46 protein-coding genes and 1 tRNA gene (2 of these 47 only partly in view) are annotated in these 57,671 nt (G+C 54.6%); 14 read left to right on the top strand and 33 right to left on the bottom strand.

Annotation, left to right across the window (positions count from 1 at the left end; translation table 11 throughout):
* Window positions 1-74: the 3' end of a glycerol dehydrogenase gene (locus tag GC087_RS10470; protein ID WP_033741989.1), read on the top strand. Its footprint begins 1,024 nt before the window's first position; 74 of the gene's 1,098 nt are visible here — the last part of the coding sequence; the start codon falls outside the window, past its left edge; the stop codon is at window positions 72-74.
* 3 nt (window positions 75-77) lie between these two features.
* Here GC087_RS10470 and GC087_RS10465 read toward each other — a convergent pair whose 3' ends face one another.
* Together GC087_RS10465 and cutC are read right to left on the bottom strand one after the other, a co-directional pair.
* The gene (locus tag GC087_RS10465; protein ID WP_058701778.1) at window positions 78-923 is read right to left on the bottom strand and encodes a hypothetical protein; all 846 of its coding nucleotides are present in this window, start codon (window positions 921-923) and stop codon (window positions 78-80) included.
* Between the two features lie 244 nt (window positions 924-1,167).
* Window positions 1,168-1,920, bottom strand: coding sequence for a copper homeostasis protein CutC (gene cutC, locus GC087_RS10460; RefSeq protein ID WP_033741990.1), 753 nt, complete (start codon window positions 1,918-1,920; stop codon window positions 1,168-1,170).
* Between the two features lie 86 nt (window positions 1,921-2,006).
* Here cutC and GC087_RS10455 point away from each other — a divergent pair, with 86 nt between their 5' ends.
* A complete protein-coding gene (locus tag GC087_RS10455) occupies window positions 2,007-3,149 on the top strand; it encodes a MalY/PatB family protein (protein WP_039343170.1) in 1,143 nt (380 codons plus the stop codon).
* Here GC087_RS10455 and GC087_RS10450 read toward each other — a convergent pair.
* On the bottom strand, window positions 3,146-3,706 hold the full coding sequence (locus GC087_RS10450) for a VOC family protein (protein ID WP_006120255.1): 561 nt from the start codon (window positions 3,704-3,706) through the stop codon (window positions 3,146-3,148). The two genes, GC087_RS10455 and GC087_RS10450, sit on opposite strands and share 4 nt — an antisense overlap.
* 630 nt (window positions 3,707-4,336) lie before the next feature.
* On the opposite strand from GC087_RS10450, the gene argS reads away from it, so the two are divergent.
* Together argS and aqpZ are read left to right on the top strand one after the other, a co-directional pair.
* A complete protein-coding gene (argS, locus tag GC087_RS10445) occupies window positions 4,337-6,067 on the top strand; it encodes an arginine--tRNA ligase (protein ID WP_006120253.1) in 1,731 nt (576 codons plus the stop codon).
* Between the two features lie 322 nt (window positions 6,068-6,389).
* Window positions 6,390-7,085 carry an aquaporin Z gene (gene aqpZ, locus GC087_RS10440; protein ID WP_324030617.1) on the top strand — a complete coding sequence of 232 codons (696 nt, stop codon included), beginning with the start codon at window positions 6,390-6,392 and terminating at the stop codon, window positions 7,083-7,085.
* Between the two features lie 98 nt (window positions 7,086-7,183).
* On the opposite strand, the gene flhE is transcribed toward aqpZ, so the two are convergent.
* From flhE to otsB, 17 genes are all read right to left on the bottom strand, one after another.
* A complete protein-coding gene (gene flhE, locus GC087_RS10435; protein WP_033741996.1) occupies window positions 7,184-7,576 on the bottom strand; it encodes a flagellar protein FlhE in 393 nt (130 codons plus the stop codon).
* The gene (flhA, locus tag GC087_RS10430) at window positions 7,573-9,666 is read right to left on the bottom strand and encodes a flagellar biosynthesis protein FlhA (RefSeq protein WP_033741997.1); all 2,094 of its coding nucleotides are present in this window, start codon (window positions 9,664-9,666) and stop codon (window positions 7,573-7,575) included. The genes flhE and flhA overlap by 4 nt, the downstream gene beginning before the upstream one ends.
* A complete protein-coding gene (gene flhB, locus GC087_RS10425) occupies window positions 9,659-10,810 on the bottom strand; it encodes a flagellar biosynthesis protein FlhB (protein WP_162285809.1) in 1,152 nt (383 codons plus the stop codon). The genes flhA and flhB overlap by 8 nt, the downstream gene beginning before the upstream one ends.
* Before the next feature lie 190 nt (window positions 10,811-11,000).
* Window positions 11,001-11,642 carry a protein phosphatase CheZ gene (gene cheZ, locus GC087_RS10420; protein WP_006120247.1) on the bottom strand — a complete coding sequence of 214 codons (642 nt, stop codon included), beginning with the start codon at window positions 11,640-11,642 and terminating at the stop codon, window positions 11,001-11,003.
* A gap of 9 nt (window positions 11,643-11,651) precedes the next feature.
* Window positions 11,652-12,041, bottom strand: coding sequence for a chemotaxis response regulator CheY (gene cheY, locus GC087_RS10415; protein WP_006120246.1), 390 nt, complete (start codon window positions 12,039-12,041; stop codon window positions 11,652-11,654).
* A 39-nt stretch (window positions 12,042-12,080) separates the two neighbouring features.
* Window positions 12,081-13,130 carry a protein-glutamate methylesterase/protein-glutamine glutaminase gene (locus GC087_RS10410; RefSeq protein ID WP_006120245.1) on the bottom strand — a complete coding sequence of 350 codons (1,050 nt, stop codon included), beginning with the start codon at window positions 13,128-13,130 and terminating at the stop codon, window positions 12,081-12,083.
* On the bottom strand, window positions 13,130-14,002 hold the full coding sequence (gene cheR, locus GC087_RS10405; RefSeq protein WP_006120244.1) for a protein-glutamate O-methyltransferase CheR: 873 nt from the start codon (window positions 14,000-14,002) through the stop codon (window positions 13,130-13,132). The genes GC087_RS10410 and cheR overlap by 1 nt, the downstream gene beginning before the upstream one ends.
* Window positions 14,003-14,084: 82 nt before the next feature.
* Window positions 14,085-15,761 (bottom strand): methyl-accepting chemotaxis protein, encoded by a 1,677-nt coding sequence (locus tag GC087_RS10400; RefSeq protein ID WP_324030506.1) that lies wholly within the window; start codon window positions 15,759-15,761, stop codon window positions 14,085-14,087.
* 109 nt (window positions 15,762-15,870) lie between these two features.
* The gene (locus GC087_RS10395) at window positions 15,871-17,433 is read right to left on the bottom strand and encodes a methyl-accepting chemotaxis protein (protein WP_039343187.1); all 1,563 of its coding nucleotides are present in this window, start codon (window positions 17,431-17,433) and stop codon (window positions 15,871-15,873) included.
* A 254-nt stretch (window positions 17,434-17,687) separates the two neighbouring features.
* Window positions 17,688-18,185: a chemotaxis protein CheW gene (gene cheW / locus GC087_RS10390; protein WP_006120241.1), complete on the bottom strand. Its 498-nt coding sequence runs from the start codon at window positions 18,183-18,185 to the stop codon at window positions 17,688-17,690.
* 23 nt (window positions 18,186-18,208) lie between these two features.
* Window positions 18,209-20,200 carry a chemotaxis protein CheA gene (gene cheA, locus GC087_RS10385; RefSeq protein WP_172677647.1) on the bottom strand — a complete coding sequence of 664 codons (1,992 nt, stop codon included), beginning with the start codon at window positions 20,198-20,200 and terminating at the stop codon, window positions 18,209-18,211.
* Between the two features lie 11 nt (window positions 20,201-20,211).
* Window positions 20,212-21,471 carry a flagellar motor protein MotB gene (gene motB, locus GC087_RS10380; RefSeq protein ID WP_162285810.1) on the bottom strand — a complete coding sequence of 420 codons (1,260 nt, stop codon included), beginning with the start codon at window positions 21,469-21,471 and terminating at the stop codon, window positions 20,212-20,214.
* The gene (gene motA, locus GC087_RS10375; RefSeq protein ID WP_006120238.1) at window positions 21,468-22,355 is read right to left on the bottom strand and encodes a flagellar motor stator protein MotA; all 888 of its coding nucleotides are present in this window, start codon (window positions 22,353-22,355) and stop codon (window positions 21,468-21,470) included. The genes motB and motA overlap by 4 nt, the downstream gene beginning before the upstream one ends.
* Before the next feature lie 131 nt (window positions 22,356-22,486).
* Entirely contained in the window at window positions 22,487-23,065 is a 579-nt protein-coding gene (gene flhC / locus GC087_RS10370) for a flagellar transcriptional regulator FlhC (RefSeq protein WP_033742000.1), read from the bottom strand.
* Window positions 23,065-23,415, bottom strand: coding sequence for a flagellar transcriptional regulator FlhD (gene flhD / locus GC087_RS10365; RefSeq protein ID WP_006120236.1), 351 nt, complete (start codon window positions 23,413-23,415; stop codon window positions 23,065-23,067). The genes flhC and flhD overlap by 1 nt, the downstream gene beginning before the upstream one ends.
* 978 nt (window positions 23,416-24,393) lie before the next feature.
* Entirely contained in the window at window positions 24,394-25,830 is a 1,437-nt protein-coding gene (gene otsA, locus GC087_RS10360; protein WP_058701775.1) for an alpha,alpha-trehalose-phosphate synthase, read from the bottom strand.
* Window positions 25,827-26,615: a trehalose-phosphatase gene (otsB, locus tag GC087_RS10355; protein ID WP_324030503.1), complete on the bottom strand. Its 789-nt coding sequence runs from the start codon at window positions 26,613-26,615 to the stop codon at window positions 25,827-25,829. The genes otsA and otsB overlap by 4 nt, the downstream gene beginning before the upstream one ends.
* 844 nt (window positions 26,616-27,459) lie before the next feature.
* Here otsB and pmrA point away from each other — a divergent pair.
* The 4 genes from pmrA to GC087_RS10335 all read left to right on the top strand — a co-directional run bounded on the left by pmrA (window position 27,460) and on the right by GC087_RS10335 (window position 30,423).
* Window positions 27,460-28,146, top strand: coding sequence for a two-component system response regulator PmrA (gene pmrA / locus GC087_RS10350; protein WP_033742008.1), 687 nt, complete (start codon window positions 27,460-27,462; stop codon window positions 28,144-28,146).
* Window positions 28,143-29,210 carry a two-component system sensor histidine kinase PmrB gene (pmrB, locus tag GC087_RS10345; RefSeq protein ID WP_033742011.1) on the top strand — a complete coding sequence of 356 codons (1,068 nt, stop codon included), beginning with the start codon at window positions 28,143-28,145 and terminating at the stop codon, window positions 29,208-29,210. Before pmrA ends, pmrB begins: the two co-directional genes overlap by 4 nt.
* Before the next feature lie 388 nt (window positions 29,211-29,598).
* On the top strand, window positions 29,599-30,138 hold the full coding sequence (gene msrA, locus GC087_RS10340; RefSeq protein WP_006120229.1) for a peptide-methionine (S)-S-oxide reductase MsrA: 540 nt from the start codon (window positions 29,599-29,601) through the stop codon (window positions 30,136-30,138).
* 197 nt (window positions 30,139-30,335) lie between these two features.
* Window positions 30,336-30,423: transfer RNA gene (locus GC087_RS10335), tRNA-Ser, on the top strand.
* 401 nt (window positions 30,424-30,824) lie between these two features.
* Here the strand turns inward: GC087_RS10335 and GC087_RS10330 are convergent.
* Together GC087_RS10330 and GC087_RS10325 are read right to left on the bottom strand one after the other, a co-directional pair.
* On the bottom strand, window positions 30,825-31,772 hold the full coding sequence (locus GC087_RS10330) for a sulfonate ABC transporter substrate-binding protein (RefSeq protein WP_039343199.1): 948 nt from the start codon (window positions 31,770-31,772) through the stop codon (window positions 30,825-30,827).
* Between the two features lie 95 nt (window positions 31,773-31,867).
* Complete coding sequence (locus GC087_RS10325) at window positions 31,868-33,757, bottom strand: sigma-54-dependent Fis family transcriptional regulator (RefSeq protein WP_324030501.1); 1,890 nt, start codon at window positions 33,755-33,757, stop codon at window positions 31,868-31,870.
* Window positions 33,758-34,031: 274 nt separating this feature from the next.
* Here GC087_RS10325 and ssuD point away from each other — a divergent pair, with 274 nt between their 5' ends.
* From ssuD to GC087_RS10300, 5 genes are all read left to right on the top strand, one after another.
* The gene (gene ssuD, locus GC087_RS10320) at window positions 34,032-35,204 is read left to right on the top strand and encodes an FMNH2-dependent alkanesulfonate monooxygenase (protein ID WP_006120226.1); all 1,173 of its coding nucleotides are present in this window, start codon (window positions 34,032-34,034) and stop codon (window positions 35,202-35,204) included.
* 15 nt (window positions 35,205-35,219) lie between these two features.
* Window positions 35,220-36,632: an FAD/NAD(P)-binding protein gene (locus tag GC087_RS10315; protein WP_324030497.1), complete on the top strand. Its 1,413-nt coding sequence runs from the start codon at window positions 35,220-35,222 to the stop codon at window positions 36,630-36,632.
* Window positions 36,633-36,703: 71 nt separating this feature from the next.
* Window positions 36,704-38,113 carry an LLM class flavin-dependent oxidoreductase gene (locus GC087_RS10310; RefSeq protein WP_033742023.1) on the top strand — a complete coding sequence of 470 codons (1,410 nt, stop codon included), beginning with the start codon at window positions 36,704-36,706 and terminating at the stop codon, window positions 38,111-38,113.
* Window positions 38,114-38,309: 196 nt separating this feature from the next.
* Entirely contained in the window at window positions 38,310-39,764 is a 1,455-nt protein-coding gene (locus tag GC087_RS10305) for an MFS transporter (RefSeq protein WP_054633624.1), read from the top strand.
* Entirely contained in the window at window positions 39,757-40,959 is a 1,203-nt protein-coding gene (locus GC087_RS10300) for an acyl-CoA dehydrogenase family protein (RefSeq protein WP_324030495.1), read from the top strand. Before GC087_RS10305 ends, GC087_RS10300 begins: the two co-directional genes overlap by 8 nt.
* A 79-nt stretch (window positions 40,960-41,038) precedes the next feature.
* Here the strand turns inward: GC087_RS10300 and phoH are convergent, their stop codons facing one another.
* From phoH to putP, 5 genes are all read right to left on the bottom strand, one after another.
* On the bottom strand, window positions 41,039-41,827 hold the full coding sequence (phoH, locus tag GC087_RS10295; RefSeq protein WP_006120221.1) for a phosphate starvation-inducible protein PhoH: 789 nt from the start codon (window positions 41,825-41,827) through the stop codon (window positions 41,039-41,041).
* Window positions 41,828-42,405: 578 nt separating this feature from the next.
* Complete coding sequence (gene efeB, locus GC087_RS10290; RefSeq protein ID WP_324030493.1) at window positions 42,406-43,692, bottom strand: iron uptake transporter deferrochelatase/peroxidase subunit; 1,287 nt, start codon at window positions 43,690-43,692, stop codon at window positions 42,406-42,408.
* A 2-nt stretch (window positions 43,693-43,694) separates the two neighbouring features.
* The gene (gene efeO / locus GC087_RS10285) at window positions 43,695-44,816 is read right to left on the bottom strand and encodes an iron uptake system protein EfeO (RefSeq protein ID WP_033742027.1); all 1,122 of its coding nucleotides are present in this window, start codon (window positions 44,814-44,816) and stop codon (window positions 43,695-43,697) included.
* A 50-nt stretch (window positions 44,817-44,866) separates the two neighbouring features.
* Window positions 44,867-45,694 (bottom strand): iron uptake transporter permease EfeU, encoded by an 828-nt coding sequence (gene efeU / locus GC087_RS10280; protein ID WP_058701495.1) that lies wholly within the window; start codon window positions 45,692-45,694, stop codon window positions 44,867-44,869.
* A 190-nt stretch (window positions 45,695-45,884) separates the two neighbouring features.
* Window positions 45,885-47,369, bottom strand: coding sequence for a sodium/proline symporter PutP (gene putP, locus GC087_RS10275; RefSeq protein ID WP_033742030.1), 1,485 nt, complete (start codon window positions 47,367-47,369; stop codon window positions 45,885-45,887).
* Between the two features lie 441 nt (window positions 47,370-47,810).
* Here putP and putA point away from each other — a divergent pair, with 441 nt between their 5' ends.
* Window positions 47,811-51,755: a trifunctional transcriptional regulator/proline dehydrogenase/L-glutamate gamma-semialdehyde dehydrogenase gene (gene putA, locus GC087_RS10270; protein ID WP_185199340.1), complete on the top strand. Its 3,945-nt coding sequence runs from the start codon at window positions 47,811-47,813 to the stop codon at window positions 51,753-51,755.
* A gap of 210 nt (window positions 51,756-51,965) precedes the next feature.
* On the opposite strand, the gene GC087_RS10265 is transcribed toward putA, so the two are convergent.
* From GC087_RS10265 to GC087_RS10240, 6 genes are all read right to left on the bottom strand, one after another.
* Complete coding sequence (locus GC087_RS10265) at window positions 51,966-53,045, bottom strand: acyltransferase family protein (protein WP_164482088.1); 1,080 nt, start codon at window positions 53,043-53,045, stop codon at window positions 51,966-51,968.
* 414 nt (window positions 53,046-53,459) lie between these two features.
* Window positions 53,460-54,542 (bottom strand): acyltransferase family protein, encoded by a 1,083-nt coding sequence (locus GC087_RS10260; protein ID WP_039342597.1) that lies wholly within the window; start codon window positions 54,540-54,542, stop codon window positions 53,460-53,462.
* A gap of 237 nt (window positions 54,543-54,779) precedes the next feature.
* Window positions 54,780-55,532 carry an L-cystine ABC transporter ATP-binding protein TcyN gene (tcyN, locus tag GC087_RS10255; protein ID WP_039342600.1) on the bottom strand — a complete coding sequence of 251 codons (753 nt, stop codon included), beginning with the start codon at window positions 55,530-55,532 and terminating at the stop codon, window positions 54,780-54,782.
* Complete coding sequence (gene tcyL / locus GC087_RS10250) at window positions 55,529-56,197, bottom strand: cystine ABC transporter permease (protein ID WP_006118891.1); 669 nt, start codon at window positions 56,195-56,197, stop codon at window positions 55,529-55,531. Before tcyL ends, tcyN begins: the two co-directional genes overlap by 4 nt.
* On the bottom strand, window positions 56,197-56,997 hold the full coding sequence (tcyJ, locus tag GC087_RS10245; protein WP_033742037.1) for a cystine ABC transporter substrate-binding protein: 801 nt from the start codon (window positions 56,995-56,997) through the stop codon (window positions 56,197-56,199). The genes tcyL and tcyJ overlap by 1 nt, the downstream gene beginning before the upstream one ends.
* Window positions 56,998-57,129: 132 nt before the next feature.
* On the bottom strand, window positions 57,130-57,671 hold the 3' portion of the coding sequence (locus GC087_RS10240) for a D-cysteine desulfhydrase (RefSeq protein WP_185199337.1). 445 nt of this gene lie beyond the right edge of the window; 542 of the gene's 987 nt are visible here — the last part of the coding sequence; its start codon lies beyond the right edge, outside the window — the gene reads right to left on this strand; its stop codon occupies window positions 57,130-57,132.

Below are 57,671 nucleotides of genomic sequence, written 5' to 3'. Positions count from 1 at the left end.
ATCCTAACCTGGCACCGGAACAGATCGCCCATGCGCTGCTGGGCCTGGATGCGTTCAGTAAAACGGTAAAATAGGGGCTATTCCGTCGCCTCAGTGGGTTTGTCCCAGTACTGATACTTATAAACCGCACTGAGGTGACGCTGCACCGTGCCTTTCTCAAAAACTTCGGTTTCATTCAGGTAACTCAGGGTGCAGTTGCCCTTGTCATCCCAGAACTGGCATTCATCCACGGTACGCAGAGTGCTGACGTCGGTTGATGCCGTGCCGTTGAGGCGCAGCTCCCGCCCTTTATCGTCATAGGTATAGGTGTCTTTTCGCCGGGCAGAGGTGGTGCGGGTGACGAGGCCCTGCGGACTCCACGCGTAACGGTATTCCCCGTTGCTGACGGGATCGGTTCCGCGCGCAATGCTTTTCAGCAAACGATAGTGTTTATCGTAGCGGTACGTGGTGTCCGTGAATCCCGATTTGCCCATGCTGATGAATTTGTCTGAAGCGCTGATAATATTGCCGTTTTTTCCCTTGTGCCAGTTGATGGTGCCTTGTCGGTTATCCACCACCACTTCCTTTCCCTGTTTCAGCACTTTTACCAGATACGCATATTCGGCCACCCAACCTTCCTGCACACGCACCAGATGTTGTTCCATGCTCAGAATGACGTTACGCTCATTTTTGTCATAACTGATATCCGCCACCAGCAGGTCGCCACAGGGATCAAACTGCCCCAGCACCCGCTTTTGCGAATTGACGTCTTTGCCAAACTCCCCTGCGACAACCTGACGTACCGCCCCTTTCGCACTGCCGCCCAACAGAATCCAGTTATTACTGTCAGAGACCGCTTTACTGTTTGATTTGCACGCGGCAAAGGTTAAGGGCGCATGGCATCCCATCACGGTGAGAACAGCGGAAAGCAGAATGCATCGCATGGCAGGGCCTCTGACATCAATGTCGATTAGGGTTAAGCTGATGACCCGCAAACGGGGGAACAGAACAGGGAAAGCAAAGCCGCGTTGACGGCAAACGGCGACACAGAATGCACGCAATGCGTTGTTTCATCATCCACTATAGCGGAATACCGGACAAAAAATACCCCAGCAAATGTGCTGGGGTTTGGTACTTGCAAACATCACGTCATCAATCGGCGTGCTGCGCGGCAAAACTGGTTATGAGTCAGGCCACCCGGGCGGTATTCATTTGCATGACACTTTTCATTGCCTCTACAACATCACCATCGACGCAGTAACGGCTGAACTCATCAATTTCGGCTTCGGAACACATGGAAACACCCGCTTTGCGGTAACGCATCGGTGATGCCACCAGGTGGCTTGCCGAGCTGTGTACCTCACGAATATCTGCATCAAGAAACTTTTGCAGGTTACTTAATCGAACGCCAGCACCTGCCATAATGATAGGACCGCTGCTGTATTCATTAAGTTCCCTCAATAATGCAATTCCGTTTTCCGCGCTCTGCTGCTGCCCGGAAGTGAGGATACGTTTCACGCCAAAATCGGTTAAAACATCGAGCGAACGTTTTGGCCGGTGGCAGAGATCGAAGGCGCGATGGAAGGTCACCGCCATGCCGTCGCACAGCGCCATGATCTGCCGCATCTGCCCCACATGAATATGGGCATCTTCATCCAGCATCCCTAACACTACGCCCGGAAAGCCCAGTTCGCGAATCCGCGCGACATCCGATTTCATTGCCTCGAACTCCCGGCTGGAATAGCAAAAATCTCCGCCGCGCGGGCGGACAATAGGATGCACCGGAACAGAAATGTCACGACGGGCGACTTCCAGCATGCCAGCAGAAGGTGTCAGGCCGCCTTCACGCGGTGCCGCACAGAGTTCAATTCGATCGGCCCCCGCCTGTTGAGCGGTTAAGGCACAATCCACCCCATAGCAACAAATTTCCAGTGTGGTCATTCTCTTCTCCTTTACATGACGTCCTGTTCACGCCAAATTCGTCAGGTATGCTTATCCCTTAGAACAGTTTACGTGGAAAACTAACTATGACATTCAATTTTGACCAACGGATAGACCGCCGTCACAGTGATAGCCTTAAATGGCACAAATATGCGGGCCAGGATATTCTGCCGTTGTGGGTAGCGGATACGGATTTCCGATCGCCTGCCCCCATCATTGAGGCCATTAAAGCCCGCGTTGATCATGGTGTTTTCGGCTATGGCGATAAGCCTCAGGGATTTATCGATGCGCTGATTGCCCGCTGTAAATCACGCTATCGCTGGGAAGTTAAACCGGAATGGGTGGTCGTGTTGCCCGGCGTAGTCTGCGGGTTAAATCTGGCCGTGCGGGCGTTTACCGCGCCGCACCAGGGTACCGTCGCGCCGCATCCCATTTATCCCCCTTTCCGTTCAGCCGCGAAGCTGGCTGAACGTGATCAGTTGAATCTGCCTCTGACGTTGCAGGAAGGCCGCTGGGTCATGGATCTCACTGCAGCAGACGGCCACATGCAGGACAAAACGTTGCTGATGCTTTGCAATCCGCAAAATCCTGGCGGCACGGTTTACCGCCGGGAAGAACTTGAAGCGCAGCTGGCCTTTGCGCAGCACCATGATTTAATCGTCTGCTCTGACGAAATTCATTGCGATTTACTGTTAACGCCGGGGCTGCAACATATCCCCTTTGCCTCCCTGAGTGATGATGCGGCCCAACGGAGCATTACGCTGCTTTCGCCATCCAAAACCTTCAATATTGCCGGGCTGGGCGCTTCCGTCGCTGTGATCCCGGATCCTGAACTACGGGCGCGATTCACCGCCGTGCGCCAGGGCATTGTGCCCTCAGTCGATATTCTGGCCCTGGTTGCGGCGGAAGTCGCCTGGCGGGCCTGTGATGACTGGCTTGATGCTCAGCTTGATTATCTGCGCGGCAACCGGGACTGGCTGGTTTCCGAAGTCAATGCGCTGCCCGGCCTCAAAATGACCTCTCCGGAAGGCAGTTATCTGGGCTGGATCGATGCGCGTGAACTCCAGGTTGCCAGCCCGGCGCTGTACTTTGAAAAACACGGGCTTGGCTTCTCGCCAGGGCGCGACTTTGGTGATGACGGCTTTGTACGGATCAATTTCGGCTGTCCCCGCGCCTTGCTGGAAGAAGCCGTCAGACGGCTCAGACGCGCGGTTGAAGCCCGGGGCTAACGCTGTTCACTGGCCACAATCTCGTCCAGTCGCCATGGGTGAAACTTAATCGTGGTTTCCCCATCGGTCACTGCCAGCGTAGGATTCGGCAGACGCTCGTTTTCCCCTTTCGGTGAGCTGGTTTTGAATGAAATACCCGGCTGTGTGAGTGCCTGATCGGACAGCAGCGCCATGGCACGCATGCCCAGTGTTTCAGGCTCGCCTCGTAATACCACCTCAATATGTTCCCAGCGCTCGTGGCGGTAACGTTTTTCACCCGGCCAGGGCAGCTCAACGACGTCTATCGCCCAGCCGGCAATCATTAACGGTTGGTGCAGCTTAAATAAACATACCGGTCGTCCGTTAATCATCGCCGCCGAGAACTGCTCCCCGAGTTGCAAAAACCCCTTTTGCCAGCGTTCGGCCGTCGCATTCTGATGACACCGCACGGCCACATGATCGACGTCGAGGTCTGTGGGGTTTAATCCCAGACGCTGTGAAAAATTTTGTAACCGTTCTTCGAAAGCCGCTAAATCGGCCTGTAAATCGTCCAGTTCGGGTGGAAATATCATGCTCACCGTAAGCTGTCTCCTCACTTTTTTATGACCAGGGAATGCCGTAACTCATTGTTACTGAACTATCGTAATGAACAAAAGGGTAAGATTCATCTTATTTGGCGGGCGTTTTACGAGAAAAGCAAAAAATTAACGCTTTTAATTCAGATTAATCTTCTGTTTAGATCCACCTTTTCGTTGACAAAAGTAACTTAAGTTACTGTTTTGTATGGTTATCATTAACACAATAAGATAAGTCTTACTTAACAGTGGCATGATTGCAGCCTGCATAACTTTCTATTAAATTTGCATTAACACTATTATAAGGAAAGTTTTTATGACGATGCTCATCGTAGTTGCCATCTTAATTGCACTGATGGGGTTTGCCCTTGCGCGCCACTGGAAGGTACGTGCAGACAAAAGTGTTAAAAACGCGCGCCGCGCGCGTCGTCGCTAATCTCTGCGGGAAACATCTTCGGCTCTGTTTCCCTGCCTTTATCCCGCTACTGACTCACGCTGACAATTCACGTATACTTTTTCCCTCATTTTTTCCTTTTGCCGGGCCAGGACCTGTGGTCATTGCACCCGGCAGAATCATGACGACAGCCCGCTGCCCAAATAGCGTGCTTTTCTCTGCATATGTAAGGTAACCCGGTGAATATTCAGGCGCTTCTTTCCGCAAAAGTCAGTCAGGCAATGGTGCTGGCTGGTGCTCCCTCCGATTGTGAACCTCAGGTTCGTCAGTCGGCTAAAGTTCAGTTTGGTGATTATCAGGCTAACGGCATCATGGCCGTGGCGAAAAAACTGGGCCAGGCGCCACGACAATTAGCTGAAACCGTGATTCAACATCTGGACCTCACTGGTATTGCCAGCAAAGTGGAGATCGCGGGGCCGGGCTTTATCAACATTTTCCTGGATCGTCAGTGGCTGGCCGACCATGCCCGGCAGGCGCTGAATCATCCGCGCCTTGGCGTGAACCCGGTCGAACCACAGACAATCGTCGTGGACTACTCTGCCCCCAACGTGGCGAAAGAGATGCACGTCGGCCATGTGCGTTCCACTATCATTGGCGACGCCGCGGTGCGCACCCTCGAGTTCCTGGGCCACAACGTGATCCGCGCGAACCATGTGGGCGACTGGGGTACGCAGTTCGGCATGCTGATTGCGTTTCTTGAAAAACAGCAAAATGAAAACCACGCGGAGATGGCGCTGGCGGATTTAGAAGGTTTTTACCGTGAAGCCAAGCGCACTTACGATGAAGATCCTGAGTTTGCAGAGCGTGCGCGCGGCTATGTCGTGAAGTTGCAAGGCGGTGACGACTACTGCCGTCAGATGTGGAAAAAGCTGGTTGATATCACCATGACGCAAAACCAGCATATCTACAACCGTCTGAACGTCACCCTGACGCGTGATGATGTGATGGGTGAGAGCCTTTATAACGACATGCTGCCGGAAATTGTGGCCGATCTGAAAGCCAAAGGTCTGGCCGTCGAGAGTGAAGGCGCCACCGTGGTATTCCTGGAAGAATTCCAGAATAAAGAAGGTGAGCCGATGGGCGTGATCATCCAGAAAAAGGATGGCGGCTATCTTTACACCACCACCGATATTGCCTGTGCCAGGTATCGCTATGAAACCCTGCATGCGGACCGCGTAATTTACTACATCGACTCACGTCAGCATCAGCATTTACAGCAGGCGTGGACCATTGTCCGTAAAGCCGGCTATGTGCCTGCGTCCGTTCCACTTGAACATCATGCGTTCGGTATGATGTTGGGTAAAGATGGCCGTCCGTTTAAAACCCGTAGTGGCGGCACCATTAAGCTGTCAGATTTGCTGGATGAAGCCTATGAACGCGCGTACACGCTGGTACGCGAGAAAAACCCGGACATGACGGAAGAGGAAGTCAGCACGCTTGCGGAAGTCGTCGGCATCAGCGCCGTGAAATATGCCGATCTGTCAAAAAGCCGCACCACTGATTACATTTTTGACTGGGATAATATGCTGGCGTTTGAGGGCAATACGGCGCCTTACATGCAATATGCTTATACGCGCGTGCTGTCCGTGTTCCGTAAAGCCGGTATCGACGCCGATGCGATTCAGGCAGAAATCGTGCTGACGGATGACCGTGAAGCCCTGCTGGCAACGCGTTTGCTGCAGTTTGAAGAGGTCATTACCCAGGTGGCACGCGATGGCACACCGCATGTGATGTGTGCCTATTTGTACGATCTGGCGGGCCTGTTCTCCGGTTTCTACGAGCACTGTCCGATTCTGGCCGCAGAGGACGACGTGACGCGCCTGAGCCGTTTACAGATTGCGGCACTGACCGCAAAAACCCTGAAACTGGGCCTGGATACGCTGGGGATCAAAACGGTCGATCGCATGTAATCTGTTAAGGCGCTGAGAGCTGACTGTTCTCAGCGCCTGCCTCAACCTCGCCCTTCCCGCTCTGCCCGTCACCCGCACAATTTTCCTTCATGTAGCGTCATCTTTGCCATTGCCCTCCCTGACTCCACGATACAAAGGCGTTAATTCGTATTTCAGCACCAGAGATGATCGCAGCACGCGCCGTGCAAACCCGCTCAGGCAACCCTGATGTCGCGTATATCAAGGTCCTGTTGGGACAAGATTCTTTTCTTATTCCCGCGCTCTACTATAAGCCCGCGTTTTATCAGGTTTAACGTGTTAACGAGAAAGGAAGAATAAGTTGATGTTAAGAAAAGCGTTTGCCGAGCTGTTCGGCACCTTCTGGCTGGTATTCGGAGGCTGCGGCAGCGCCCTGCTCGCCGCGAATTTTCCCCAAACCGGGATTGGGTTTGTGGGCGTGTCTCTGGCATTTGGCCTCGCCGTACTGACAATGGCCTTTGCGGTAGGCCACATTTCGGGCGGTCACTTTAATCCCGCCGTCACCCTGGGCTTATGGGCCGGTGGCCGCATCGACAGCAAGCCCATCTTGCCCTACATCGTGGTACAGATGGCTGGCGGTATTGCGGCGGCGGGCGTGCTGTATCTGATCGTCAGTGGTCAGGCTGACTTTACGATGGCAGATAAGGGTTTCGCTGCCAACGGCTTTGCGGCGCACTCGCCAGGCGGCTATTCCCTCTGCGCGGCCGTCATCACTGAACTCGTACTCAGCGCGTTCTTCCTGGTGGTTATTCAGGGTGCGACGGATAAACGCGCGCCGGCGGGTTTCGCTCCCATTGCGATTGGTCTGGCATTAACGCTCATTCACTTAATCAGTATCCCGGTAACCAATACCTCGGTGAATCCGGCACGCAGTACCGCGATGGCTGTTTTTCAGGGAGGCTGGGCGTTACGGCAGCTGTGGGTTTTCTGGCTGGTACCGATAGCGGGTGGCGTTGCAGGGGGATGGCTTTACCGCTTTCTGCTGCAAAAAGACGCGTAGCCTGAACCGCGTTATGACATCGGGAGTGATCGGGCAGACCGACAGCATCAGTCTCTTGATGATGCTTGTCAGTCTGCCATGAACAGGGCGAAAAAGGCTTAGTGGTAGTTGACCGTCACCGCTGTGCTGACGACCTTCAGCCCCGGCGGCAAACTTCCGCCACCGGCGAAGCCAAACACCATATGTAACGTTTCACCGGCGGCGACCTCAGCCAGACCGCGTGTGCTGCCGCTGGCACCGTCCAGTTCGGTACAACGCTGTTCTGCACAGAGCCGGACCTGTAAACCGGAAGGCACCGGTTGGGTAAACTGATAACGCCAGTTCACCACGGTGATCGCCCCACTGACCTGACCTGGCGGGGTCAGCGGCTGCGACGACTGCCAGCTTCCCCTGTTCGCCATCAGTGGACCCGCCGCGCTGGCGCTCCAGGCACCGTCAGCGGCCTGAGCAAACAGCGGAAGCAGCAGCGAAAACAGCATTAGCGATCTCATTGTTTGCCACCGATGGTTGCGGTCATGCGAATCTGACGGTTATCGCTTAATTCCATATTGGACAGCACCACCAGCTGCGGCATGTTACGGCGCAGGAAGCGTGCCAGTAAGGCGCGTAACGGATGATTGACCAGCAGGACAGGCGGCGCGCCCATCATTTCCTGCCGTTGCAGGGCCTCCTGCGTCTGGGCTAACAGCCGATCGGCCAGGCCTGGCTCAAGTCCGCCACCGCCCTGCAAGGCCTGCAGCAGCAGGCGCTCCAGTGTCGCATCCAGGCCAATCACCTGCACTTCACCCGTGCCAGGGAACCACTGCTGCGTAATCGCTCTGCCCAGCGCCACGCGCACCACGCTGGTGAGTTCCTGCGGATCGCTTTGAACCGGCGCATGCTCTGCCAGGGTTTCAATAATGGTGCGCATATCACGAATCGAAACGCGCTCAACCAGCAGGTTCTGCAGGACTTTGTGCAGCGTTGTCAGCGTAATCACGCCAGGCACTAAATCTTCGGTCAGTTTCGGCATCTCTGAGGAGACGCGGTCCAGCAGTTGCTGCGCTTCCTGACGGCCAAACAACTCACTGGCGTACTGGCCAATCAGATGATTAAGGTGCGTCGCCACAACGGTACTGGCTTCTACTACGGTAAAGCCCTGAATCTGGGCCTGCTCTTTGAGCGCACCGTCAATCCACACCGCCGCCAGGCCAAAGGCAGGATCGACGGTTGCTTCACCCGGCAAGGTACCCGCGGCTGTGCCGGGGTTAATCGCCATCCAGCGTCCGGGATAGGCATCACCGCTGCCGATCTCCACGCCTTTCATTAAAATGCGGTAGCGCGCGGGTGGCAATTCCATGTTGTCACGGATATGCACCACCGGCGGCAGAAAGCCGACATCCTGCGCCACTTTTTTACGGATACTGCGGATACGACCAAGCAACTCACCGTTCTGGTTGTGATCGACCATCGGAATCAGGCGGTAACCCACTTCCATGCCCAGCGTGTCTTCAAGCTGCACATCAGTCCAGGAGGCTTCGGCAGAGGCAGGCGTTTCCATGGATTTTGCGATGCTGCTCGGCGATTCGACATTCTTCTTCGGCTGCATCTCGCGGCCACGTAACCACCACGCCAGCCCCAGTAAGGCCGCCGTAAACAGCAGGAACACAAAGTTAGGCATGCCAGGCACAAGCCCCAGCAAACCGATTACGCCGGCACTCAGCATGAGGACACGCGGATCTTTGAACAGTTGCCCGACCATCTGCTCGCCGACGTCCTGGTCGGTTGCCACGCGCGTCACGATAACACCCGCCGCGGTAGAAATGACCAGCGCAGGGATCTGTGCGACCAGACCGTCACCGATGGTTAACAGCGTATAGGTTTCTGCCGCGTGGCCCGCATCCATACCATGCTGAACGATCCCCACCAGTAAACCACCGATCACGTTAATGACCATGATCAAAATACCGGCGATGGCATCCCCGCGTACAAACTTACTGGCACCGTCCATCGAACCGTAAAAGTCCGCTTCCTGAGTCACTTCGGCGCGACGACGCTTCGCTTCATCTTCGCCAATCAGACCCGCATTCAGGTCGGCGTCGATAGCCATCTGCTTACCCGGCATCCCGTCAAGCACAAAGCGCGCACCCACTTCGGCGATACGGCCCGCACCTTTGGTGATAACCATAAAGTTGATGATCACCAGGATGATAAACACCACGATCCCGATGGCGAAGTTTCCGCCAACCAGGAAGTGGCCAAAGGCTTCCACCACCCGTCCCGCCGCCGCGGCACCGGTATGCCCTTCCAGCAAAATAATACGCGTAGAGGCTACGTTCAGCGACAGGCGCAGCAGGGTCGAAAACAGCAGAATGGTGGGAAAGGCCGCAAACTCCAGCGTGCGCTGGGTAAACATGGCGACCAGCAGCACCATAATCGACAAGGCAATGTTAAAGGTAAACAGCAGATCAAGGATAAACGGCGGTAAGGGCAGAACCATCATCGACAAAATCATGATGATCAGCACCGGACCCGCAAGGACCTGCCATTGCATGTCTTTGAAGTTGCCTGGAAGGCGTAGTTTAGCGGCCAGATTAGCCATCGTTTTTGCTCTCTCCTGCAAAGTCCATCTCTGCCGGGACCGGCAGGTCTTTAGGTTTTACGGGCACCAGGCCACCTTCGCGCTTCCAGCGGCGAAGCTGCCAGACCCAGGCCAACACTTCCGCGACGGCCGCATAAAGGGCGCCAGGAATGTGTTGTCCGATTTCGGTATGACGGTATAACGCACGCGCCAGCGGCGGTGCTTCCAGAACCGGAATGCGGTGTTCTGCGCCCAGTTCACGAATGCGTAAGGCGATCTCGCCAGCGCCTTTGGCAATAACCTTGGGCGCACTCATTTTCTTCTCGTTATATTGCAGCGCAACCGAATAGTGTGTTGGGTTGGTAACGATCACGTCGGCCCTGGGCACATCGGCCATCATGCGACGACGGGCTGCCGCGCGCATCTGCTGACGAATGCGCCCTTTCACGTGCGGGTCACCTTCCTGCTGCTTGTGCTCATCGCGAATTTCCTGACGTGACATCCGCAATTTTTTAAAGTGGCTGTAAAGCTGCCAGAAAACGTCGTATCCCACCATGGGGATCAGGCCGAGCATGACCAACGCACAACAGATAGCGATCATGTCCATGCCATGGATCAGGGCTGTGGTCGGCGACTCGGCAATCAGCCGAAGCATATCGGGCCAGTGCGTCCAGATGTACCAGCCTGCCACGCAGCCCACCAGAATGGTTTTCAGAATGCCTTTAAACAGCTCCGTCCAGGCCTGCGCGGCGAACATGCGTTTGAAGCCTGGCAACGGGTTCAGCTTGCTAAAATCCACTTTGATGGATTTGCCGCTGATGACCACGCCGCCCAGCAGCATCGGTGAGGCAATGGCCACCAGAACCAGCCCGCCCAGAAGCGGCAGAAGCGCGGCAATGGCCTGCATGATCAGATTACCGACGTGGGCGATGATAATTTTGTCATCGGTCACCATGCCGTGGTCGAAACTGAGTCCGGTTGACACCATTGCCGCCAGTCGATGGGCCATTGCCGTCCCGCCAACCCATAAAATCATGATGCCTGCCAACAGCATCAATAGTGAGGTTAACTCGCGCGAACGCGGAATCTGGCCCTCTTCACGCGCTTTTTCAAGTCGGTGGGCCGTGGGCGATTCTGTTTTGTCCTCATCACTGTTTTCTGACACCACAAACCTCGGTTGGCAGGAATTCTGAGCATAGAATGCCAAATTTGAGTTTGGTTAAAGCGTGGATAAAACGTGAAAAACACATGCTCTTTCACGGATAGCAAAAGAGAAAAGCGGAGTGGCCCGCGGTGAGCAGGCCACTTTTCAGAAGGGACCATCGCAACGTCGCGATGGCGAGACAGCCAGGTGATTAGAAACCGAGGCTGTCCAGCAGGTCATCCACCTGATCCTGGTTCGCAACAATGCCAGGGGCGGCAGCGTTAACCTGAGGACCGTTAAGCAGCGTAGTGCCAACCTGACGTTTTTCGGCGCTCACTTCTGGCATGTTTTCCAGCAGCACCATTAACAGCTGGCGCTCGATCTCCTGAATCACATCCATCATGCGTTTGATCACCTGACCGGTGAGATCCTGGAAATCCTGCGCCATCATGATGTCGAGCAACTGCTTGTTAGTAAAAGAGGTGTGCTCAGGCACTTCCCCTAAATACTGACGCGTATCCGTCACCAGCTCGCGCGCATCGGCAAGTTCAATAGGATTCTCAAACCATGCATCCCAGCGTCCTTTAAGCGCAATCGCTCCCGCTTCCATTTTGTCCTGGTGCGGTTGCGCTGCTTCGACGCTGTTCAGCGCCCGGTCGGCCGCCTGAGCGGTCTTTTGCACTACATAGTCCAGACGATCACGGGCGTCAGGAATGGCTTCAGCAGCTTCTGCAATGGCCTGATCCAGCCCCAGCTCACGCAAACTATCACGCAGCATGCGTGTCAGTGAACCGATGCGGGAAATGATATCTTGTGCCGCGGCTTGCTCAGCTGATTTCGGAAGGTCGCTCATCACATCTCCTTACATACCCAGTTTTTCAAAAATTTTGCCCAGCTTCTCTTCAAGCGTGGCGGCCGTAAACGGCTTAACGACATAGCCGCTTGCACCCGCCTGAGCGGCAGCAATGATGTTTTCTTTTTTCGCTTCAGCCGTCACCATCAACACAGGCAGACTGGCCATGGCCGCATCTGCGCGAATGGTCTGCAGCAGTTGCAGGCCATCCATGTTAGGCATGTTCCAGTCGGAGATAACGAAATCGAAACCACCTGCCTTGAGTTTGGTTAACGCATCGACGCCGTCTTCCGCTTCTTCTACGTTATTGAAGCCCAGCTCTTTCAGCAGGTTACGGACAATACGACGCATCGTATTGAAGTCGTCCACCACTAAAAAGCGCATATTTTTGTCAGCCATATCTACTCCTGTGTTATCTCGCCCGGCAGGACGGGCCTGTTAAATACGCAATGCCTGTCCGGCGCTAATTTTCGCCAGCATGTGCTGGCTGATGTTGCTTAAATCCACTACTTCGCTCACACCGCCGCTGGCTATCGCCTCGCGTGGCATGCCAAAAACGACACAACTTGCTTCATTTTGCGCGATGGTCCAGGCGCCGGCACGATGCATTTCCAGCATGCCTGCTGCCCCATCGTTACCCATACCGGTCAGGATCACGCCAACGGCATTTCGCCCGGCGTTGATCGCCACCGATTTAAACAACACATCGACTGACGGTTTATGACGGTTAACTGGCGGACCGTCGTTCAGCTTCACGACATAGTTCGCACCACTGCGACCCAGCTCCATGTGCATCGCGCCGGGCGCGATATAAGCATGGCCAGGAAGAATACGCTCACCATCTTCGGCCTCTTTCACCGTAATCTGGCAGAGCTTGTTTAGCCGCTCGGCAAACGAACGGGTAAATCCCGGTGGCATATGTTGCGTAATCAGCAGCGCAGGGCTGGTGGCCGGTAGCGGCTGCAATACGTGGCGGATGGCTTCTGTACCGCCCGTCGATGAACCAATCGCAATCAGCTTTTCACTACTCAGCAGCGGACCGGCTTTCAGCGTGACCGGGGCAGGCATGGTGGTGCGCACATGCAGACGTGCCCGGGCAGCCGCGCGAATTTTATCGCCAATCATCTGGCTGTAAGCCAGCATACCTTCACGAATCCCTAACTGTGGTTTGGTCACGAAATCCACCGCACCGAGCTCAAGCGCGCGCAGCGTGATTTCTGAACCCTGTCCCGTCAGTGATGACACCATCACGACCGGCATCGGGCGAAGACGCATCAGTTTTTCAAGAAAATCCAGTCCATCCATGCGCGGCATTTCAACATCCAGCGTCAGCACCTGCGGATTAAACTGTTTAATTAAATCGCGGGCCACTAATGGATCCGGAGCCGTCGCCACCATTTCCATATCAGGATGACTGTTGATGATTTCTGTCATCAGTTGCCGCATCAGCGCAGAGTCATCTACGCACATCACGGTAATTTTGCTCATCATCTTTCCTTCGTCAGTCCATAAACGGTTTGCCCACGCAGCCAGAACTCTTTACTAATCTGGCTAAAGTTTTCTGAGTGTCCGGCGAACAGGATGCCGCCAGGCTTAAGCAGTGGAACAAAACGACGTAGAATTTTTTCTTGTGTTTCTTTATCGAAATAGATCATTACGTTACGGCAGAAAATGGCATCGAACGGACCCGGGAGGTTCCAGTCGTTGGCCAGCAAATTCAGCTGACTGAAATTCACCATATTCGCCAGTTCGGGGCGCACACGCACCATGCCAGCATGCGGGCCCGTACCCCGTAAAAAGAAACGTTGTAGCTGTGCAGGCGACAGCGTCCGTAATTCTTCCTGGCGGTAAACGCCCGCCACGGCTTTTTCCAGAACCTGGGTATCGATATCACTGGCATGGACCTGGAATTTACCGGGTCCGGTTCCCAGCGTTTCGGCCAGGGTAATCGCGATAGAGTAAGGTTCTTCGCCCGTTGAGGCGGCCGTGCTCCAGACGCTGAAATTGCCCTGACGTTTACGTGCATGTTCCGCCAGGATAGGAAAATGGTGCGCCTCGCGGAAAAAAGCGGTCAGGTTAGTGGTCAGAGCGTTGATAAACGCCTGCCACTCAGCACTGTTAGGATCGTTCTCCAGCAGGGCCAGGTAGCGACCAAAATCATCAATATTCAGCGTGCGCAGACGACGTACCAGACGGTTGTAAACCATCTCGCGCTTATGATCGGCCAGCACGATACCCGCGCGCTGATAGATGAGCTGGCTGATACGGCGAAAATGGGTATCGGAGAGGGGCAGCCGCTGCACCATCTGTGAGAGCAGCGTTGTCGCCTCTGGTTGATCTAATAACGTCGATTTCTTCATCTTTGCACCTGGCCTGAACTACACCTGTTAAACGTCTGCTGCTATGCCCAACCGCACATCAGCGGTTGGGCCATCCAGGCAATTAGAAGGTTTCCCAGTTCTCATCACTGCGTGATGAGGGTTGGCGAATGCCCTCTGACGGACTTTCTAAACGTAAACTTTTTGCCGCCGTTGTCTTGTTAACGGCCTGCGTGACAATTTCTTTACCAATATTGAAGACAGAAACCGCTTGTTTTAAGTTGCTGGCCTGATCTTCCAGTGCCGCAGCGGCGGCGGCCGACTCTTCAACCAGCGAGGCGTTCTGCTGTGTCACGCGATCCATCTCGGTCACGGCCAGGCCAACCTGGTCGATGCCACGGCTCTGTTCGTCTGAAGCAGAGGCAATCTCTCCCATGATGTCGGTGACGCGTGTGACGGCGCTGACGATTTCGTTCATGGTATCGCCTGCGCTTTCAACCAGGACTGAACCGGTATTCACGCGACTGACGGAGTCCTCAATCAGCCCTTTAATCTCTTTCGCCGCCTGTGCACTGCGCTGTGCCAGATTGCGCACCTCACCGGCAACCACCGCAAAGCCACGGCCCTGCTCACCCGCGCGTGCCGCTTCCACGGCCGCATTCAGTGCCAGGATATTGGTCTGGAAAGCAATGCCATCAATCACGCTGGTGATATCGGCAATTTTTCTGGAACTGCCCGCAATTTCTTTCATCGTGGTCACGACACCGCCCACCACTTTGCCGCCCTGCTGTGCGGTTTCAGAGGCATTCAGCGCCAGCGTCGACGCCTGACGGGCATTTTCAGCATTTTGCTTCACGGTCGCGGTAAGCTGTTCCATGCTGGCAGCGGTTTGCTCCAGCGAAGCCGCCTGCTGCTCTGTTCGCGACGACAGATCGTTATTCCCTACGGCAATTTCGCTGGCGCCGGTATAGATCGCATCGGCCCCATCACGGACGGTGCTGACCGTACGGACCAGTTCACGTTGCATCTCCTGTAGAGACGTCAGCAAATCGCCAATTTCATTACGTACGGTAATGGCGATAGGCTGCGTCAGGTCACCCCGTGCGATATGCTGGATATGATCGATGCTCTGTTTTAACGGGCGAATCAGCAGGCTGCGCATAAGATTCCACACCAGCACGATCACCAGCAGCGTAACGACCAGCGTCCCCGCAACCAGCATAATCATGCGCTGATAAGCGGCATTATTGGCATCGATGCCTTTCTGGCTCAGTACCAGGTTGTAGTTAAGCCAGTCGTCATAATCTTTTTGGAATTTGTCCTGATAACTTTGTGTCGGCTGATCAACAAACCCTTTAAAGTTGCCGTTGCCCAGAAACACAATCAGTTCTGCCAGACCATCGTGGAATTGTTTGTAATTGGCCTGTAGCGTCAGCACGTTAGCCGCACTTTTTCCTTTCTCTGACAGGTTGGCATTGAATAATTCATAGCCCTTTTCAGCCTGTTTCAGCTCACTGTCAGCCAGCGCCACCAGCTCTTTTACGGTGGCTCCCGAACCTGCCATCTGCCCATCCTGCAAATAACGAATGCCCGCACGGTTTAAGGTATTACGTGCCTGGACAAGCGCAACCCATGACGTTCCCATGGCGCGTTGCAAGGTGCTAAGACGCTGGTTATAAGCAAAGTTTTCTTTATCTTCCGTAACCGTTTTGAAAAATACCCCACCCGAGAAAACCTGCAGCAAGGCAAAAAGCCCCAGTACACACAGGAGGCCGGTGACAACGCGTACTCGACTAAACATAGAAACCTCATTCATTAGCAATTCGATTCTGTTTATCGGCCCGCGCAGGCGGAACTTTACTGACAGCGTGAATTGATCATCACGCTGGCAGTAAAAACTGTCAGAACGCTTAAGTACGGGAGATTTTGAAGACGGAAACGGCCTGGGACAGTGAGCTCGCCTGTTGCTCCAGCGCGGCGGCGGCGGCGGCAGATTCTTCCACCAGCGAGGCGTTCTGTTGCGTCACGCGATCCATTTCTGTCACCGCCTGCCCCACCTGATCGATACCGCGGCTTTGTTCATCCGATGCCGAGGCAATTTCACCCATGATGTCGGTCACGCGGGTGACGGCACCCACAATATTATTCATGGTGCTGCCCGCGCTCTCGACCTGCTGCGAACCACTGTCAACGCGGGCAACAGAATCTTCAATCAGCCCTTTAATCTCTTTGGCAGCCTGCGCACTGCGCTGCGCCAGGCTACGTACTTCGCCGGCGACAACCGCGAAGCCACGGCCCTGCTCGCCTGCACGCGCCGCTTCGACGGCGGCGTTCAACGCCAGGATATTCGTCTGGAAAGCAATACCATCGATCACACTGATAATGTCAGCGATTTTCTTAGAACTGTCCGCAATTTCTTTCATTGTGCTGACGACGCCATCCACAACTTTGCCACCCTGCAAGGCGGTTTCAGATGCGGTATGGGCGAGTTGTGAAGCCTGACGCGCATTATCCGCATTTTGTTTCACCGTGGCGGTCAGTTGCTCCATGCTGGCGGCGGTCTGCTCAAGCGAGGCCGCCTGCTCTTCCGTGCGTGCGGACAAATCGTTATTGCCCGCGGCGATTTCGCTGGCACCCGTAAAGATCGCATCGCAACCACTGCGGACTTCACCCACCGTTGTCACCAGAGATTGTTGCATCTCACGGATACCGGCGGCCAGTTGGCTCATCTCATTACGGCCTTCTACCTTCACTGGCTGCGTCAGATCACCGGAGGCAATCGTGCGGATATCCACCAGCAGACGTTGCAGAGGATAAATCAGCACCTGGCGCAGGCCAAACCAGCAACCGATGATCACCACGACCACCAGAGCGCCGACCATGCCCAGCAACCACATCATCTGAGTAAAAGCTTGCTGGTTTTGTTCTGCACCGTGGGAAGACAGCTCGCTCTGCTTAAGACGCCAGGCCGTATAGGTGGCCTGCATGGCCTGCTGCTTCTGTTCAATGTTCTGTTTGAACATGCCTTCCAGATCTTTGGCTTTCAGGCTGGCGATCATCCCGCGCAGACCGGTCAGATAGGCGGCAAAATGGTTTTGTAACTGATCGCGCATTTCGGTATCCGCGCCTGGCGTTTCCGGAATGGCATTAAACTCGGCAAGATACTGCTCACCTTTATTGGCTTCGCTAATGGCTTTGTCCGTCAGGCTGTCCAGCTGACCGCCGTTCATTTGCGATGCCAGACTGGTTTGTAACCGCAACATGGCGCGGTTGAGCGTAGTACGTGACTGGTTCAGAGCCATATAGGCATCCGTCATGGCCGCCACGTTGCGTGTTGAAATCTGCGACAAGGCAAACGCCGCTTTATCATTATTGAGCGCTGACCAAAACAGGCTGCCTGACAGCAGTTGCAGGGCACCGAAAAGCATCAGTACCGTAATCAGACTGGTCACCACTTTTATCCGTTTTAACATCTTTTTCCCCGACTAAATAAGTAACGTGCAGGGGCTGTATCGGCGGCAACGCAGGATGTTTTAGCCATTTCGCTTTTAAAAAGGGGTTCAAATGACTTTTGTAATTATTGAAACCAGAGCAATATGCTAATCCTGGAGCAGGATCACAGACAGCGTGTTTTTGAAAGGTCGACGGGTGAATCAAAGGCGGTGATGACGGGTTCGGCGTGCAGAATAACAACACGGGCCAGCGTTGGCTGGCCCGTGTGTAACGATTACGCGGTACGCAGGTTGTCGACCAGCGCCATCTCTTCGCTGCTCAGCAGCTTTTCGATGTCGACCAGAATCAACATGCGCTCGCCCAGTGCACCCAGACCTGTCAGGTACTCTGTTGACATAGTCACAGCGAACTCAGGTGAAGGACGGATCTGTTCCTGCGTCAGCGACAGGACATCAGACACACCGTCAACCACGATACCGACGACGCGGTTTTCGAGATTCAGCACGATCACCACGGTATTTTCGTTGTACTCAACGTCTGGCTGTGAAAACTTCACGCGCAAATCGATGATTGGCACGATAACGCCGCGCAGGTTTGTCACGCCGCGAATAAAATCGGGCGTGTTGGCAATGCGGGTTACCTGATCGTAACCACGAATTTCCTGAACCTTCAGAATATCGATGCCGTACTCTTCATCACCCAGCGTGAAGACCAGGAACTCCTGTCCAACGGTTTCGCCAGCAATTTTTGTCACGGTTGCCATTCCACTCATGTTATTTACCCTTTCGTTATCAATCAGGCGGCAGCGCCGGCCACACGTTTTTCACGGTTAAGTGATTGCAACGCCGAAACGTCCACAATCAGCGCCACGCTGCCATCGCCGAGGATGGTGGCGGCTGAAATACCTGGAACTTTGCGATAGTTGCTTTCCAGGTTTTTGACCACAACCTGGTGCTGACCGATTAACTGGTCCACCAGCAAAGCGTAACGCTTGCCCGCGCTCTGCAGAATCACCACAATGCCCTGCGTCGCTTCGGTTTTCGCCTCTTTCACGTCAAAGACGTTCCACAGTTCAACCAGTGGCAGGTATTCGCCGCGCACTTCCAGAACACATTCGCCGCCCGCCAGGGGTTTCAGCTCTTCAGCACGCGGCTGTAACGATTCCATCACCGCATTCAGCGGCAGAATAAAGACTTCGTTCGCTACGCGCACTGACATGCCGTCCAGAATCGCCAGCGTCAGCGGCAGCAGAATACGGATGGTGGTGCCTTTGCCTTGTTTTGAGGCAATTTCAACATGGCCACCCATTTCCTGAATGTTACGTTTAACCACATCCATGCCCACACCGCGGCCAGATACGTCGGTGACCTGCTCTGCCGTTGAGAAACCTGGCGCGAAAATCAACATGCCGACTTCTTCATCGCTCATGTTTTCATGCACCGGCAGGCCCGATGACAGAGCTTTTGCCAGGATACGTTCGCGGTTAAGGCCCGCACCGTCATCTGACACTTCGATACAGATGTTGCCGCCCTGGTGTTCTGCTGACAGTGTCAGATTACCTGTGGCAACCTTACCTGCCGCAATACGTTTCTCCGGGGTTTCGATGCCGTGGTCAAGACTGTTACGCACCAGGTGCGTTAACGGATCGATGATACGTTCGATCAGGCTCTTATCGAGTTCCGTCGAGCTACCCAGTAACGTCAGTTCAACTTCTTTGCCCAGCTTGCTGGCCAAATCACGCACCAGACGTGGGAAGCGACTGAAGACGTACTCCATAGGCATCATACGAATCGACATCACAGATTCTTGCAGGTCACGCGCATTACGCTCAAGCTGCCCCATGCTGTTCAACAGTTCGCCGTGCGCGACCGGGTCCAGTTCACCTGAACGTTGTGCCAGCATTGACTGGGTAATCACCAGTTCACCCACCAGGTTAATCAGCTGATCAACCTTCTCAACCGCAACACGGATGCTGCTTGATTCGCTGGTCTTCGCGGGCGCGGCAGCACGTTTGCTTTCGCGTTTCACTGCGGCAACCGGCAATTCGGTCACGGTCGCAGTCTGAACATCGGCAACCGCAGGCGCATCCACGCTTTCGGCTACCGCCGCGGCAGCGTCAGCACCCGGGAAGCGAATCTGCGCTTCATCAATAACGAAACACAGCACAGCAATAATGTCGTCTTTGCCTACGCCGGTAATGTGGCACTCAAGCGTATTGCTGCCTTTCTTCACGTTGCTGAGCGTGCCAAGATTACCCAGCTCTTCCAGCATCAGGTCGATATCTTTTTCTTTCAGGTCGACCAACTGGAGGTGAACACCTTCAGCATCAGAGGAGGCGGATTCTGCCTGACTGACAGGCGTTTCAAGCGCAACCACAACCGGTGCTTCAACCGGCTGACCTTTCGCCTCTAACGCCAACTGGCGTAATGCTTCACAGATATACTTGAAGCTTTCCGCGTTAGGCTCTTGCGCGGTTTTATAAGCATCTAGCTGTTCCTGCATAATATCTTTAGTTTCCAAAAACAGATTGATGATGTCGGTGCTGAGCTGCATCTCGCCGCGACGAGCACCATCCAGAATGTTTTCCAGGATGTGGGTTGTTTCCTGTAAAACCGTAAAACCAAAGGTTCCGGCTCCGCCTTTAATCGAGTGGGCGGCGCGGAAGATGGCGTTAAGCTGTTCAGAGTCTGGCTCCTGGGGATCGAGTCCCAACAGGTGTTGCTCCATATCCGCTAACAGCTCATCGGCTTCATCAAAAAACGTCTGGTAAAAATCGCTGATGTCCATGCTCACGGGAATCACCTCGGCTGTGAGGGGGCTGCTGTATTCACCGCACCTGCCGAAGACGCTGGCGGTGCGGAGGTTGTTTTCGTTGCATCCGCCGGTAGGGCTGACGGTGCAGGCGTTATTGTTGTTACCGCACGAACCGAAGAGGTTGACGTCGCGGAGGTCGCTGTTTTCGCCGCGACCGCCGGTGAGGCTGACGATGCGGAGGCTGCTGTTTTCACCGCGCTCGTCGATGACGCTGACGAGGCGGCGGTCGCGGCTTTCTCTGCGCTCGTCGATGCGGCTGACGGTGCGGAGTTCGCTGTTTTCACTGCATCCGCCGACGTGGCAGTTGCAGGTCTGGAAGATGTTTTATCAGCCGCATTACTGCCGGGTGCTGACGGCGCGGTCACTTTTTCTAAGGCAGAGGGATCGCTAATCTGAACCGCGTCACTTTCTGCGTTCTCTTTCTCAATCGCGGCTTCGGTATCATGGTTCAACACCAGCAAACTGATACGACGGTTAACGGCATCATCGCCGCCGCGATTTTTCAGTTTCATGGTATCCGCCATGCCGACGATACGCAGAATCTTTCCACCATCCAGCCCACCAATCACCAGTTCACGACGTGACGCATTGGCACGGTCCGCTGACAATTCCCAGTTGCTGTACCCTTTATCACCGGTCGCATACTGAATGTCATCCGTATGGCCCGCGATACTGATACGGTTAGGGATGTCATTCAAAATCGGGGCAATCGCGCGCAAAATATCACGCATATAAGGTTCAACTTCTGCACTGCCGGTCTTGAACATCGGGCGGTTCTGGCTGTCGATGATCTGAATACGCAGCCCTTCATCAACCATATTAATAATCAGGTGCGGACGCAGCGCTTTCAGGCGCGGATCAGCTTCGATTAACTGGTCGAGCTTTTCACGCAGGCGGTTGAGGCGAATTTCATCCAGCTTGCGTTTCTGCGCATCCATATCCACAACCTTTTTGACTTCACCTTCTTTCTTCGTAGCATCGTCTCCTCCGCCTGGGATCGGGCTGCTACTGTCGCTACTTCTCTGTCCACCCGTCAGCGCCACTTTTAAGGGCGTCTGAAAATATTCTGCTATCTGGATAAGCTGTTGTGGGCTGGCGATCGACAGCAGCCACATCACCATAAAAAATGCCATCATCGCCGTCATAAAGTCGGCATAGGCGATTTTCCATGAGCCATGTCCTCCTTCATGTTTTTTATGTTTGCGCTTTCTAATCAGCACAATTGGGCGATTGCCATGTTTCATGAGGTCTGATCCGAAGTCTGTTTAGCCGGGTTCTTCGCGTTGCGAACGTGTTCTTCCAGTTCGCTGAACGATGGACGCTCAGCTGAATAAAGCGTTTTACGACCAAACTCGACGGCGATCTGCGGTGCATAACCGTTCAGGCTGGAAAGCAATGTCACTTTCACGCACTGCATCATCTTGGTCGTTTCAGCACACTTCTGACGTAATACCGACGCCAGAGGCGAAATAAAACCGTATGCCAGTAAAATCCCGAGGAACGTTCCCACCATGGCATGTGCCACCAGTGCCCCCAGCTCGGCGGCTGGACGGTCAGCTGACGCCAGGGCATGAACCACGCCCATTACCGCGGCAACGATACCGAAAGCGGGCAGGCCATCGCCGACGGCAGCGATACTTTGTGCCGGCACTTCACACTCGTGTTCATAGGTTTCAATCTCTTCATCCATCAATGCTTCGATTTCGAAAGCATTCATGTTGCCGCTCACCATCAGGCGTAAATAATCGGTGATGAAGTCGACTAACTGTTTATCGGCTAAGATGCGGGGATAATTAGCAAAAATTTCACTCTGGGCGGGATCTTCAATATCACGCTCAAGCGATAACATGCCTTGCTGGCGAGATTTCGCCATCAGCCGGTAAAGCAGTGCCATGAGATCCATGTACACCGCTTTGTTGTATTTCGAGCCGCGGAACAGGAGCGGCAGAGCTTTGAGGGTCTTCTTGATCGATTTACCGTTGTTGCCCACCAGAAACGCGCCGACGCCCGCCCCGGCGATCATCAGCAGTTCTGCAGGCTGGTAAAGCGCGCCAAGATGGCCGCCCACTAAAGCGTATCCGCCCAACACGGAACCTAATACAACGATGTAACCTAAAATTATCAGCACAGAAAAATCCTTACGTCCGTAACGTGTTGGTCGACGTTAAGCCAGAGAAACCGGAGATGTTCACCCTGTGGAGGCAAAAAAAAAGCAGCGGGATTAACCGCTGCTGGATGACTTCCACATTGCGAACAAATTTAAACGGCGTGTTTAACCTGTTCATCCAGCAGTTGTGGAAAGATATCGGCAGTATCTGCAGAAAGTTTACGTCTTTTTACGGCACGTGATGGTGGCTGGCACAGGCTGCAGACAAAGCTGCCAACAGGCTGATGTGCATGATTAATAAAGCTGCCGCTGCAGCATTTACAATCTGATAATTCCAGCATACCGCTTTCAACGAATCGCACCAGGGTCCAGGCGCGTGTTAGCGCCAACAGCGGGCCCTCGTCCGATTGCGGGCACTGCTCGAGATAAAGGCGGTAGGCTTTAATCACCGCATCAATCCCTTTGCTCAAACCGGTTTTCAATAAAAACGTCCAGGCATTACAGAACATTGAGGCATGAATGTTCTGTTCCCAGGTCATGAACCAGTCAGTCGAGAATGGCAACATACCTTTAGGGGGTGGACTGCCACGCAACTCTTTATAGAGTTTGATCAAGCGACCACGGCTCAGCTGCGTCTCGCTCTCCAGCATTTGTAAGCGCGCACCCAGTGTGATCAGCTCCATAGCGAGCTGAATATCACGCGCTTCCTGGACAATACTTTTCTCACCCATTATACCGCCCTCTTTTTAGTAGGCGCGGCGTCTTTCGACGCACTGCGTAATAAACGGCTGGATAAAAGAATCCCGGTATGGATTTGTTGTAAATCATCCACACGTGATTCCTGCGTCAGGCGATTAATAACGGTGCTATCGGTGAAACGAAACTGACACACAAGTTGGTTGGTCTCAGCTAATTTCACCATTTCAGGTAAGGTTAATTCAGACAATGCGTCAGCCATCTTTTCATCGATCCCGAGGCGAAACATCGCAGAAGCTTTTTCCTGGTTAATTAATCGCTGCGCGAGCAGTAAATATGACAAGTTGATATCGTAAATATGTTTTAGTAATTCAGATGTACCCATTTTTCCATCCTGAGAGACGCGACGTAACTTACCGCAGATGACATCTCTGCGTATCGAGCTGCTGGTTGGTAAATCTAAAGATGGCAAAATAATTAAACATAAAAAGCAATGGTTCTGAGTTCTGCTTCTTTTTGCGACCCTGTCTGTCCGGTCAGAAGTCAATCTTTTCAGTCCACCTTATTCTTAAGTCGATAACCTTCTTCCCTGAGGCTTGCTTGCTTTTTTTAAGACTAATCCGAAAACAAGGCAAATCTATATCGGATGATCCTTACATACAACGACAGTTCGGTGAAATTTTAGATAAAGTGTGATGTAGATCACACTTTTACCTCTATTTTCTTCAGTAACGCTTTATTATCCCTTCCTCACTGTCTGTTTTTTGAGCAATTTGACGTTTTTTTTACAGGGATTTGTCCTGAGCTGGACTTAATTGGCTACAAAAATCAGGGATGATTCTGTAAGGCAGGCAGAATTCCTGTTTATCTCAATGAATGGAATTTGCACCCTATTTAGAACCAGCCAAAACCATAAAACCAGTGGAATATGCTACCCATGGCGCGCATTATTTGTATTTAAATTAGTCAGTTAGGTGATAAGACAAAAAAAAGGGAAAACAGGGGTAGAAGGCCGACAATTCTGATTACGCGCTTTCTGACAATCCGTCGTAAAGGCTGAAAGCAACCCGTTTAGAGAGCGTACACCGATGTAACAAGGAGTTACATTAAGGATATGAATGAATTGCAGGCAGGAGAGTTTTATGCATTTTAACTATCGGCAGGAATGAAGAGAACTTTAGCTTAACCAGGTAAAGAAAGTGAATGGTGGTGTTAATTGCACATTTTTACGCCACTTTGCCGTCAGACGGACGCCTGGCGACGCAAAAGCGCTTTTGAGTTAGGGGACAATCATTAGCAACAGCGTGTATGCAAAAGCGGCGGGATGTAACGCACAGCAAGCCTTCCCTGGCTTGCTCTGCTGTCAGGCGAGTTTCGGAAAGGTGGCAACCTTATTTGCCATGCCGTGATCGGCACTCCGCGGGGCAATCTTCTCAAGATCACGCAGGAAGTTTTCGCGCCATGCGGTGATGTCGTTTTTACGCAGTACCGCCATCATATCGTTATAGCGTGAGATACGCTCGGTACGGGGCATGGTAATCGCTTTATCCAGCGCCGCGGCCACTTCATCGCGGTCATAAGGGTTCACGATGAGCGCGGACGTCAGCTCGTTAGCCGCACCGGCAAAACGGGACAGTACCAGCACACCCGGATCGTCCGGATCCTGCGCCGCCACGTACTCCTTCGCCACCAGGTTCATCCCGTCACGCAACGGCGTCACTAAGCCGACATCCGTTAAACGGAAAATTTTCATCAATAAACGACGGTCAAAGTGCTGGTTAAGATAATAGAGTGGCGTCCAGCCCAGGGTGCCGTATTTCCCGTTGATGCGCCCTGCCTCGGTTTCTAACTGATGACGAATATCCTGATAGGCCTGCACATCGCCACGAGACGTTGGCGCAATCTGCGAGTAACGAATCTTGCCGTGATGCTGCGGGTAGTTTTCCAGCAGCGCTTCATAAGCCAGGAAGCGTTCCGGCAGGCCTTTCGAGTAATCCAGACGTTCGCAGGCAATGATATTGCGCACATCGCCCAGCTCCTTCTTCATCGCCGCCATTTTGGGTGGCAATGGCCCTTCAGCCATCTCCTTAATGCTGTCAGGTTCAATCCCTATCGGGTACACCTCCGTCATAAAGGTATTGCCATAGGCGCGATGTTTTTTGTCACCTTTATTCTGCAACTGCGTCAGTTGGCTCAAACTGTCGAGGAAGGCGACGCGATCAGATTCCGTCTGGAATCCTAACAGATCGTATTCGCACAACATTTCCAGCAGTTCTCTGTGCGGCGGCAGCGCATTGAAAATTTCGGGCGTCGGGAAAGGAATATGCAGGAAGAAACCGATGCGGTTGTTGATGCCTGCCCGGCGCAGCGCGGCGGCAAACGGCAGGAAGTGGTAGTCATGAATCCACAGAATGTCGTCAGGCTTGATCAGCGGTTTCAGCCGCTGCGCGACGGCATCATTAACTTCGCAGTATCCTTCCCAGGCTTCACGCTGGAACTGCACCAGATCTAAACGGTAATGGAAAGCAGGCCAGATAACGGTATTAGAAAACTGACAATAATAGAGATCGTACTCGTTCTGGCTCAGCGGGAAGGAAGCATATTCAATACCATCATGCTCCGTTACCGATACCGGGTTTTCTTCCTCACCCGAAAATTCACTTATCTCACCGTTCCAGCCAAACCACAGTCCACCCGTGCTTTTCAGCGCATCCAGGATGCCAACGGCAAGGCCGCCCGCGCTGGTTTTGTTCCCATTTGGCATGGCGATACGGTTAGATACAACAACTAAACGACTCATAACCTAAACTCCTTACCAACGTTATCTTGCTCTAATTGTAATCGTGTTCTTTCCAGCCAGGCATAGACATCCGTAACGTCATGTAAACGATAACGTGCCTGGCTTTCGCCTTCTCCCACTTTCACGGAAATCCCGTGCATGGCATTGACGGCGGCAAAGCCTTTCTCATCGGTCAGATCGTCACCGATGAACACCGGAATACGTCCCGCGAACGGGGCTTCCTGCATAAATGCCTGTACAGCCGCGCCTTTATCAATGCCGGTCGGTTTAATTTCAACCACACACTTTCCGGGCTGCAACGTCAGACCCGAGAAACGTTCGACGGCGGCCTGCGCAAGGTGCAATATGTCCTGCTCATGTGCCATCGCCCGACGATAATGGAGGGCAAACGCCATCCCTTTCGCTTCAAGCTGCGTATCTGGCCAGTGGGCCATTTCGGCTTCCAGCATCTGTTTCAGCTGAGGTTCAGTCTCTTCGGGCAGTGACACGCGGTGTACCCTGCCCTCCGCGTCTCGACGCTCAGCGCCATGCACGCCGGCAGCCGGCGCGTGCAACGGTGCCGCAAGCGCATCCAGTTGCTCAACAGGACGACCTGATACCAGCGCCAGCGCGCCGTGGCATAAAGAAGAGAGGCGTTGCAGCTCTGCTACAACCTGTTCTGGAATGAAAGCGGCATCCGGCTGGGGCTGTATCGCTGCCAGCGTGCCATCAACATCAAAAAAGAAGGCATACAGACCGCCGCTCAATGACGGAAACGAGGCATTACTTTCTGCCGTCTGGGTCACGTGTCTTCTCCTGTAAACGGGTTCATCATCAGGACATCGCAGCAGAGAGCGTTCAGCAAGAGGTCGGCGCAAGGCCGAATGAAGTAAGGAGACTGCGCGGTAAAACCCTGCAATTCGGTAACTCTTTCTCCAAAAACATACGCGTTAAGTGCTGAAAAACTCACTGACTGTTGTTGTCGCCCCATAAAGTGTAGACGCAATCCTGCATTCTGCCAGAAATATGCATTTCCTGTGCCAGCCGTCACGCTTAATTCTGCTGCTGGCAATAACGGCGATTAACGGCCTGCTCACGCCGACTTATTTTGCGCCCGCAAAAAAGAAATAAAAATGTAATAAATGGTCCTGTTTAAGGTTTTCCTAATCTTTCTTATCCATACTGTTCACTTATTACCGTCTGACTTTCATTGTTGCGCGTTAATGCGAATGTATTAGCGCAATAATAATGGAGACATTCACTAATGATTCAACCCGGATAAAATAACATTTTTTATTATTCCGACTTTATATTAATAGTCAGTCCGTCATGTTGCCCTTTCGCATTTGATAAAACGTCTTATTACGGGTTAAGGCATTATGCCGGGCGAGACGAAAAGGGGCTGATTTGCAGCCCTTTATCTCATCTTTAATTAACGTTTCCGCTGAGCTAAGTTGAGTGACAACATTCGTCATGTCAGCAACAATCCCGGCATGTTTGCCCAAAGCAGGCACAGCCGACGAAACCGGGACGGCCTGCCTTATCCACTTGCCGGACAAGGTTGTCAAGGTGAGTTCGCGCAAGAGCGACCCGCTATTGCTGTGTCCGGTCATCGGTACTGATACAAAAGAGGTATCCTGTTAAGCGCTTATGAAAATATTAATTGTTGAAGACGATGCTCTGCTGCTGCAAGGTCTTGTTCTGGCGCTGGAAGGCACGGGCTATGTCTGCGATGCGGTTTCAACGGTCCGTTCCGCGGAAGCTCATCTTGCCAGCGGGCTTTACAGTTTGATCGTGCTGGATGTCGGCCTGCCGGATGAGGATGGACTGCACTTTCTGCAGCGTCTTCGCCGTCAGAAGCAGATGCAGCCTGTATTGATTCTTACCGCGCGTGACACGATTGATGAGCGCATCGCCGGGCTGGATGCAGGTGCCGATGACTATCTGATCAAGCCTTTCGCGCTGGATGAACTGCTGGCAAGGATTCGTGCCCTTATCAGACGTCATGTTAACCAGGGGGATACGCGCGTGGAGGTGGGCAACCTGTCGCTGGATATGACACATCGCCAGATCCATCTGGATAACGCCTTGCTTGATCTCACCCCTAAAGAGTTTTCGATTCTGTCTCGCCTGATGCTCAAAGCGGGCCATCCGGTGCACCGCGAATTGCTGTATCAGGATATCTACAATTTTGATAACGAGCCTTCGACCAATACGCTGGAAGTGCATATCCACAACCTGCGTGACAAGATCGGCAAAAGCATGATCAGAACGGTTCGCGGCTTCGGCTATGCCCTGTCCCCCTCCCAAACCGATAACGAGATGCCCGAGACATGAATACTGACCGCACCGGGACGACCATGCGTTTTCGGCTGCTTCTCACGATTGGCCTCATTATGCTGTTTTTCCAGCTCATCAGCGTGGCCTGGCTCTGGCATGAAAGTCAGGAACAGGTGCAATTTTTAGTTGAGGCGCATCTGCAGAACCGCAACATGGACCGGCATGTCCATAAAGAAGTCCGCGAAGCCGTGATGAGTCTTGCCCTGCCCAGTCTGGTGATGATTACGCTGACGCTGCTCCTGTGCTATCAGGCGGTACGCTGGATTACCCGCCCGCTCTATCAGTTGCAGCGTGAACTGGAGAACCGGAGCGAGGTAAACCTGGAACCTATCACCTTTTCCGGATCGGTGCAGGAGATTGACGCTGTTACGCACTCTGTGAATCGCCTTGTCGCACGTCTGACAGACAGTCTGGAACGTGAACGCCTGTTTACGGCCGATGTGGCCCATGAGCTGCGAACGCCGCTGGCAGGTTTACGCTTACATCTTGAGTTGCTACAACGAAATCAGGCCGTCGATACGCAACCTTTATTACATCGTCTGGATCAGATGACAGGAAATGTTGCCCAGTTGCTGCAGCTGACCCGTGCCGGCCAGCAGTTTACCTCAGGCAGCTACCAGCAGGTTGCCCTCATCGATGAAGTGATTGTGCCTATGGAAGCGGAGTTGAGTGCGATGCTTGCCGTGCGTCATCAAACGTTAACCCTTGATGTTGAGCACAGCTTCAGGGTGAAGGGCGATGCGATCCTGTTACGAATGCTTCTGCGCAATCTGGTGGAAAACGCCCACCGTTACAGCCCATCTGAAAGCAATATCACCGTGCGGCTTGAAAACACACCAGGCCCGGCGCTGATCGTGGAAGACGAAGGTGACGGCATTGATGAAAGCAGGCGCGGCGAGTTAAGCAAAGCCTTTGTCCGCATGGACACGCGCTATGGTGGCATTGGGCTGGGCCTGAGTATCGTCAGTCGGATTGTGCAGTTACATCATGGACAGTTTCTGCTGGAAAATCGCCCTGACCGTTCAGGTTGCCTGGCCAGGGTCCTTTTCGCGGTGGACTGATTCAGTTCACAAACCAGCAGGCCAGAAAGCTGATGACAGCGCTGACGGCAAGAATAACGGCAACGTACTCGCTGAATGGGCGTGATACGAAAGAGGTGGCGGTAACAGTCGTGGTTTTCATAGCGTCTCCTGTAGAATCCACCTCAGTATCGCTGCCCTGTGTTAAGGAAACATTAAGCGCTACATTCCCTGTCGCGGCTTAAACCTTCCCGACAGGGTGCCCACCGCTTGCCCTGTTCCCTGCTACGCTAAACGCATCGTGTGACAAAAAGGCCCCACATCAGACGGCGTTTAACGCGGCTCTCTTTACGCTGACGTCTTCAGAGATGTTGAAAATGCCTGACGTCATCCCCACCTCTTTCCTTCAGACCAGACAGGAGTAACATTTATGGCAATCGAATATGCAGTAATCGCAGGCGGCTGTTTCTGGTGTACAGAAGCGGTTTTTAAAGACGTGATTGGCGTTGAGTCAGTCGAAAGCGGTTACACCGGCGGCGAGCGCCCTAATCCGACCTATGAGCAGGTCTGCAGTGGCGCCACCGGTCATGCAGAAGCCATTCGCATTGGCTTTGATCCTGAGAAGGTCAGCTATGGCGATTTGCTGGACATCAGTTTTGCCACGCATGATCCAACACAGCTTAATCGCCAGGGCAATGACATCGGCACTCAGTATCGCTCCGCCATTTTCCCCGAAACACCCGAGCAGGAAGCTGAAGCCCGTGCCGCGATTGCACGCGCTCAGCAGGATCATGATAAACCGATTGTCACAACCATTGAGCCATTAAAGGCCTGGTATCCGGCAGAAGGTTATCATCAGGACTACTGGGAAGGTGCCGGCCAGCGAAACGGCTATTGCATGGCGGTGATTCCCCCTAAACTGCAAAAGCTGCGTAAGAGTTTTGCCAGTCGGGTTAAAACCGCCCAGTAACCGCCTGCCGCTGAGCGGACTTTACACTGCGTAAAAACGGGCGTTTTGTGATTAAAAAACCCGATTTTGCGCAGCCTTAACGCGATTCGTTCAGAGCTTAAGCGAATAGAAAAAAAGAAAAAAATAGTGCTTGACCGTTTCAGGTCGACTCCCTATAGTAGCGCCCCGTTGACCCAGCGCGGTCAGCAACAATTTGCGGTGAGGTGTCCGAGTGGCTGAAGGAGCACGCCTGGAAAGTGTGTATACGGCAACGTATCGGGGGTTCGAATCCCCCTCTCACCGCCACATTCAAAGAAGAGTCCAGACTCACCTCTGGACTTTTTTTTGCCTGTTCTCCTGAGAGGGGGATGAGAACCCCCGACCGGGGGGCGACAAAACGGCAACGCCGTTTTGCATGGCCGCCAGGCCACCCGAAGGGCGAGCGCAGCGAGTGAATCCCCCTCTCACCGCCAGATTTGAAGAAGCGTCCAGACTAACCTCTGGACTTTTTTTTGCATGTTCTCCTGAGAGGGGGATGAGAACCCCCGACCGGGGGGCGACAAAACGGCAACACCGTTTTGCATGGCCGCCAGGCCACCCGAAGGGCGAGCGCAGCGGGTGAATCCCTCTTTATCTTCCTCTGTCGCACCCAATAAAAAAGGCCTGCCGGTTCACCCGCAGGCCCTTAAAGCACTCGCGCTCACGCGTTACTGCTTATCCCGTGCCCACGTCGCGCTGCTGACATTCACCTTCACCGGCAACAGACCGATCTGGGTAAATTTATCGGCCAGCGCCTGCTGTTCGTTAAACACGTTGGGCGTCATACGTTCCGCCCCAAACGGCATGCGGGCCAGCGCGCGCTGCCAGATGGGTACAGGCAACCCCGTGGAGCCGGAAAGGATTTTTGCGGCGTCAGCCTGATGACTGTTTGCCCAGGTGCTCAGCTGACTCAGCGCGTTCAGCACCTGTTTCGCCGTCTCGGGATGACCATCAGCAAATTTGCGGCTGGCCAGGAAAAAGGTGTAATGCGGCACTAAGCCTTCGGCATTTTTCAGCAGGCGCGCATGGGCCGTGGTTTCGACTTCGGCCAGATACGGATCCCAGATAACCCAGGCGTCGACAGCACCGCGCTGGAAGGCGGCCCGGGCATCGGCAGGCGGAAGATAAACCGGCGTAATATCTTTATACGTCAGCCCCGCCTGCTCCAGCGCAGTCACCAGCAGATAATTAACATCCGATCCTTTGTTCAGCGCCACGCGCTTGCCTTTCAGATCCTTGACACTTTTGATCGTGGAATCGGCCGGCACCACAATGGCCTCGGTCTGCGGGTTGGCCGGCGAGTGGCCAAGGTAGACCAGATCGGCCTGTGCCGCCTGCGCGAAGACAGGTGGCGCATCGCCGGTGGCCGCCAGATCGATACTGCCTACGTTAAGCCCTTCCAGCATCTGCGGGCCTGCCGGGAACTCCACCCAGCGCACATCAATGCCCTGCTTTTTAAATTCGCTGTCGAGCGTGCCACGGTATTTCAGCAGCGCAAAAATATTCGCTTTCTGGAAACCGATATTCACGACCTGGGGTTTGTCTTCCGCCTGTGCTGTCACGAAGGTGCCAAGTTGAGCGAGCGCAATCAGTGCGCTTATCACTATTTTTCTCATTTTTTTTGTCCTGAACGAAGGTGTTGTCAGCGCAACATAACAAATCCGTGCCTGAGGGCTTAATGCGTATAAGTTCTGTCCTTAGTCATAAAACGTCATTGCGGCCAGACTCTGTCCCGGACGTTGATGGCGCGGGGAAACAGACCGAGCGCATAGAAACGATCGGCGATTCTCTGCTGCTCGCGAATAATCGCTAAGTTCATCGCCTGAGTTCGATGACTACGCCGCGCCAGCGCCTGACGTAATGCGCTGTCGGACATGCCCAACTCCTTTGCCAGTAACCTGGCAGCCTCGGCCGGATGGGCATCGATATACTGGCCAGTCTGCTCCAGCGCGGTCATCAACAGGCGCAGTAAATCGGGTGAATGCGTAGCAAACTGGCGATCCGCCAGATAGAACTGATGGTTGCTGACCCGGCCCACGCCATCGGCAATAACGCGCAGTTGATCGCCACGTTCGGCCTCACTCAGTAAAGGGTCCCACATCATCCAGGCATCGACCGCATTCAGGTCGCTGGCGGTTAACGGGTATTTCGGTGGGGCATACACGATACGCACGTCGTCCAGCGTCAGTCCTGCTTCATCGAGGATCTGCAGCAGCAAAAAATGGACGTTAGAACCTTTATTCACCGCAATGCGCTTGCCTTTGAGATCGGCAATCGTCGTGATGGCGCTGTGTCTGGCGACCATCAGGGCAACACTTTGCGGCGCAGGCGGTTCCCAGGCCACATAGACCATGGTGCCCTGATCGGCCTGGGCAAACAGGGGCGGAACTTCGCCTGTCGTACCAAAGTCAATTTCCTGATCGCGCAGAGCATGCAGCAACTGTGGCCCCGCAGGAAATTCACTCCACAACACGCGGACATTCTGGCCCACCAGCTGCTGCTCAAGATGCTGACGGGCTTTGAGAATGCCAAGATTGCCGAACTTCTGGTAACCAATACGCAACTCGCGCTCCTGCACCACAGAGTCTGTCAAAACACGCGATGGCGCGATGGCGCTGCTGCGGCGCGGCTTAATGAGGCCGCAGTGGCCCAGATGGGTGCGCAGGCTGTGACGGCTGATCCCCAACAGCGCTGCCGCCTGGAGCTGATTTCCCTGACTCAGCGCATAGGCATTGCGCACTAAGGATTCAATAATTCTGGGATACAGGGGCGTTTCACTGTGCTGCAGTTGCTGCCGGATAAACTGATCAATCACATCCTGTTCGGGCACCGGTTCAGCCTCAGTCACGCGGCCCAGACGCAGATGCTGGGGGCCAATAAGTGTTTCCTGGCTGAGCAGAACAGCATTATGTAATGTGTTTTCCAGCTCCCGAATATTGCCCGGCCAGGCGTACCGGCTTAACGTCGCGATCGCCTCCTCACTCAGACGCAGCTGAGGTCGGCCCAGTCGGCGCGCATAGTGTTGCAGAAAATACGCGGCCAGCACCGGTATATCCTCACGGCGCTCGCGCAGAGGCGGCAGCGCCACGCTGGCCACATTCAGCCGGTAATAGAGATCCTCGCGGAAGCGCCGTTCGGCAATCGCACCGGTCAGGTCGCGGTTCGTGGCGGCAAGCACCCGAACATTTACCTTTATCGCCTGAGATGAACCTACCCGGGTAATCTCTCTCTCCTGCAATACGCGCAACAGTTTTACCTGGAGCGGCAAACTGAGTTCACCGATCTCATCCAGCAGCAGCGTGCCGCCCTGCGCCGCCTCGAACCAGCCATGATGACGTTCCGTGGCACCGGTAAACGCGCCCTTCTCATGCCCAAACAGTTCTGACTCGGCAAGACTTTCCGTCAGTGCGCCGCAGTTCACGGCGACAAAGGGCGCGCAGCGGCGCGGGCTGTGATGATGCAGATAGCGCGCCATCACCTCTTTACCGGTGCCGGTTTCGCCAATGATTAACACCGTGGCATCCGTAGGCGCCAGGCGATCCAGGATACTTTTGAAGGCCAGAGAAGCCGGGTCAATTAAATCGGGACCAGCGTGTTCCATAGCGAATACCTGCAAAGTGACTGAGCGCTCACGATAACGCTAAGCGTGAAGGGAAACGAGCCACGGGCTGAGCCCCTGTGCTGCAAATGCAGCACTGAAGTTCAACGCCTGCTGCATTTGCAACAGCGCGTACCTGAAAGCTGAAATCATAACGCTATAAATTCAAAGGAAAAAATGACCAGACACAGTTGGCACGTATGCTGCTAATGGCTTTATAACTGAAAGATTGCTTTTCATTTGCCAATTTCAAATATCGTTATAAAGGAATCTGCTAATGCCTGAAGCCTCTGCGAAAAACATTAATCTGTTCTGGTTTTTACCCACCCACGGTGACGGACGTTATCTGGGAACCACCCAGGGCGGAAGAGCGGTCGATCTGCCCTATCTGCAACAGGTCGCCCTGGCGGCAGACAATCTGGGTTTCTACGGCGTACTGATCCCCACGGGTAAAAGTTGTGAAGATTCCTGGCTGGTGGCGGCGGCCCTGGCCCCCATCACTAAACAGCTGCGTTATCTGGTGGCGGTCAGGCCGGGGTTGCAGCCGCCGAGCCTGGCGGCGCGCATGGCGGCAACGCTGGACCGTCTGTCAGACGGGCGCTTACTGATCAATGTGGTGACGGGTGGCGATCCGGTGGAAAATAAAGGCGACGGTATTTTCCTGAGTCATGCCGAACGCTATCAGGTCACACGGGAGTTCCTGGAGGTCTATTCCCGTTTGCTGAAAGGCGAGAAAGTGGACTTCCACGGTGAACATATTCGTGTGGAGGGCGCTGAAATTCTGTTTCCGCCTGTGCAGGCCGACGGTCCACCGCTCTACTTTGGTGGTTCGTCGGACGATGCGGTCGACGTGGCCGCCAGTCAGGTCGATACTTATCTCACCTGGGGCGAACCCGTTGAGCAGGTTGCCGCCAAACTGGACGTTGTGCGCCAGCGGGCGCAGGAACGTGGCCGGGCGTTGTCCTACGGCATTCGACTGCACGTTATTGTGCGTGAAACCGAAGAGGAAGCCTGGGCGGCAGCCGATAAACTGATAGCTCATCTGGATGATGAAACCATCGCATCCGCTCAGAAGATCTTTGCCCGTATGGATTCGACAGGCCAGGCGCGCATGAGTGCACTGCACGGCGGTTCACGCGAGGGCTTACGCATCGGCCCCAATTTATGGGCAGGCGTCGGACTGGTGCGCGGCGGCGCGGGCACTGCACTGGTCGGCAACCCTCAGCAGGTGGCAGCGCGTATTCGGGAATACCAGGCGCTGGGCATTGATAACTTTATTCTGTCGGGCTATCCGCATCTGGAAGAAGCGCACCGGGTAGCCGAGTTACTGATGCCACTGCTGCCGCTGTCGACGCACGCCGGGAAAGCACAGCGCAGCGTGAATACAGGTCCCTTTGGTGAAACTATCGGTGGCGATCGTCGTCCCGAAAAAAGCGCCAGTGCCAGCTAACAAATGAGGCGGTTTATGTCAGAGCAGCATATTGTCATCGTGGGCGGTGGATTTAGCGGGACAGCGCTGGCCGTGCATCTGGGTCGTCTGGGCCAGGCCGGACTGCGTGTCACGCTCATCGAACCCCGGTCGCAGCTGGCGCAGGGCGTTGCCTACTCGACGGCCGATCCGGCTCACCGCCTTAATGTACCCGCGTCACGCATGCAGCTGGCGGGAGAGGAAGAAGGCAGCTTTGATCGCTGGTATCGCGCCTCTGATGCATATGTCAGCGATCCCGCCGCGCGCTGGCACGATGGTCATGTCTATCCTCAGCGCAGGCAGTTTGCCCGTTGGGTCAATGCACAGTTCGAAGCGGCACAACGTGAGTCGCCTGTCGTTCTGGCGCATCTGCAGGATCGCGCTGTGGCTTTCCGGGACGGCACGGTCAGCACCGCCGCCGGCAAACACCTTGCCGCCGACATTGTGGTCCTGGCCGTCAGTCATCCCGCGCCGTCGTTGCCTGGCGCGTTAACCGCACTGGCTGACCATCCCGCCATCATCGCCGATCCCTGGCAGGAGAACGCCCTCGCCTCTGTCGGTCCGGAGGAGCGCATCGCCATTGTGGGCAGCGGCTTAACGATGGCGGATATGGTGGCCACGCTGGATCGCCACGGGCACCGCGGCCCTGTCACCGTGTTTTCACGCCGTGGACAACTTCCCCGGCCCAATATCAGTCAGCATGACCTCAGTTGGTCGCTTGAAGGGCACCTTGCCAGGCCAGCGGGTGTGCGCTGCTGGTTACGGCGCATCCGCCAGGACATGCGTCAGGCGGCGGCGCGCGGGCTTCCGTGGCAGGTCGTCTTTGATGAGGTTCGTCGGCAGGGCCAGCCCCTCTGGCAGAGCCTGCCACTGAATGAGCAACGGCGCTTTCTGCGCCATCTGCGGCCGTGGTGGGATGTGCACCGCTACCGCATTGCGCCACAGGCAGGCCAGGTGCTGAACGCGCGGCAGGAAAACGGATCGTTGCAGGTGATGGCGGCGCGGCTGACGGCGGCAGAGTCCAGCCATTCTGCGGTACGGCTGCATCTGCAAACTCGCTCGGGCGAAGTCGTGACGCGGGAGGTGGATAAGGTGATCGTGACCACCGGCCCGGCGCACGGGAAACTGGTACAACATGATGCCCTGCTACGCCAGTTGTGTGATGACGGCGTCATCCGGCCCGATCCTTTAGCGCTTGGCATTGATGTCAATGCCCTGTCGCAGACGCGAACGGCACAGGGCCACAGCAATTCCCATCTGTATGTGGTCGGTCCCGCGGCCCGCGGTCGGTTTGGTGAACTGATGGGCCTGCCGCAGGTGGCAATGCATGCGGAAGCGGTTGCCCGTCAACTGCTGAATCTCACAACCGCTACGCTAAACGAGCGATGTCCCCTTTCACTGACTGACTAATCACTTACCTGTTTATTATCCCCCTAAAAAGTGGGCGGCACCGGCGTGCCGCATCCGCTCAGGAGCCTGCTATGCCTAAACAACGTGAAATCCGCTTAAATGCCTTTGATATGAATTGCGTGGGTCATCAGTCACCCGGCCTGTGGGCGCATCCGCGCGATCGCTCCTGGCAGTACAAAGACCTGGAATACTGGACAGACTTAGCCGTGCTGCTGGAGCGCGGTAAATTTGACGGCCTGTTTATCGCCGATGTACTGGGCATTTATGATGTTTTTAACGGCAACAATGATGCCGCCCTTCGCAGTGCCTCTCAGGTGCCGGTTAACGATCCGCTGGCGCTGATCACCCCAATGGCGATGGTCACTCAGCATCTCGGTTTCGGCCTGACCGCCTCGCTTTCGTTTGAGCATCCTTATCCGTTTGCGCGCAGGATGTCGACGCTGGACCATCTTACCAAAGGGCGGATTGGCTGGAACATCGTCACCTCCTATCTGGAAAGCGGCGCACGCAATCTGGGCCAGGCCACGCAAACCCGTCATGATGCCCGTTACGATTATGCAGATGAGTATTTGCAGGTGGTTTATAAACTGCTGGAAGGCAGCTGGGAAGACGACGCCGTTATCCGCGACCGGGAGCGCCATATCTTCAGCGATCCGAACAAAGTCCATCCGATCAACCATCAGGGCACCTTTTTCCAGGTGCCGGGCATTCATCTGTGTGAGCCGTCACCACAGCGCACGCCGGTGTTATATCAGGCGGGTGCCTCCAGCCGCGGTAAGGCTTTTGCCGCGCAACATGCCGAGTGCGTGTTTGTTGCCGCGCCGTCTAAGGTGCTGCTCAGGAAAACCGTGGCCGATATTCGTCGGCGCGCAGAGGAGGCCGGACGCGATCCGCGCAGCATTCTCATTTTCAATATGCAAACCGTGATCGTGGGCGAGACCGATAAGCTGGCCCAGGCCAAATGGCAGGATTACAAACGTTATGTCAGCCACGAAGGTGCCCTTGCCCTGATTTCCGGCTGGACCGGCATTGACTTTAGTCAGTATCAACCCGATCAGGTGTTTAAACATCTTCATACCGATGCGATTCAGTCTGTTGTAGAGAGCTTCTCGACCGCCGATCCGCAGCGTGAATGGACGGTGCAAAACATGGCCGACTGGGTAGGCATTGGCGGCTTTGGGCCGTTGCTGGTGGGCAGCACCGAAACCGTGGCAGATGAACTACAGAGCTGGGTGGAGGAAACAGACGTTGACGGTTTTAATCTGGCTTATGCCGTTACCCATGAAACCTTTGCTGACGTCGTGAACCTGCTGGTGCCGGAACTGCAAAAACGCGGCGTATATAAGCAGGATTACCAGCCCGGCACGTTACGGGAGAAGCTTTTTGGGCTGGGCGATCGCCTTACTCATCCTCATCCTGGTGCCAGCTACCGACGCACGCCCTCGTCAGCGGGCCTGATCGTCCCTGCTGAAGCCTCATAACATAACGAGACGGCTTCGTTAGCCTGATTCACCCAACCCATACCGGAAGCGTGCCCACGTTTCCGGTCTTTTTCATGCCTGAGAATAAAAAATAACTTATTGAAATTAAAGCATTCCTTATCACTTTTTCTTGTTTGTTTACTGCGTATGCACTGCTTATAAAGGCAGCACCTGTACAGACAATAACGAGGAAAACATGAGCACTCTCAATATCGATGATGATGTGGCGATCCCCTCGCCGCCTTCCACACCGGTTCGCTCCGTCAACGATGTGGCCCGACTGATCAATACGCAAAGTGACAAAAACAGCTATGCGCGCTGGATCGTGTTTCTGGCGCTGGGCGGCGTTTTTCTGGATGCCTATGACCTCACGACGCTGTCCTACGGCATCGATGATGTCGTTAAGACGTTTAGCTTAACGCCAACCTTAACCGGGCTGGTCACCTCCTCCATTATGATCGGCACCATTGTGGGCAACCTGGCTGGCGGCTGGCTGACCGATAAATACGGTCGCTATTCGGTGTTTATGGCAGACATGCTTTTTTTCGTCGTTTCTGCCCTCGCTGCCGGTCTGGCTCCGAATGTCTGGGTACTGATCGGGGCGCGCTTTTTGATGGGCATTGGTGTGGGAATGGATTTGCCTGTGGCCATGGCCTATCTGGCCGAATTCTCGAAGTTTTCGGGTAAAGGCAACAAAGCTGCGCGACTGGCGGCCTGGTGCCCGATGTGGTATGCCGCCTCGTCGGTCTGCTTTTTCATCATCTTCGCCCTCTACTTCCTGTTGCCAGCCCAGCACATTGACTGGCTGTGGCGGGCATCGCTGTTGTTTGGTGCCGTGCCTGCCCTGCTGATTATTGCCGTGCGCAGCAAGTTTATGAACGAATCGCCTTTATGGGCGGCTAATCAGGGAGATTTACGCGGTGCGGTCCGTATTCTGCGTGAGTCCTATGGCATCCAGGCACATGAAGATAAGTCCCCTGCCATCGAGCCTGTCGCACCGGCGGTCAGTTTCCGCGTGCTGTTCCAGAAGCCATATCGCGAACGCACTATCGTGGCAGCGGTGATGAACGCCTGTATCGCTTTTGAATATACGGCTATCGCATTTTTCCTCCCCTCGATTCTGGCGCAGTTTCTGGGCGCGGGCGTGTTCGAAACCATTGCCGCCTCACTGGGACTTAATGCGCTGTTCGCCTTTACCGGCGGCCTGCTGGGCATGCGACTGGCCTGGAAATTTCCCTCTCGTCATGTGGCCATCGCGGGGTTTGCGCTACAGTTTATCGCCCTGATTTCACTGGCCTTGATCGGGCATCCTGAAGCCACTTACGGTGTGGTCTTTGCCATTCTGCTGCTGGGAGTGTGGCTGTTTGCCGAAGGGTTCGGACCCGGTGCGCAGTTAATGATCTATCCCGCCCTCGCCTATCCCACATCTATTCGCGCCACCGGCGTCGGGTTTAGCCGTTCGATCTCTGGTGCAGGAAGCGCACTGGCGCTGTTCATTCTGCCGATATTGCAGGCGGCTTATGGCACCAACCTGTTCTGGATCGTGTCACTGGCCGCTCTCATCCCCATCATTTTCCTGCTTGTGGTGCGCTTTGAACCGACGCGCCACGATATTGATGACCCGTCAGCTCAAGGAGAACACCATGTCTGAACCTGATTACACCCGTCTGGCAGAACGCTTTCGTCCTGTTTTTGCCCGCATCGCCGACGGGGCCGCTGCACGCGAACGCGACCGGACACTGTTGCATGAGCCGATAAACTGGCTTAAGGCGGCGGGCTTTGGCACGCTGCGTATCCCAACGGCTAATGGCGGCCTGGGAGCCTCGCTGCCGCAGCTTTTTCGTTTGCTCACCGAGCTGGCAGAAGCGGATTCCAATCTGCCTCAGGCTCTGCGCGCCCATATGGCCTTTGTCGAGGATCGCCTCAATCAACCTGACAGCGAAGACCGTCAACGCTGGTTTCGCCGCTTTGTTGATGGCGACATCGTCGGCAGTGGCTGGAGTGAAACGGGCAGCGTCAGGCTGGGAGACGTGAATACCACCGTTTCCCCTACCGGGCACGGTTGGCAACTGACGGGCGAAAAGTTTTACAGCACCGGCACACTCTATGCCGACTGGATTGATGTGTACGCTAAGCGCACCGACAACCAGCGCGACGTGATTGCGGTGGTGAGCACTCATCAGGACAGCGTTGAGCGGGACGATGACTGGGATGGATTTGGGCAACGCCTGACCGGTAGCGGCACTACGCGCTTTCGCGAGGCGCACGTGGAGCCTGCGCATGTGTATGACTTTAGTGAACGCTTTCGCTATCAGACGGCTTTTTATCAGCATGTCTTACTCGCGACCCTGGCCGGCATTGGTCGCGCTATTGTGCGGGATGTGTCCCGGAGCGTTGCACAACGAAAACGTATTTACAGCCACGGTAATGCCCGCCAGGTCAAACAGGATGTGCAGGTGTTGCAGGTTGTCGGCCAGATAAGTAGTTGGGTCTGGGCGACAGATGCCGCCGTGCAGCATGCCACGCCGTCGCTCCAGCTTGCGTTTGATGCGCACCAACAAGGGCAAGCAGAAAGCCTGATTCACGCCGCCAACGTGCAGGCCGAAGTGGAGGCCGCCAAAGCGCAGGTCGTCGCCGTTGAATGGATTACCCGCGCGGCCAGCGAGTTATTTAATGCGCTGGGCGCGTCAGATACGCGGGTGATAAACGCGCTGGACAGGCACTGGCGCAATGCCCGAACCATCGCGTCCCACAATCCGGTGATATACAAGAGCCGAAATGTCGGCGACTGGGAAGTGAACCGGCGCGATCCGACCTTTATCTGGCAGATCGGCAGCGATGAATGATCGCGGCCAGGCGGCGAATCTGAGACACAAAAAAACCCGGCCGGAGCCGGGTTTGGTCGCTACATGACTCAATAGAACGCTAGCTGTACGCGTGCAGAGTGCGCTGACACAGCGCGGAACGCACACAATCCTCTTTGCCGAAACGGACAATGCCAACCATCTCGTCCTCTTCGAAACGCGCCAGCGCGTCTGCGAGACCGGAAGGCACCCCAGCGGGCAAATCGCACTGGGTAATATCGCCGTTAACAATCACCGTGACATTTTCGCCAAGGCGGGTCAGGAACATTTTCATCTGCGCAGCCGTCACGTTCTGCGCTTCGTCCAGAATCACTACCGCATTTTCAAAGGTGCGGCCGCGCATATAGGCAAAAGGCGCAATTTCCACTTTGCCGATTTCCGGACGCAGACAATATTGCATAAAGGATGCGCCAAGACGTTTAACCAGAATGTCGTAAACCGGGCGGAAATAGGGGGCGAATTTCTCTGAGATATCACCAGGAAGGAATCCCAGATCCTCATCCGCCTGTAGCACCGGGCGCGTAACGATAATCCTGTCGATATCCTTATGAATCAGGGCCTCTGCTGCTTTCGCAGCACTAATCCAGGTTTTGCCGCAGCCCGCTTCGCCCGTGGCGAAGATAAGCTGTTTTGTTTCTATGGCGTTAAGATAATGCGCCTGAGCTTCATTTCGGGCTTCAATCGGCGCACGGTCACGCACATCGCGTGCCATGCCAATTGCATCAAGCCCACCCATTTGCACCAGCGAAGTGACCGATTCTTCTTCACGCTGACGATGACTGCGTGAGTCATTACGAAGCACTCGTCTTGCTTCTCGACGCGCTTTGATCACTGCTTTCTGTCTTCCCATAGTGGCACCTTACAGTTGGTTTCATTTCCCGCTTCAGGCAATACGCCCGTTGCGATTACGTGAACGCTTTAGAGGTTTCAGTTGGCTTCCTTTAGAGCCGTGACAGGCCATGACGATTGATATCCGGCAGCAAAACAGCCTGACCGTATACCGGTAAAAAAGGAGTGAAGTTGAAGAGAGAAAACACATTGAAATGTAAAAGCGGTTGAGGAAGAACGTCCCTCACGGGTGAGTGCGATATTGTTTACTGCTGAACGGCTGTAAAAACATCTATCCATGCGCGAACTCCAGTGTGAGACATCAACACGCCCGATTACGCTTTCATAGTAAAGTGAACCATCTTATTGGTATTTTGCAACAGTATTTTCACTTTCATGAAAAATAAATATTCAACCGGCCGTTAACGAAGACCTTACTTAAATTAAATTACGTATTTATTACAGAGGGTTAGTATATTTTACGTCACGTTAAAAAGCGTGTTAAACGGGGCGATAAAAAAGCCGTACGGGGAAAAAACGGCAATATGAAAACACGGCACGCTGCGCTGTCAGACACAGAATGCCGTGCCTAAAATTTAATCAACTTTCCAGTAAGGACTGGCCTAAATAATGGTTTTCATTCACCACGCCGGGTAAGACAAAAAAGTAACCGCCGCCAAACGGACGTATATACTCTTCCAGCGCTTCGCCATTTAAGCGGTTCTGGACGGTAAGGAAACCCAATTCCAAATCATGTTGATAGCAGACGAAGAGTAATCCCATCTCCAGTTGACCTGAAGCGGAAACACCGGACGAATAACTGTATCCCCGGCGCAGCATCAGGCTGCTTTCCGTGGCGGGCGTACGGGGGTTTGCCAGACGAATATGCGCATCCAGCGCAATTATCTGGCCATCCGGATCGTTACGGTAATCGGGAACGTCATGTTCATTTTTCATACCCAGCGGCGCGCCGCTCAGCTTTTCGCGACCGAAAATGGTCTGCTGTTCGCCCAACGGTGTGCGATCCCACATTTCCACGTGGAAACGAATCAACCTTACCGCCTGATAGCTGCCATTCCGCGCCCAGGCTGGCTCGTGCTGATCCTCGGTGACCCAGAGCAGCTTATCCATCAAGGCGTGATTGTGCGTGTCCGGATTTGCCGTGCCGTCTTTAAAGCCCAGCAGATTAATGGGCGTTTCTTTGCCCGCGCTGCGCGCGGCATGATCGGAGATAAAGCCTTCCCGCCGCCAGCGTACGCCCAGCAGATCCGGCGTATGTTTGATGATATCGCGCAGCGCGTGGATCACCGTGTCCTGGGTATTGGCGCAAATCTGCAACAGCAGATCGCCATGGCACTGACTGGCATCCAGCGAATCATTAGGAAACCGGGTCATCGGCTGCAGTTTCGCGGGTTTGAGCGCAGCCAGACCGAAACGCCCGTCAAACAGCGCGTTACCGACTGACACCGTGATGGTCAGATTATCGGGGGCAATCTCGGCCCCCAGGATACCGGAATCCATCGGTGGCAGCTGTGGGTTGACCACGGCGGGGGCCTTGCCGCCTGCCGTTAAAAACGCGATGCGCTGTGTCAGCAGTTGGAACAACCGCTGCAGCTCACGCCTGTCGCTGGTCAGCACATCAAACGCCACCAGCATCATGGCGCCCTGCTGTGGGGTAATAATGCCCGCCTGATGCACGCCATAGAAAGGCTGTCGTTGCTGACGCGCGTTCGGCGTGACCGTGCCCGGTGCAAAACTGTCGGGCTGCTCAGCAGCCCCGGCATGAAACGGACAGCCCGCGCCTACCGCAGCCGCGCCGCCCAGCATGCCCAGCCCTTTTAATAAACGCCGTCGCGCAGGCTGCTGTAATTCCTGATCCTTGTCCATGATTAGTTCAGGCCCAGTGTGCCACGCAGTAGGGAAAGATCTTCCGCCAGAGCGGTGATCGGCCCTTTCAGCGCCGTGCGGTCAGCCTGGGTCAGTTTTTCATAGGATTCATAACCTTGCTGCGTGCGGTATTTATCCAGAATCGCATCCACTTTACTGAAGTTAGCGTCTATTTTTGCTAAAAGCTGTGGGTTCGCCTGCTGCAGTACCGGACGTAAAAGTGTGACAATTTTTTGTGCCCCATCCACATTCGCGCGGAAATCCCACAGATCCGTGCGGCTGTAGCGATCCTCTTCGCCAGAGATTTTGGTCGCCGCCACCTCTTCAATCAGCCCGGCGGCTCCGCCCACCACTTTCGCCGGAGGAAATGCCAGTTCACTCACGCGTTGTTGCAGGTCATGCACATCGTGATTTAACTGGTCGGCATAGCCTGCCATGTCTTTCGTCGTGTTATCTGCAAACAGGGCTTTTTCGAGACGATGGAAGCCGGTAAATTTCGGATCGTCGGCTTTTTTCTCATAATCATCTTCGCGGGCATCAATACGACCATCAAGGTCAGAAAACAGCTCCGCGATCGGCTCAATGCGCTCGTAGTGCTGACGGGTGGGCGCAAATAACGCTTTGGCTTTAGCCACATCACCGGCTTTCACCGCATCCGTAAACGCCTGCGTGCCGGATACCAGCTGACTCACTTCCTCAGTGACATAGGCTTTATAGGCATTAATGGGGCCCGCCAGTTGCATCAGTTCGGGTTTGCCTTGTTGCGCACTTTTGCTCCCGGTGCCCTGCACGATCAGTTTGCCTTTCGGGTTCGTCAGCAGGCCACAGGTCATGTCATATTCCCCGGCTTCCAGGTTGGCCGTCAGTTTCTGGCTAAAGCCCGGCGCAATATTTTCGCGCTCTTCGACCACCATCACGCCTTTGAGAATTTCCCATTCCAGCGCTTTTTGGCTGTTATTTTTAATCAGAAACTGAGTTTTACCGGCCTGTACCGTAACTGACATGGGCTCACACTGTTTGTCCGTCACAGTGACGCTGACCTGCGGAATGGCTGCAGCCAGTGAAGAGCCAGAAAACGCCAGCAGAGAAGCCAGTACCGCATTACGGTTAAAACGCATCATCATATTTTTTCCCTGTTCAGTCAGAGGCGCGGCTGACGCGCCGGGTAAACGCGTTAGCGCGCAGCTGCTGAGGTATCAGCGCGTGCAGGCATAACAAACAATAATAAAGCGGGGATCAGATAGAGCAGCCAGACAGCGACTTCACTGACGCTGGGCGCTTCCTGATAGCCAAGCATGCCTTCCAGCACTGTGCCAAACAGCGAATGCGTGGACAAGATCGGGCTCATATCAAAGGCCACCTGCTGAAAATGGTTCCACAGCCCTGCCTCATGAAAAGCGCGAATAGCCCCTGCCGCCAGGCCTGCTGCCACCAGCAGAATGAAAATACTGGTCCAGCGGAAAAAGTGCGCCATGTTGAGCCGCAGGCCGCCCCAGTAGATCAGCATGCCCAGCACCACCGCCGTGGCCAGCCCCAACACCGCACCCAACGGCGGCGCATAACCGACATCCTGTGTGAACGCGGCCAGCAGAAAGAACACTGATTCCAGCCCTTCGCGTGCGACGGCCAGAAACACCATCATCACCAGCGCCAGGCCGCCGCCGGCCGATTTATGCAATGCCTCGTCGACGGCGTGTTCAAGTTCCCGTTTGATATTGCGCGCGACCCGGCGCATCCAGAACACCATCGAGGTCAGGATAACGACCGCGATTACCGCCACGATACCTTCAAACAGCTCTTGCTGTTTCTGCGGAAATTCACCCGTGGTCTGGTTGATTAAGATACCCAGCCCAAGGCAGAGTGCGGCGGCGATAAAGACGCCCGCCCACATCGCAGGAAACCACTGAGTGCGCTGAGTGCGCTTCAGATAACTGGCGATCAGGCTGACGATCAACGCGGCTTCAAGCCCTTCGCGCAGCATAATGAGAAACGGAACGAACATCGCCAACCTCTTGAATGTTAACCGGCGTCAACGACGCGTAAAGTTACGTAAAAACGAACGATACCGATTATCATTACCACTCAAAAAAATACAAGTTCCACAACGAAATAATTTCGTAACTGTCTGTGCCAGATAACGGGCAAAAAAAAGCCTGCCCTCGCGGGGGCAGGCGGTGGAAAAAAGAAGGCGATTACTTCGTCTGGAACTCGGCCTCAGCGGCATCGAAACGTGCCATCGCCTGGGTTGACGGTGCGCGACTCGCCAGGCTAAAGACGACGATGGCGAGACTGGCCAGGATAAAGCCCGGGATGATTTCGTACAGACCGAGCCAGCCATACTGCTTCCAGACCACCACGGTCACCGCACCGACAACCATGCCCGCTAATGCGCCATTGCGGTTCATACGTTTCCAGCACACGCCGAACAGCACAACCGGCCCGAACGCCGCACCAAAGCCCGCCCATGCATAGCTGACCAGGCCTAATACCCGGTTTTCAGGGTTGGCGGCCAGTGCGATGGCAATCAGCGCGACCAGCAGCACCATCAGGCGACCGACCCAGACCAGTTCTTTCTGGCTGGCATTTTTGCGCAAAAAGCCTTTATACAGGTCTTCGGTCAGGGCGCTGGAGCACACCAGCAGTTGGCAACTGAGTGTCGACATGACGGCCGCTAAAATGGCTGACAGCAGAATCCCGGCAATCCAGGGGTTAAACAGAATACGTGCCAGCTCAATGAAGACACGCTCGCCGTTTTGAGTTACACCAGCGGCCTCGCCCGGGTTGTTCTGGAAATAGGCGATACCAAAGAAGCCAACCGCGACGGCGCCGGCCAGACACAAAATCATCCAGGCCATACCAATACGGCGCGCGGTACGAATTGACCGGTGTGAATCCGCCGCCATAAAGCGGGCCAGAATATGGGGCTGGCCAAAATAACCTAATCCCCAGCCCAGTAGCGACAGGACCGCAACCACATTCAGTCCTTTGAACATATCCAGGTTTTCCGTGCTTTTAGCCTGAATGACTGCCAGCGAATCGCTTAAACCGCCGACGGCCATGATGACGATAAGCGGCGTCAGGATCAGGGCGAAGATCATCAGGCTGGCCTGAACGGTATCTGTCCAGCTTACCGCCAGGAATCCGCCCACCAGCGTATAGAGAATGGTCGCCGCCGCACCGGCCCATAAGGCCGTGGCGTAGTCCATTCCAAAGGTGCTTTCAAACAGGCGCGCACCGGCAACCACACCGGAAGCACAGTAAATGGTGAAAAACATCAGGATGACGACCGCAGAAATCACACGCAGAATTTTGCTGCGATCTTCAAAGCGGCTGGTGAAAAAGTCGGGCAAGGTTAAGGCGTTATCATGATGTTCTGTCTGGACGCGTAAACGACCCGCGACAATTTTCCAGTTAAGCCAGGCACCAATAATCAGACCAATGGCGATCCAGCTTTCTGAAATGCCGGAGAGAAAAATGGCACCGGGTAAGCCCATCAGCAGCCAGCCGCTCATGTCAGAGGCACCCGCTGACAGCGCGGTAACCACACTGCCCAGGCTGCGACCGCCCAGAATGTAGTCATCAAAGTTTTTGGTTGAGCGCCAGGCAATAAAACCGATGAGCACCATCCCGAGGATATAAATTAAAAAGGTCACCAGCATGGGTGTACTTACTGTCATGTGTTTCTCCGTTATTATCCGATCTCTTAAGAGAAATCTTTTCCTGCGCCACCGGAACGGGGTAGCGTCAGCGTATTACCGCATCGATAAAAGTCCCGTTTCCCTTAAGGCGCGGTATCCTGCCGTAAAGGCACGTTCTACACAATGCATTTAACACATCCGTTACATCAGTTTCACCTCTCTCCCTGTTTTAAATGTTCACAGGTTGCGCCCGCTCACACTTAAGTTGCACCTTTACCACCACAACCCTGTTTAAATTGAAGGGGGTTGCAACATTGGCGAGTTTCTTGCAGCAAGATTTGTGCCGCTTTTAAATGTTAATGGCAAAAGCGGCGGTAAAGTGTGGAAGCAAGGTCACATTTAACACGGTTGCACAAAGTTGCAACATGAGTGATAGTGCAGCCCTTGCTCTGGTAAAAAACGTTTTAAGGAACAGAAATCATGGGAACAACGACCATGGGGGTGAAGCTGGATGAAGCCACCCGCAGTCGCATTAAACTGGCGGCACAGAAAATGGATCGCACGCCGCACTGGCTGATTAAACAAGCAATCTTTAACTATCTCGTGCAGTTAGAAGCCGGTGAAACAGTGGAAGAGATTCCCCTGCAGCTCAACGAATCGGCTTCTGATGAGGTCGCTGCGGACGAGATGGTTCAGCCGTTCCTTGACTTCGCAGAGCACATCCTGCCGCAGTCGGTAGCCCGTTCGGCCGTGACGGCCGCCTGGCGTAGACCGGAAACCGATGCCGTTCCCATGTTGCTGGAGCAAGCCCGCCTTCCCGCTCCGCTGGCTGAAAAAACCCGGCAGCTCGCCTTTACCCTGGCAGAGAAGCTCAGGCACCAAAAAGGGGCAACCGGACGCGCCGGTATGGTGCAAAGTCTGCTTCAGGAGTTTTCATTATCTTCACAGGAAGGCGTGGCGCTGATGTGCCTGGCGGAAGCGTTGCTGCGTATTCCGGATAAACCGACGCGCGATGCGCTTATCCGTGACAAGATCAGTAACGGCAACTGGCAGTCGCATCTGGGCCGCAGTCCGTCCATGTTTGTTAACGCCGCCACCTGGGGCCTGTTATTTACCGGCCGCCTGGTCTCAACGCATAACGAAGCGAATCTGTCGCGCTCGCTCAACCGGATCATTGGCAAGAGTGGTGAACCGCTGATCCGTAAAGGCGTGGATATGGCGATGCGCCTGATGGGTGAACAGTTCGTGACGGGTGAAACCATCGCCGAAGCACTGGCTAACGCCCGTAAGCTTGAAGAGAAAGGTTTCCGTTACTCTTACGATATGCTGGGCGAAGCCGCCCTGACCGCCAGCGATGCGAAAGCCTATCTGGTTTCGTATCAGCAGGCGATTCATGCGATTGGCAAAGCCTCCAATGGCCGCGGCATTTATGAAGGCCCGGGCATTTCAATTAAGCTCTCTGCCCTGCACCCGCGCTACAGCCGTGCCCAGTACGACCGGGTGATGGATGAGCTGTATCCGCTGCTTAAGTCGCTGACGCTACTGGCCCGCTCTTACGACATCGGCATTAATATTGATGCAGAAGAAGCCGACCGCCTGGAACTCTCTCTTGATATGCTCGAAAGGCTGTGTTTTGAGCCTGAACTGGAGGGCTGGAACGGTATCGGCTTTGTCATTCAGGCCTATATGAAGCGCTGTCCGTTTGTTATTGATGAGCTGATCGACCTGGCGCAACGTAGCCGCCGCCGTTTGATGATTCGTCTGGTGAAAGGCGCTTACTGGGACAGCGAAATTAAACGCGCCCAGATGGAAGGCCTGGAGGGCTATCCGGTGTACACGCGCAAAGTGTATACCGACATTTCGTACCTGGCCTGCGCGCGCAAGCTGCTGGCGGTGCCGAACCTGATCTATCCGCAGTTTGCCACGCACAATGCGCACACCCTGGCCGCCATTTATCAGCTGGCAGGCAATAACTACTATCCGGGTCAGTACGAGTTCCAGTGCCTGCACGGCATGGGTGAACCGCTGTATGAACAGGTGGTCGGCAAGGTCGCAGACGGTAAACTTAATCGTCCCTGCCGTATTTATGCCCCGGTCGGTACGCATGAAACGCTGCTCGCCTATCTGGTGCGACGCTTACTGGAGAACGGCGCGAATACCTCCTTCGTTAACCGCATCGCCGATACGTCACTGCCCATCGACGAACTGGTCGCCGATCCGGTTGCCGAAGTGGAAAAACTGGGTCTCAGCGAAGGAACACTGGGCCTGCCGCACCCGAAAATTCCGTTACCACGTGACCTGTATGGTGAGGACCGCGTGAACTCCGCCGGTCTTGATATGGCGAATGAACATCGTCTTGCGTCACTGTCCAGCGCGCTGCTGAGCGGTGCTACCGAAACGTATGTGGCGCAACCGCTTATCGACGGCCCTTTAACGGGAGGGGAAAGCGAGCCAGTGCTCAATCCGGCCGTCCCTGCGGATGTGGTGGGCACCGTGCGCCAGGCATCCGAACAGGAGGTTTCCCTGGCCATTGAGGCCGCCGTTAATGCCGGCCCTATCTGGTTTGCCACGCCGCCGCAGGAGCGTGCCGCCATTCTGGAGCGCGCCGCACAGCTGATGGAAAGCCAGCTACAGCAACTGCTGGGTCTTCTGGTGCGTGAAGCCGGAAAAACCTATAACAACGCCATTGCCGAGGTGCGTGAAGCGGTCGATTTCCTTTATTACTATGCCGGCATTGTGCGCCATGATTTCGATAACGAAACCCACCGTCCGCTTGGCCCGGTAGTCTGCATCAGCCCGTGGAACTTTCCGCTGGCCATTTTTACCGGCCAAATCGCCGCGGCTCTGGCGGCAGGTAACAGCGTGCTGGCGAAACCCGCCGAGCAAACGCCGTTAATTGCCGCACAGGCCGTCAATATTTTACTGAGCGCTGGCGTGCCCGCCGGTGTACTGCAACTGCTGCCGGGTCAGGGCGAAACCGTGGGGGCACAGCTCACCGGCGACGAACGGGTGCGCGGCGTCATGTTTACCGGCTCCACCGCCGTTGCCACGCTGCTGCAACGCAATCTTGCGGGCAGACTCGATCCGCAGGGCCGTCCGACACCGCTGATTGCGGAAACGGGCGGAATGAATGCCATGATTGTGGACTCCTCCGCGCTGACCGAACAGGTGGTTGTCGACATCGTGGCATCGGCCTTTGACAGCGCGGGACAACGCTGTTCCGCCCTGCGTCTGCTCTGCGTGCAGGAAGACGTCGCAGACCACACGTTAAAAATGCTGCGTGGCGCGATGGCGGAATGCCGCATGGGCAACCCGGAACGCCTGTCCACCGACATCGGTCCGGTGATCGATCAGGAAGCCAAAGCCAACATCGAACGCCATATTCAGGCCATGCGTAATAAAGGCTTTAAGGTCTACCAGACGGCACAGGATAACCCACAGGACAGCAAAGAATGGGCCACAGGCACCTTTGTGAAACCAACGCTGATTGAGCTGGATAAGGTCAGCGATCTGACCCAGGAAGTGTTTGGTCCTGTCCTGCACGTGGTGCGTTTTACCCGCAGCAACCTGCCGCAGATCGTTGAGCAGATTAACGCCACAGGCTATGGCCTGACCCTGGGTGTTCATACGCGCATCGACGAAACCATCACGCAGGTCACCGCCAGTGCCAAAGTGGGTAACCTGTATGTTAACCGCAACATGGTCGGCGCGGTCGTCGGTGTGCAACCCTTTGGGGGCGAAGGCCTCTCAGGTACCGGTCCAAAAGCGGGCGGCCCACTGTATCTTTATCGTCTGCTGGCTAACCGCCCGGATGAGGCGCTGAGCACCACCCTCGCCCGTCAGGATGCGGAACGTCCCGCAGACAACAGTCAGCGTCAACGCCTGTTAGCGCCGCATCAGGCACTGACCGACTGGGCAAAAGATAAGCCACAGCTGTCTGCGCTGTGTCAGCATTATGAACAGCTGGCGCAGGCCGGTACGGTTCGTCTGCTGCCGGGCCCAACAGGAGAGCGCAACACCTTCCTGTTACTCCCGCGCGAACAGGTGCTCTGTCTGGCAGATAACAACGACGATGCGCTGATTCAGCTGGCTGCGGTAACCAGCGTCGGCAGTCAGGCCCTGTGGCCGGATGATGACCTGCATCGTACGCTGCTTAATACCTTACCGGCAGCGGTGAAGAGCCGTATTACCCTGGCGAAGGATCCGCTGACCGCGCAATTTGATGCCGTGATTTATCATGGTGATGCCGACCAGCTCCGCAGCCTGTGCGAGCAGATTGCGGCGCGTGAAGGTGCGATTGTCTCGGTACAGGGATTTGCCCGCGGTGAAACCAACCTGTTACTGGAACGCCTGCTGATTGAACGCTCTTTGAGCGTCAACACCGCCGCCGCGGGCGGTAACGCCAGCCTGATGACGATCGGTTAACTGTCGGCGCGTTTCATTCTGGTTGTGATCAAGGTTCATGCCTGGCATGAACCTTTTTTTATGACGGATGAAAAACCCGCGGCCGTTGAGCGCCTCAGCAGTGGAGAAGTGCGAAGGGATTCGCGCTATCAGGTGGTCTCTGCGCGCACATCCCCCGCATACGCAATCCGGACGCGCCGCAGAGACAGGTGGCTGACATGCGTACAACGGTCAGGCTGCCGGAATGGAAGGCCGTTTCATCAGATGTGGCAAGCGAAACAGCGCGCGTCCCGGTCCCCGATTCAGCAATGACCAGACCGCCATGGAGCACAAGGCGCAGATCGTAACCATCACCGGAGGATAGAGACAGGCCCAAAGCCATGAAAAGCCTGTCAGCTCAAAAAGCTGGTGACGTTGCGCATATAAAATCGCCGTCATCCCGAAATATTCAATGAAAATACGGTGAATAACGTAAAGGGGTAAGGTATGGCGGCCTGTCCAGTTCAGCCAGGCCATACAGCCCAGCTGGCTTAACCATCGGCAGGCGGCCACGCTGGCCAGGATGGCAATCAGACAGAGAAAAAGACGGCTGTTCAAATCAAGCAGGCCCTGTAGTACAGCCAGCAGTCCCAGTAACAGCCACGGCAACCTGTTCTCCCGTCGCCCTTCGCTCAGTCGTAGCATGGGTGCCCACCAAAATGCGCCCAATACAAAAAAGATAAAATACTGCGCCAGACTTTGCGGTCCCCAGAACGGAATACTCTTTTCGACCGCCAGATAGTTCAGCACAGCGGCTACGATAAGCAGCGGGATTTTGTAATGTTGAAACCATTTGGCGCACAGGAAATAGAGTGCCAGACCATATAAATACCAGGCGGTACTCATGGCGAGAAAGGTCAGTCTGAGAAATTCTGAAAACGAACCGGCATAGGCCGCATTAAGATTTTGCGAAATACGCTGTCCGGTAATTTCCGTCGCGATGCCGGAAATGGATCCCCACTGAATAACGCCCCATAACAGATAAAGGTAAAACAGATTCATAATGCGGCTGGTGGCGACAGACTGCCAGGGCCGGTGAAGAATGGCATGACTGGCCAGCAGACCCGATACAAAGAAAAAGGCGGGCATGCGCAGCGGTGATAGTAGCAGGTTAAACCGGACCCACAGTTCAGCCGGGAGCAGGCCCGCGGTCAGATGTGTTACCGTATCATCAAAGCCGGGTAATACCGTGTGATACAGAATAACCAGCAGGATACACAGGCCTTTGAGTGTATTAATCCAGGCAATTTCTTCTTTTTCTTTGCTCATCATCGGCACATTTCCGCTGCGGTGAAACGGCAATTCACATCGCCTTCTCTTGTGCGAAAAGTATTCCGTATGTTCTTTCTGCTGAATGTAGCGAAAGTCTTAAATACCCGCGTTGCGGTGCGTTTCGGACCGTACTTTACACTTAAAGGGATTTATTGACACTGGGCCCGGCAAGCGCGTTATTCAGGCGCGTTTTCCTTTCCTGTCTGGTTATCCTTATGACATAAACCGAGGCTCTGCCCTGCTTTCAACAGGCGTAACTTTGGAACTGACGTAGGCGCTTTTATTCCGTTTTCCCGATAAAAAATGGCTTCACGGTCAGGCGTGCGCTGACCTGGCTCCCGGCCCGCGAGGATGTCGGGCGACTAAGAGGTAATCTGGCAGATGAAAAAGGGGCCAGCGCGCTGGCCCGGATCTTCAGGATAAGGTTTGCGTTTCGGGCTGACGCTGACTAACCAGGCGTGGATGGAGAAACAGCATACGTCCCGGCCCGCGATTAAGTAACGACCAGACCAGCAGCGACAGCAGTGTGCATACCGCCACACCGGTCACCGGCATCAGCAGCGCCCAGGCCCAGCTAAAGCCGGCATTGCCGAACCAGCCGAAATGCAGCGCCAGTGTGATAGCGCTCAGTCCGAGCAGTTCGATAAAAATGCGGTGTAACACATAGATTTGTAATGTATTTCGACCGATAGCGTTCAGCCAGGTCATTCTGAAATGCGCATTGAGAAAACGACACAGCACGATGCCAAACACGATCGTCAGCAGGCTGTAAAACGGGTTTTTATAGATGCCACCTGCATGATGGGCGATGCCGACAAGTGCAATCGCGCCAAGCCACAGCCAGTGACGTCCCTTAAGGGCGCTCAGTTCAATTAGCCTCGCGCTGAAAAATACGCCCAGCAGGAAATACAGATAGTTCTGCGCCACGCTGGCCGGGCCCCATCCGGGGATCAGGTTAAACTGCGCAGCGTAGTTCGCCGCTATCGCCGCCGCCAGCAGAACCCTTTTCTGTTGATGGAAAAGCTTAGTCACCAGGAAAAACCCTGCCAGCGCGTACAGGTACCACAGGCTGGTCATCGACAGCATCAGCAGCTTAATAAACTCAAGAGGCGAATCCGCATAGGCGGCATTTTTGCTACTGGACAGCCGTTCGCCTAAATGGGTGGAAATGTAGTGGATACTCAGCCACTGAATCACGCCCCACAGCAGGTAGAGGTAAACAATATTGCTGAATTTTTTCGTAAACACTTCCTGCCAGCTTTTCTTCACGACCGCGTTAGCGGCCAGCAACCCAGACACAAAGAAGAAAGCGGGCATACGCAACGGCGAGAGCCAGGTATTAAACGCCACCCATCCTTGTGCCGGTAGCAGACCCGCGGTCAGATGATGAAGCGAGGGTGCGAACGTAGTGATGATGGCGTGATGCAGTACGACAAGTAAAATGCACCCTCCTTTGAGGGTATTGATCCAGAGGATTTCCTTCCTGGGGTGAGTCATTATAACGTCCCGACAGAGCGATGAATTTGTGAAGAATTATTAATATTTTCACTGTCACCTCAATCGGGGAGGTCTTAAAATTTACACTCTGTTACGTCATTGAAATATCATTCAGTATAACCGAAGCGATAACAACAGGTTAAGGAAAGACCAGCCGTAAATTTTCAGAAGAAACTGAGCGCGCAGGCAGGAAAAAAATAAATAAAACGCCGCCCGTGTCGGGCGGCATTTTGGGGATTATTGATTAAGAAATTTATCCAGAAACTGTCGGGTACGTGCCTGCTGAGGAGCGCTGAACAACGCTTTGGCCGGGCCCTGTTCTACCACGCGGCCCTGATCCATGAAAATCGCCCGGTCAGCGACATCACGGGCAAAGCTCATCTCATGGGTCACAATCACCATCGTGCGCTTTTCCTGCGCCAGCGCCCGGATCGTATTCAGCACTTCGCCCACCAGCTCGGGATCCAGCGCCGAGGTCGGTTCATCAAACAAAATGACTTCAGGCCGCATGGCAAGCGCGCGGGCAATGGCAACACGTTGCTGCTGTCCGCCGGAAAGACGACGTGGATAGCTGTCTTCTTTACCCTGCAATCCCACTTTTTCGAGCAGGCCACGCGCCCGCGCGACCGCGTCCGCTTTGGTTTCGCCTTTGACGATGACCGGTCCCTCAATAATGTTTTCCAGCACCGAGCGATGCGGAAACAAATTGAAGTTCTGAAACACAAACCCCACCTGCTGACGGAGTTGGCGCACCTGTTCTTTCTGCTTATTGATCCCCAGACTGGCGTCAATCGTAATATCGCCGACTTTGATGCGCCCGGACTCAGGCACTTCAAGCAGGTTGATGCTGCGCAACAGCGTCGTTTTACCGGATCCGCTCGGGCCGATAATCGCCACAATTTCACCCGGCGCAACATCCAGATCGATGCCGTGCAGTACCGTTTGGCCGTTAAACTGTTTCACCAGTTGGCGCACTTCAATGGCACTCATTTCGCCTCCTGATCCTGACGGTTAACGTGTGCTTCGAGCCGGTTCTGTAAGGCAGACAGCACGGTAGCCATGATCCAGTAGATAACCGAGGCCGCCAGATACATCGTGAATACCTCCAGCGTACGTGAGGTAATCAACTGGGCCTGACGAAATAACTCCGGTACCTGAATGGTCGCCGCCAGTGAGGTATCTTTGACCAGGCTGATGAAGCTGTTACCCAATGGCGGTAAGGCGGTACGGGCAGCCTGAGGCAAAATAACCCTGCGCAGCGTTTGCCATGGCGTCATGCCAATGCTGGCCGCCGCTTCCCACTGGCCGCGCTCAATCGCCGCAATGGCACCACGAAGTGATTCCGATGCATAGGCTGCTGTATTCAGCGACAGGCCAATCATCGCGGAAGGAATTGGATCCAGCTCAATGCCAAACTGGGGCAGACCGTAGTAGATCATAAACAACTGAGCGATAAGCGGCGTGCCACGAAAAATCGACACGTAGATACGTGCCAGCCAGCTGATGGGCCAGAAGCGCGACAAGCGCATCAGCGCCAGCACAAAGCCCAGTATCAGCCCAAAAAACATCCCGCCAATACTGAGCTGAAGCGTAAACAGCGCGCCTTTAAGAAGGAATGGTGCTGACTCCAGCACCAGTTGTAAACTTTCCTGCATTATTGCGTAACGTCCGCGCCAAACCATTTCTCAGACAGCTTTTTGAGCGTGCCGTCTTTCTGCATCTCTGCAATCGCCTGGTTAATGGCTTTCAGTAAATCTTCGTTACCTTTACGCAGTGCAACGCCTGCTTCAAGACGCGAGAACGCAGGGCCAGCAACGGCCATCGTGTCACCGGTTTTCTTCACCAGATCCAGTGCCGCCAGACGGTCCACCAGAATCGCATCAACGCGACCTGAACGCAGATCCTGGTATTTGGTAGGATCGTCATCATAGGTACGAACATCGACACCTTTCACGTTTGCACGTAACCACTGCTCGTAGTTGGTGCCCAGACCGACACCCACTTTTTTACCTGCCAGATCTTCGGGGCGGGTGATGCTGCCGGCATTTTTCTTCAGCGTCAGCGCCTGCACGCCCGAAATGGTGTACGGCGTGGAGAAGTCATATTTCTTTTTACGCTCATCGGAAATGGTGACCTGATTAATCACCACATCGATACGTTTGGAATCCAGCGCGGCCAGCATGCCATCCCATTTTGTCGGTTTCAGCACGGCTTTCACACCCATGTGTTTCGCCAGGTCCTGGGCGAACTCCACCTCAAATCCGGTCAGCTTGCCTTTTTCATCCTGGAAACTGAAAGGCGGATAGGTGCCTTCCAGGCCCACACGCAGTTCGCCTTTACTTTTCACTTGCTGCAGCAAATCTTCTGCGGCAAAGGTTTTAACACTAACGCCAGCAACCAGCGCAACCGCCATCATTCCCGTCACCAGCTGGCGACGAATCTGTGAGAAAGCCATGTGTACCCCATTTATTATTCGTGAGTGTGCTGTTGAGCGGCTAAACCCCGTTTGCCGCTCTGTCATTATGGGCGTTATTTACCTGAGACAGCAAAATAACGGCCGGATTATAAACCTTTTTTTCGCGACGTCTCAGACCGAAGGGTGATAAGCAAATAACGCGGGCGCACCGCCGGTATGCACAAACAGGAGCGGTCCTTCGCGGCGGAAACGATTCTGACTGATCCCATCAATTAACCCCGCCATCGCTTTGCCAGTATAAACCGGGTCGAGCAGGAGGCCTTCCAGCCGGGCCAGCAGCTTGATCGCCTCTGTGCCCTCTTCATTTGGCTCGCCATAGCGTGGCCCAAAGTAGTCATCCCACAGCGTCACCGGGGCCTTTGCCTCTACCGACAACTGCGATGCCAGCGCCTGACGAATAGCGTCCACTTTCGGCAGCTGTTCATCACGCTGACGCGATACGGTCACGCCCACCAGCTCGGTTTGCGGCATGAGGTGTTCCAGCCCAATGGCCAGCCCCGCATGCGTTCCGGCACTGCCAGACGCGACGACTACCGCAGCAAAATCCACCACGCCTTCACTTTGATGCACGATCTCCTGGGCGCACTCTACATAACCCAGCGCGCCTAGCGCGTTTGATCCGCCAACAGGCAGGGTATAGGGTCGAAAACCCT

It is taken from the genome of Pantoea sp. JZ2 (assembly GCF_035191405.1).
GTDB classification, from domain to species: domain Bacteria; phylum Pseudomonadota; class Gammaproteobacteria; order Enterobacterales; family Enterobacteriaceae; genus Pantoea; species Pantoea stewartii.
This window is presented reverse-complemented; position numbering and strand designations above follow the sequence as displayed.

Coding starts and splice junctions, on each gene's coding strand:
- GC087_RS10465 (WP_058701778.1), bottom strand. CDS start 923: ATGCGATGCATTCTGCTTTCCGCTGTTCTCACCGTGATGGGATGCCAT.
- cutC (WP_033741990.1), bottom strand. CDS start 1,920: ATGACCACACTGGAAATTTGTTGCTATGGGGTGGATTGTGCCTTAACC.
- GC087_RS10455 (WP_039343170.1), top strand. CDS start 2,007: ATGACATTCAATTTTGACCAACGGATAGACCGCCGTCACAGTGATAGC.
- aqpZ (WP_324030617.1), top strand. CDS start 6,390: ATGTTAAGAAAAGCGTTTGCCGAGCTGTTCGGCACCTTCTGGCTGGTA.
- flhE (WP_033741996.1), bottom strand. CDS start 7,576: ATGAGATCGCTAATGCTGTTTTCGCTGCTGCTTCCGCTGTTTGCTCAG.
- flhA (WP_033741997.1), bottom strand. CDS start 9,666: ATGGCTAATCTGGCCGCTAAACTACGCCTTCCAGGCAACTTCAAAGAC.
- cheZ (WP_006120247.1), bottom strand. CDS start 11,642: ATGAGCGACCTTCCGAAATCAGCTGAGCAAGCCGCGGCACAAGATATC.
- cheY (WP_006120246.1), bottom strand. CDS start 12,041: ATGGCTGACAAAAATATGCGCTTTTTAGTGGTGGACGACTTCAATACG.
- GC087_RS10410 (WP_006120245.1), bottom strand. CDS start 13,130: ATGAGCAAAATTACCGTGATGTGCGTAGATGACTCTGCGCTGATGCGG.
- cheR (WP_006120244.1), bottom strand. CDS start 14,002: ATGAAGAAATCGACGTTATTAGATCAACCAGAGGCGACAACGCTGCTC.
- GC087_RS10400 (WP_324030506.1), bottom strand. CDS start 15,761: ATGTTTAGTCGAGTACGCGTTGTCACCGGCCTCCTGTGTGTACTGGGG.
- GC087_RS10395 (WP_039343187.1), bottom strand. CDS start 17,433: ATGTTAAAACGGATAAAAGTGGTGACCAGTCTGATTACGGTACTGATG.
- cheW (WP_006120241.1), bottom strand. CDS start 18,185: ATGAGTGGAATGGCAACCGTGACAAAAATTGCTGGCGAAACCGTTGGA.
- cheA (WP_172677647.1), bottom strand. CDS start 20,200: ATGGACATCAGCGATTTTTACCAGACGTTTTTTGATGAAGCCGATGAG.
- motB (WP_162285810.1), bottom strand. CDS start 21,471: ATGAAACATGGCAATCGCCCAATTGTGCTGATTAGAAAGCGCAAACAT.
- flhC (WP_033742000.1), bottom strand. CDS start 23,065: ATGGGTGAGAAAAGTATTGTCCAGGAAGCGCGTGATATTCAGCTCGCT.
- flhD (WP_006120236.1), bottom strand. CDS start 23,415: ATGGGTACATCTGAATTACTAAAACATATTTACGATATCAACTTGTCA.
- otsA (WP_058701775.1), bottom strand. CDS start 25,830: ATGAGTCGTTTAGTTGTTGTATCTAACCGTATCGCCATGCCAAATGGG.
- pmrA (WP_033742008.1), top strand. CDS start 27,460: ATGAAAATATTAATTGTTGAAGACGATGCTCTGCTGCTGCAAGGTCTT.
- pmrB (WP_033742011.1), top strand. CDS start 28,143: ATGAATACTGACCGCACCGGGACGACCATGCGTTTTCGGCTGCTTCTC.
- msrA (WP_006120229.1), top strand. CDS start 29,599: ATGGCAATCGAATATGCAGTAATCGCAGGCGGCTGTTTCTGGTGTACA.
- GC087_RS10330 (WP_039343199.1), bottom strand. CDS start 31,772: ATGAGAAAAATAGTGATAAGCGCACTGATTGCGCTCGCTCAACTTGGC.
- GC087_RS10325 (WP_324030501.1), bottom strand. CDS start 33,757: ATGGAACACGCTGGTCCCGATTTAATTGACCCGGCTTCTCTGGCCTTC.
- ssuD (WP_006120226.1), top strand. CDS start 34,032: ATGCCTGAAGCCTCTGCGAAAAACATTAATCTGTTCTGGTTTTTACCC.
- GC087_RS10315 (WP_324030497.1), top strand. CDS start 35,220: ATGTCAGAGCAGCATATTGTCATCGTGGGCGGTGGATTTAGCGGGACA.
- GC087_RS10310 (WP_033742023.1), top strand. CDS start 36,704: ATGCCTAAACAACGTGAAATCCGCTTAAATGCCTTTGATATGAATTGC.
- GC087_RS10305 (WP_054633624.1), top strand. CDS start 38,310: ATGAGCACTCTCAATATCGATGATGATGTGGCGATCCCCTCGCCGCCT.
- GC087_RS10300 (WP_324030495.1), top strand. CDS start 39,757: ATGTCTGAACCTGATTACACCCGTCTGGCAGAACGCTTTCGTCCTGTT.
- phoH (WP_006120221.1), bottom strand. CDS start 41,827: ATGGGAAGACAGAAAGCAGTGATCAAAGCGCGTCGAGAAGCAAGACGA.
- efeB (WP_324030493.1), bottom strand. CDS start 43,692: ATGGACAAGGATCAGGAATTACAGCAGCCTGCGCGACGGCGTTTATTA.
- efeO (WP_033742027.1), bottom strand. CDS start 44,816: ATGATGATGCGTTTTAACCGTAATGCGGTACTGGCTTCTCTGCTGGCG.
- efeU (WP_058701495.1), bottom strand. CDS start 45,694: ATGTTCGTTCCGTTTCTCATTATGCTGCGCGAAGGGCTTGAAGCCGCG.
- putP (WP_033742030.1), bottom strand. CDS start 47,369: ATGACAGTAAGTACACCCATGCTGGTGACCTTTTTAATTTATATCCTC.
- putA (WP_185199340.1), top strand. CDS start 47,811: ATGGGAACAACGACCATGGGGGTGAAGCTGGATGAAGCCACCCGCAGT.
- GC087_RS10265 (WP_164482088.1), bottom strand. CDS start 53,045: ATGATGAGCAAAGAAAAAGAAGAAATTGCCTGGATTAATACACTCAAA.
- GC087_RS10260 (WP_039342597.1), bottom strand. CDS start 54,542: ATGACTCACCCCAGGAAGGAAATCCTCTGGATCAATACCCTCAAAGGA.
- tcyN (WP_039342600.1), bottom strand. CDS start 55,532: ATGAGTGCCATTGAAGTGCGCCAACTGGTGAAACAGTTTAACGGCCAA.
- tcyL (WP_006118891.1), bottom strand. CDS start 56,197: ATGCAGGAAAGTTTACAACTGGTGCTGGAGTCAGCACCATTCCTTCTT.
- tcyJ (WP_033742037.1), bottom strand. CDS start 56,997: ATGGCTTTCTCACAGATTCGTCGCCAGCTGGTGACGGGAATGATGGCG.